This window comes from Sphingomonas sp. T1 (genome assembly GCF_902506585.1).
GTDB classification, from domain to species: Bacteria; Pseudomonadota; Alphaproteobacteria; order Sphingomonadales; family Sphingomonadaceae; genus Sphingomonas; species Sphingomonas aerolata.
The window spans coordinates 1-55,682 of sequence record NZ_LR733914.1; the positions used below are offsets into that span (position 1 = coordinate 1).

General features: G+C 60.9%; 56 protein-coding genes and 5 pseudogenes. 31 read left to right on the top strand and 30 right to left on the bottom strand.

Features of this window, described 5'->3' with window-relative positions:
• Positions 1-155: 155 nt before the first annotated feature.
• Entirely contained in the window at positions 156-308 is a 153-nt protein-coding gene (locus GV027_RS20815) for a hypothetical protein (protein WP_159513486.1), read from the top strand.
• Positions 309-923: 615 nt separating this feature from the next.
• Here GV027_RS20815 and tnpC read toward each other — a convergent pair.
• The 8 genes and pseudogenes from tnpC to GV027_RS20855 form a co-directional block, all read right to left on the bottom strand.
• Complete coding sequence (tnpC, locus tag GV027_RS20820) at positions 924-2,531, bottom strand: IS66 family transposase (RefSeq protein ID WP_443029580.1); 1,608 nt, start codon at positions 2,529-2,531, stop codon at positions 924-926.
• Between the two features lie 81 nt (positions 2,532-2,612).
• Positions 2,613-2,969, bottom strand: coding sequence for an IS66 family insertion sequence element accessory protein TnpB (gene tnpB / locus GV027_RS20825; protein WP_159513487.1), 357 nt, complete (start codon positions 2,967-2,969; stop codon positions 2,613-2,615).
• Complete coding sequence (tnpA, locus tag GV027_RS20830; RefSeq protein ID WP_159513488.1) at positions 2,966-3,391, bottom strand: IS66-like element accessory protein TnpA; 426 nt, start codon at positions 3,389-3,391, stop codon at positions 2,966-2,968. The genes tnpB and tnpA overlap by 4 nt, the downstream gene beginning before the upstream one ends.
• A gap of 344 nt (positions 3,392-3,735) precedes the next feature.
• Complete coding sequence (locus tag GV027_RS20835; protein ID WP_159513489.1) at positions 3,736-3,969, bottom strand: hypothetical protein; 234 nt, start codon at positions 3,967-3,969, stop codon at positions 3,736-3,738.
• Positions 3,970-3,986: 17 nt separating this feature from the next.
• Complete coding sequence (locus GV027_RS20840) at positions 3,987-4,244, bottom strand: hypothetical protein (RefSeq protein ID WP_236559444.1); 258 nt, start codon at positions 4,242-4,244, stop codon at positions 3,987-3,989.
• A 34-nt stretch (positions 4,245-4,278) separates the two neighbouring features.
• A pseudogene (locus GV027_RS20845) lies at positions 4,279-7,543 on the bottom strand (error-prone DNA polymerase).
• Positions 7,540-9,075, bottom strand: coding sequence for a Y-family DNA polymerase (locus GV027_RS20850; protein ID WP_159513491.1), 1,536 nt, complete (start codon positions 9,073-9,075; stop codon positions 7,540-7,542). Before GV027_RS20850 ends, GV027_RS20845 begins: the two are co-directional and overlap by 4 nt.
• Positions 9,076-9,238: 163 nt before the next feature.
• Entirely contained in the window at positions 9,239-10,000 is a 762-nt protein-coding gene (locus tag GV027_RS20855; RefSeq protein WP_201302733.1) for an ImuA family protein, read from the bottom strand.
• 169 nt (positions 10,001-10,169) lie between these two features.
• On the opposite strand from GV027_RS20855, the gene GV027_RS20860 reads away from it, so the two are divergent.
• Positions 10,170-10,616: a hypothetical protein gene (locus tag GV027_RS20860; protein WP_159513492.1), complete on the top strand. Its 447-nt coding sequence runs from the start codon at positions 10,170-10,172 to the stop codon at positions 10,614-10,616.
• On the opposite strand, the gene GV027_RS21325 is transcribed toward GV027_RS20860, so the two are convergent.
• Entirely contained in the window at positions 10,613-10,789 is a 177-nt protein-coding gene (locus GV027_RS21325) for a hypothetical protein (protein WP_201302734.1), read from the bottom strand. The genes GV027_RS20860 and GV027_RS21325 overlap by 4 nt on opposite strands.
• A gap of 41 nt (positions 10,790-10,830) precedes the next feature.
• Here GV027_RS21325 and GV027_RS20865 point away from each other — a divergent pair, with 41 nt between their 5' ends.
• Positions 10,831-11,100 carry an HU family DNA-binding protein gene (locus GV027_RS20865; protein ID WP_159513493.1) on the top strand — a complete coding sequence of 90 codons (270 nt, stop codon included), beginning with the start codon at positions 10,831-10,833 and terminating at the stop codon, positions 11,098-11,100.
• Between the two features lie 154 nt (positions 11,101-11,254).
• On the opposite strand, the pseudogene GV027_RS20870 reads toward GV027_RS20865, so the two are convergent.
• The 4 genes and pseudogenes from GV027_RS20870 to GV027_RS20885 all read right to left on the bottom strand — a co-directional run.
• Positions 11,255-11,428 (bottom strand): annotated as a pseudogene (locus tag GV027_RS20870) (IS1182 family transposase); the annotation flags it as partial.
• Positions 11,429-11,568: 140 nt separating this feature from the next.
• Positions 11,569-12,114, bottom strand: coding sequence for a DsrE family protein (locus GV027_RS20875; RefSeq protein ID WP_443029576.1), 546 nt, complete (start codon positions 12,112-12,114; stop codon positions 11,569-11,571).
• A 27-nt stretch (positions 12,115-12,141) separates the two neighbouring features.
• Positions 12,142-12,552, bottom strand: coding sequence for an ArsR/SmtB family transcription factor (locus GV027_RS20880; RefSeq protein ID WP_159513494.1), 411 nt, complete (start codon positions 12,550-12,552; stop codon positions 12,142-12,144).
• Positions 12,549-13,172 (bottom strand): peroxiredoxin, encoded by a 624-nt coding sequence (locus GV027_RS20885; protein ID WP_159513495.1) that lies wholly within the window; start codon positions 13,170-13,172, stop codon positions 12,549-12,551. Before GV027_RS20885 ends, GV027_RS20880 begins: the two co-directional genes overlap by 4 nt.
• A gap of 73 nt (positions 13,173-13,245) precedes the next feature.
• On the opposite strand from GV027_RS20885, the gene GV027_RS20890 reads away from it, so the two are divergent.
• Genes GV027_RS20890 through GV027_RS20935 form a run of 10 tightly spaced genes read left to right on the top strand, consistent with a single transcriptional unit; the run spans position 13,246 to position 20,485 of the window.
• Positions 13,246-14,175, top strand: a complete 930-nt coding sequence (locus tag GV027_RS20890) for an MBL fold metallo-hydrolase (RefSeq protein ID WP_201302735.1) — start codon at positions 13,246-13,248, stop codon at positions 14,173-14,175.
• Positions 14,175-14,612 (top strand): YeeE/YedE family protein, encoded by a 438-nt coding sequence (locus tag GV027_RS20895; RefSeq protein WP_201302736.1) that lies wholly within the window; start codon positions 14,175-14,177, stop codon positions 14,610-14,612. Before GV027_RS20890 ends, GV027_RS20895 begins: the two co-directional genes overlap by 1 nt.
• Positions 14,612-15,037: a DUF6691 family protein gene (locus GV027_RS20900; protein WP_159513497.1), complete on the top strand. Its 426-nt coding sequence runs from the start codon at positions 14,612-14,614 to the stop codon at positions 15,035-15,037. Before GV027_RS20895 ends, GV027_RS20900 begins: the two co-directional genes overlap by 1 nt.
• A gap of 18 nt (positions 15,038-15,055) precedes the next feature.
• Positions 15,056-15,490, top strand: a complete 435-nt coding sequence (locus GV027_RS20905; RefSeq protein WP_159513498.1) for a TIGR01244 family sulfur transferase — start codon at positions 15,056-15,058, stop codon at positions 15,488-15,490.
• The gene (locus GV027_RS20910; RefSeq protein WP_159513499.1) at positions 15,487-16,719 is read left to right on the top strand and encodes an NAD(P)/FAD-dependent oxidoreductase; all 1,233 of its coding nucleotides are present in this window, start codon (positions 15,487-15,489) and stop codon (positions 16,717-16,719) included. The genes GV027_RS20905 and GV027_RS20910 overlap by 4 nt, the downstream gene beginning before the upstream one ends.
• A complete protein-coding gene (locus tag GV027_RS20915; RefSeq protein ID WP_159513500.1) occupies positions 16,716-17,498 on the top strand; it encodes a sulfite exporter TauE/SafE family protein in 783 nt (260 codons plus the stop codon). Before GV027_RS20910 ends, GV027_RS20915 begins: the two co-directional genes overlap by 4 nt.
• Positions 17,499-17,530: 32 nt before the next feature.
• Positions 17,531-18,307, top strand: a complete 777-nt coding sequence (locus tag GV027_RS20920) for a TlpA disulfide reductase family protein (protein ID WP_236559455.1) — start codon at positions 17,531-17,533, stop codon at positions 18,305-18,307.
• The gene (locus GV027_RS20925) at positions 18,304-18,930 is read left to right on the top strand and encodes a DsbA family protein (RefSeq protein ID WP_159513502.1); all 627 of its coding nucleotides are present in this window, start codon (positions 18,304-18,306) and stop codon (positions 18,928-18,930) included. Before GV027_RS20920 ends, GV027_RS20925 begins: the two co-directional genes overlap by 4 nt.
• A 53-nt stretch (positions 18,931-18,983) precedes the next feature.
• Positions 18,984-19,574 carry a DsbA family protein gene (locus tag GV027_RS20930; protein WP_236559445.1) on the top strand — a complete coding sequence of 197 codons (591 nt, stop codon included), beginning with the start codon at positions 18,984-18,986 and terminating at the stop codon, positions 19,572-19,574.
• Positions 19,575-19,594: 20 nt separating this feature from the next.
• Entirely contained in the window at positions 19,595-20,485 is an 891-nt protein-coding gene (locus tag GV027_RS20935; RefSeq protein WP_159513504.1) for an MBL fold metallo-hydrolase, read from the top strand.
• 98 nt (positions 20,486-20,583) lie between these two features.
• On the opposite strand, the gene GV027_RS20940 is transcribed toward GV027_RS20935, so the two are convergent.
• Entirely contained in the window at positions 20,584-20,853 is a 270-nt protein-coding gene (locus GV027_RS20940) for a hypothetical protein (protein ID WP_159513505.1), read from the bottom strand.
• Between the two features lie 2,667 nt (positions 20,854-23,520).
• Positions 23,521-24,072 (bottom strand): FxDxF family PEP-CTERM protein, encoded by a 552-nt coding sequence (locus GV027_RS20945; protein WP_159513506.1) that lies wholly within the window; start codon positions 24,070-24,072, stop codon positions 23,521-23,523.
• Between the two features lie 367 nt (positions 24,073-24,439).
• On the opposite strand from GV027_RS20945, the gene GV027_RS21990 reads away from it, so the two are divergent.
• The 3 genes and pseudogenes from GV027_RS21990 to GV027_RS21995 all read left to right on the top strand — a co-directional run bounded on the left by GV027_RS21990 (position 24,440) and on the right by GV027_RS21995 (position 26,086).
• Entirely contained in the window at positions 24,440-24,979 is a 540-nt protein-coding gene (locus tag GV027_RS21990; protein WP_159513507.1) for a PAS domain-containing protein, read from the top strand.
• A gap of 318 nt (positions 24,980-25,297) precedes the next feature.
• A pseudogene (locus tag GV027_RS20955) lies at positions 25,298-25,537 on the top strand (DUF2171 domain-containing protein); the annotation flags it as partial.
• Positions 25,520-26,086, top strand: coding sequence for a PRC-barrel domain-containing protein (locus GV027_RS21995; protein WP_443029581.1), 567 nt, complete (start codon positions 25,520-25,522; stop codon positions 26,084-26,086). The pseudogene GV027_RS20955 and the gene GV027_RS21995, both read left to right, overlap by 18 nt.
• A 1,117-nt stretch (positions 26,087-27,203) precedes the next feature.
• On the opposite strand, the pseudogene GV027_RS20965 reads toward GV027_RS21995, so the two are convergent.
• The 6 genes and pseudogenes from GV027_RS20965 to GV027_RS20990 all read right to left on the bottom strand — a co-directional run.
• Positions 27,204-27,460: pseudogene (locus tag GV027_RS20965) on the bottom strand (hypothetical protein); the annotation flags it as partial.
• Between the two features lie 36 nt (positions 27,461-27,496).
• Positions 27,497-29,353, bottom strand: coding sequence for an AI-2E family transporter (locus GV027_RS20970; protein ID WP_159513508.1), 1,857 nt, complete (start codon positions 29,351-29,353; stop codon positions 27,497-27,499).
• A gap of 216 nt (positions 29,354-29,569) precedes the next feature.
• Complete coding sequence (locus GV027_RS20975) at positions 29,570-30,196, bottom strand: general stress protein (RefSeq protein ID WP_159513509.1); 627 nt, start codon at positions 30,194-30,196, stop codon at positions 29,570-29,572.
• Between the two features lie 23 nt (positions 30,197-30,219).
• Entirely contained in the window at positions 30,220-30,528 is a 309-nt protein-coding gene (locus GV027_RS20980) for a hypothetical protein (RefSeq protein ID WP_159513510.1), read from the bottom strand.
• 85 nt (positions 30,529-30,613) lie between these two features.
• Positions 30,614-30,913 carry a GlsB/YeaQ/YmgE family stress response membrane protein gene (locus tag GV027_RS20985; RefSeq protein WP_443029577.1) on the bottom strand — a complete coding sequence of 100 codons (300 nt, stop codon included), beginning with the start codon at positions 30,911-30,913 and terminating at the stop codon, positions 30,614-30,616.
• Between the two features lie 319 nt (positions 30,914-31,232).
• Positions 31,233-31,394: pseudogene (locus tag GV027_RS20990) on the bottom strand (transposase); the annotation flags it as partial.
• Between the two features lie 253 nt (positions 31,395-31,647).
• Between GV027_RS20990 and GV027_RS20995 the strand changes: the two are divergent.
• The 3 genes from GV027_RS20995 (at position 31,648) to GV027_RS21005 (ending at position 34,302) form a co-directional block, all read left to right on the top strand.
• A complete protein-coding gene (locus GV027_RS20995) occupies positions 31,648-32,172 on the top strand; it encodes a CAP domain-containing protein (RefSeq protein ID WP_159513512.1) in 525 nt (174 codons plus the stop codon).
• Between the two features lie 211 nt (positions 32,173-32,383).
• On the top strand, positions 32,384-33,739 hold the full coding sequence (locus tag GV027_RS21000; protein WP_159513513.1) for a S8 family peptidase: 1,356 nt from the start codon (positions 32,384-32,386) through the stop codon (positions 33,737-33,739).
• 110 nt (positions 33,740-33,849) lie between these two features.
• A complete protein-coding gene (locus tag GV027_RS21005) occupies positions 33,850-34,302 on the top strand; it encodes a hypothetical protein (RefSeq protein ID WP_236559446.1) in 453 nt (150 codons plus the stop codon).
• Between the two features lie 519 nt (positions 34,303-34,821).
• On the opposite strand, the gene GV027_RS21010 is transcribed toward GV027_RS21005, so the two are convergent.
• Positions 34,822-36,062 (bottom strand): IS3 family transposase gene (locus tag GV027_RS21010; protein ID WP_443029578.1). Its coding sequence is split into 2 segments (ribosomal slippage): positions 34,822-35,714 and positions 35,714-36,062, totalling 1,242 coding nucleotides; the frame shifts between segments, so codons are not numbered across the junction.
• Positions 36,063-36,206: 144 nt separating this feature from the next.
• Between GV027_RS21010 and GV027_RS21015 the strand changes: the two genes are divergently transcribed.
• The 7 genes from GV027_RS21015 (at position 36,207) to GV027_RS21045 (ending at position 41,507) form a co-directional block, all read left to right on the top strand.
• Positions 36,207-36,791, top strand: coding sequence for a recombinase family protein (locus GV027_RS21015; RefSeq protein WP_159513516.1), 585 nt, complete (start codon positions 36,207-36,209; stop codon positions 36,789-36,791).
• Positions 36,792-37,062: 271 nt separating this feature from the next.
• Positions 37,063-37,557, top strand: a complete 495-nt coding sequence (locus GV027_RS21020; protein ID WP_159513542.1) for a MucR family transcriptional regulator — start codon at positions 37,063-37,065, stop codon at positions 37,555-37,557.
• Between the two features lie 283 nt (positions 37,558-37,840).
• Positions 37,841-38,461 carry an OmpA family protein gene (locus tag GV027_RS21025; RefSeq protein ID WP_159513517.1) on the top strand — a complete coding sequence of 207 codons (621 nt, stop codon included), beginning with the start codon at positions 37,841-37,843 and terminating at the stop codon, positions 38,459-38,461.
• A 26-nt stretch (positions 38,462-38,487) separates the two neighbouring features.
• Positions 38,488-39,180 carry a CsbD family protein gene (locus GV027_RS21030; protein WP_159513518.1) on the top strand — a complete coding sequence of 231 codons (693 nt, stop codon included), beginning with the start codon at positions 38,488-38,490 and terminating at the stop codon, positions 39,178-39,180.
• A gap of 116 nt (positions 39,181-39,296) precedes the next feature.
• A complete protein-coding gene (locus GV027_RS21035; RefSeq protein WP_159513519.1) occupies positions 39,297-40,589 on the top strand; it encodes a cation:proton antiporter in 1,293 nt (430 codons plus the stop codon).
• 74 nt (positions 40,590-40,663) lie between these two features.
• Complete coding sequence (locus tag GV027_RS21040; RefSeq protein ID WP_159513520.1) at positions 40,664-40,879, top strand: hypothetical protein; 216 nt, start codon at positions 40,664-40,666, stop codon at positions 40,877-40,879.
• A gap of 115 nt (positions 40,880-40,994) precedes the next feature.
• A complete protein-coding gene (locus tag GV027_RS21045) occupies positions 40,995-41,507 on the top strand; it encodes a DUF937 domain-containing protein (protein WP_159513521.1) in 513 nt (170 codons plus the stop codon).
• Between the two features lie 409 nt (positions 41,508-41,916).
• Here the strand turns inward: GV027_RS21045 and GV027_RS21050 are convergent, their stop codons facing one another.
• Positions 41,917-42,327, bottom strand: a complete 411-nt coding sequence (locus GV027_RS21050) for a DUF3597 domain-containing protein (RefSeq protein WP_159513522.1) — start codon at positions 42,325-42,327, stop codon at positions 41,917-41,919.
• 152 nt (positions 42,328-42,479) lie between these two features.
• Here GV027_RS21050 and GV027_RS21055 point away from each other — a divergent pair, with 152 nt between their 5' ends.
• Entirely contained in the window at positions 42,480-43,064 is a 585-nt protein-coding gene (locus tag GV027_RS21055; RefSeq protein ID WP_236559447.1) for a DUF4142 domain-containing protein, read from the top strand.
• A gap of 677 nt (positions 43,065-43,741) precedes the next feature.
• Here GV027_RS21055 and GV027_RS21060 read toward each other — a convergent pair.
• Positions 43,742-43,942, bottom strand: a complete 201-nt coding sequence (locus GV027_RS21060; protein WP_159513524.1) for an excalibur calcium-binding domain-containing protein — start codon at positions 43,940-43,942, stop codon at positions 43,742-43,744.
• A protein-coding gene (locus GV027_RS21065; RefSeq protein ID WP_443029579.1) for an IS3 family transposase occupies positions 43,939-45,104 on the bottom strand; the annotation gives its coding sequence in 2 pieces (ribosomal slippage) (positions 43,939-44,843 and positions 44,843-45,104; 1,167 coding nt in all). Before GV027_RS21065 ends, GV027_RS21060 begins: the two co-directional genes overlap by 4 nt.
• Before the next feature lie 906 nt (positions 45,105-46,010).
• On the opposite strand from GV027_RS21065, the gene GV027_RS21070 reads away from it, so the two are divergent.
• Positions 46,011-47,387, top strand: coding sequence for a transposase (locus GV027_RS21070; protein WP_159513543.1), 1,377 nt, complete (start codon positions 46,011-46,013; stop codon positions 47,385-47,387).
• 488 nt (positions 47,388-47,875) lie between these two features.
• On the opposite strand, the gene GV027_RS21075 is transcribed toward GV027_RS21070, so the two are convergent.
• Positions 47,876-48,973, bottom strand: coding sequence for a site-specific integrase (locus GV027_RS21075; protein ID WP_159513526.1), 1,098 nt, complete (start codon positions 48,971-48,973; stop codon positions 47,876-47,878).
• Positions 48,974-49,361: 388 nt separating this feature from the next.
• Here GV027_RS21075 and GV027_RS21080 point away from each other — a divergent pair, with 388 nt between their 5' ends.
• Together GV027_RS21080 and GV027_RS21085 are read left to right on the top strand one after the other, a co-directional pair.
• Complete coding sequence (locus tag GV027_RS21080; protein ID WP_236559449.1) at positions 49,362-49,631, top strand: type II toxin-antitoxin system Phd/YefM family antitoxin; 270 nt, start codon at positions 49,362-49,364, stop codon at positions 49,629-49,631.
• A gap of 88 nt (positions 49,632-49,719) precedes the next feature.
• Entirely contained in the window at positions 49,720-50,025 is a 306-nt protein-coding gene (locus GV027_RS21085; protein WP_236559450.1) for a hypothetical protein, read from the top strand.
• A 36-nt stretch (positions 50,026-50,061) separates the two neighbouring features.
• On the opposite strand, the gene GV027_RS21090 is transcribed toward GV027_RS21085, so the two are convergent.
• Complete coding sequence (locus tag GV027_RS21090; RefSeq protein ID WP_236559451.1) at positions 50,062-50,250, bottom strand: hypothetical protein; 189 nt, start codon at positions 50,248-50,250, stop codon at positions 50,062-50,064.
• Positions 50,251-50,501: 251 nt separating this feature from the next.
• Between GV027_RS21090 and GV027_RS21095 the strand changes: the two genes are divergently transcribed.
• A complete protein-coding gene (locus GV027_RS21095; protein WP_159513528.1) occupies positions 50,502-51,932 on the top strand; it encodes a DUF6880 family protein in 1,431 nt (476 codons plus the stop codon).
• Positions 51,933-52,247: 315 nt separating this feature from the next.
• Here GV027_RS21095 and GV027_RS21100 read toward each other — a convergent pair whose 3' ends face one another.
• The 3 genes from GV027_RS21100 to GV027_RS21110 form a co-directional block, all read right to left on the bottom strand.
• Positions 52,248-53,270 carry an IS110 family transposase gene (locus tag GV027_RS21100; RefSeq protein WP_159513529.1) on the bottom strand — a complete coding sequence of 341 codons (1,023 nt, stop codon included), beginning with the start codon at positions 53,268-53,270 and terminating at the stop codon, positions 52,248-52,250.
• Between the two features lie 808 nt (positions 53,271-54,078).
• Positions 54,079-54,858 carry a response regulator transcription factor gene (locus GV027_RS21105; protein ID WP_159513530.1) on the bottom strand — a complete coding sequence of 260 codons (780 nt, stop codon included), beginning with the start codon at positions 54,856-54,858 and terminating at the stop codon, positions 54,079-54,081.
• A gap of 129 nt (positions 54,859-54,987) precedes the next feature.
• Entirely contained in the window at positions 54,988-55,518 is a 531-nt protein-coding gene (locus GV027_RS21110; RefSeq protein ID WP_236559452.1) for a hypothetical protein, read from the bottom strand.
• Positions 55,519-55,682 lie beyond the last annotated feature (164 nt).

Sequence of the window (55,682 nt, forward strand, 5' to 3'; positions counted from 1 at the left end):
CGCCTTCGCCGCAGAACTCGAAAAGCAACGGTCGGGTTTAAACCTGACCGTTGCTTCACCCGCGCTCCTGCGCGACAACAACGGTCGGTCTCTGGTCGCAGCTGGATGAAAGGCGGGGGTCACGTCACTCCCCGTCTATCACTCTGCCAACTGCTATGGCTTTTTTCATCGCCGTCGGCAGTGCCGTCCTGTTACGTCAGCGCTATTCCTGGCTTGGGCTTGTCCTTCACATTTACGGCCAGATAGCGATTTGGCTGTCGCTGTTCGTCATGTCGCTGGCGATCGTGCTCGCTGCGTTCAGCCATTGATGTTGCCGCTGTGCCTTATCCTCGGTGACAGTACGGCCGTCGGGACAGCTGACGCACTGGTCGCTCAAGGGGTTCAGTGCGCAGTGCATGCCCGAGTTGGCGCCTCGTCGACGGAAGCCCTTCGGACTTTTCGCGGTAATGCTCCGGTCGAAAGGGCGGTCATCGGGCTTGGCTCTAATGACCCGGCGAACCCACAGCTTGTTCGGAACCTAGTCGCACTCCGCCAGCGGCTATCCGCAGTCCGTGTGACCTGGCTGGCACCATATAACCCGAGCGCTGCACAAGCGACGGTAGCGATAGCTCGCTCTTTCGGAGACGACGTCGTCCACCTGTCATCAGTGGCGACACGAGACCGGGTTCATCCGGTGAGTTACCGACAGGTAGCATCATCGCTGCGCTGGTTAGGCGCTCCGATGGTATCCAGCGGTTATCGTGTCTCACCTTTGGCAACGCGGCCGCCTCCGACCCCGGCGATCCGAGAGGCCGTCGTTCTCAGTTTCTAACGCGATACGTCAATGGATTCCCGGCGACCTGCTGGGTGTGAGAGGATGAACAACGATGAGTGGCTTCGACTTCGACAAGAGTGGCACGTTCGGCAGTGAGTAAGCGCTGTTTTCAGGCCACGCGGGCGGCGTAGGCCCACGGCATGAGTTCGCCGAGGGCGTTGATGCGATGGCCGCCAGCAAGGCGCGTCAGGGTATCGGTCAGCCAGGCCTGCGGGTCGACGCGGTTGATTTTGGCGGTTTCGATGAGCGAGGCGATGACGGCCCAGTTGTCACCGCCATCGTCGGAGCCGGCAAAGAGCGCGTTCTTTCGGTTGAGGGCCAGCGGTCGGATGCTGCGCTCGACGGTGTTGGAGTCCATCTCGATGCGACCGTCGTCGATGAAGCGGCAAAGCCCGTCCCAGTGGTTCAGCGCATAGCGGATGGCCTCGGCGAGACGGCCTTTGCGACTGATCTGACCGAGCCGCATTTCGAGGACGCGGCGCAGGTCGTCGATAAGCGGGCGGCTGCGTTCCTGCCGTGCGGCACGACGTGCGTCGGCCGCCTGGCCGCGGACGTCGGCCTCCACGGCGTAGAGCTGCGCGATGCGCGCCAGCGCGTCGGTCGCGACTGGTGACGTGCCGCCAGCTGCCAGCTCGAAGAAGCGACGACGGACGTGCGCCCAGCAGAACGCCAGCTGCACCTCGCCGGTGCGCGCAAGCTTGCGGTATCCCGTATAGCCATCGACCTGCAGTACGCCGCGAAAGCCGGCGAGATGCTCGACAGGCTGCTCGGCTGTGCGGTCGGGCGCATAGCGGTAGGCGACCGCGGGCGGGTCGTTGCCGCCCCATGGTCGGTCATCGCGGGCATAGGCCCATAGCTGACCACGCTTGGTGCGGCCTCGTCCCGGGTCGAGCACCGGCGCGACGGTCTCGTCAGCGAACAGCTTGCCCGAGCGCTTGAGCGCGTCGAGCAGATGGTCGCGCAGCGGCCGCAGCCACCATGCCGCTCGTCCCGCCCAGTCGGCCAGCGTCGAACGGTCGAGTTCGACGCCTTGGCGCGCGTAGATCTGCGCCTGCCGGTACAACGGCAGGTGGTCGGCGTATTTGGACACCAGCACGTGCGCGACGAGCGCCTCACTGGGCAGGCCGCCGTCGATGATGTGGGCAGGTGCCGGCGCCTGTACGGGCGCGGCCTCGCAGCCCCGGCAGCCATAGCGCGGGCGGCGGGTAACGAGGACGCGGAAGGTCGCGGGCACCACGTCGAGCCGCTCGGAAACGTCCTCGCCGATGACGTGCAGCGCGCCTCCGCAGCAGCCGCATGCATTGTTCTCGATGTCGACGATCTGCTCGACGCGTTCCAGATGCACCGGAAGTCGACCACGGTTGATCTTGCGCCGGCGCGGCTCGCGTGGGGTGACCGCCACGGCATCCAGGCTGGCGGCGACCAGGCCAAGCGCCGTCTCGGTATCCTCGAACGCCATCTCCAGCTGCTCGTCGTCGAGCTTCTCCGAGCGTGCACCGAAGCGATGCCGGCGCAGCGCGGCGATGATGTCGTGCAGCCGGGCCAGCTCCGCCTCGGCATGGTCGTTGATGGCGCCGAGCCGCACGATCTCGGCTCGTGCATTCGTCTCGGCCGCATGCAGGGCAGCAATCTCAGCCTGGTTCTGCTCGTTGGCGGTACGCAGCGAGGCAATCTCTTCATCGTGCGACCGCAGCTGTATCATGGTCGCGACCAGCATGGCGCGCAGACCTTGCGGGTCGGATGGAAGGTCAGCCTCGAGCAGCATCGCGGGGCAGTGAATCAGGCCACCCCGGCAGCGTCAACCAGCCAGTTGCGGCGCCACAGGTTTACGGCCGCCATGAACCCGGCGCCAGTCCGCGCCCTCCAGCAGCACCGCCATCTGCGCGGCCGTGAGACGGATTACGCCGTCGCGGATACCTGGCCAGCGGAAGCAGCCCTGCTCGAGCCGTTTCGCCATCAGGCACAGCCCCGTACCGTCCCACCAGACCAGTTTTACCCGGTCCGCCTTTTTCGCCCGGAAGACGTACACCACGCCCGAGAACGGGTCGGCGCCGTAATGTGCCTTTACCAGCGCCGCGAGCGAGTCCGCGCCTTTGCGGAAGTCCACCGGCATGGTCGCCACCATGACCCGCGCATCGCTGCCCGGACCGATCAACGCGACACCTTCAAGGCGTCGATCACCGCGGCAATGACACCGGCATCCGCGCCGCGCCCGATCTTTACCGCCACGCCGTCGATCTCCAGCTCGACCATGCCATCGGCGCAAGGCCGTCTGGCACGTCGCCGCGGCGGTAGCGCAGGAACAACAACAGCCGGCGCCGGCTGCTCGATCACGGCAGGCACGAACACCGCCCCTACCGCGTCCAGGGCTTTGCGCGCTTCCCGCCGCCAGGTGAATAGCTGCGACGGACGCAGCCCGTGGCGTCTCGCCACGGCACTGACGCTCTCGAACCCGGCGTAGCTCTCCGCCATGATCCGAGCCTTGGCCTCGTCGCTCCACTCGCGACGCTGGCCAGCTCCCGTGAATACCTCGAACCGGACCGGCTTGGTGCCAGCATCATCACATGACATCGTCATGGCTGTAGGCCTTGCTGCTCTTCAGAAGGGCCGATCCGTCCCCGCTTATGACGCCCTCAGCAAGGTGTCCGCGGAACAGCGCTTACGGCAGTGAGAAAGCTGCCGACGATTATGCGAAACGTAATGACCTTAGCGTGCAGGATTACCAGATGCGGCCAGAAGGCGAGGGCGTCGAATTAGAGGTCCGTCGCTCAGCGGTCGAGGGCGAGCAGCTTCATGACACCGGCGAGGGCCGTAAGGAGGGCTTTTTCTGATCGATGTGCGACGTTTCGTTGCCAGAGGACAAAGAGGATGAGACTCTGAACAAAGTGGGTGAGACCGTCTCATCATCTTTGTCCATCGAGCTATAGCTTCAAAATCGGAACGGGCGTCACGGTGGCGTGTCCGCGGCGTCCGCAGCTTCCACAGCGCAGTCGAGTAAGCGCCAGCAGTATCTCGCCATCGAATTTGAAACGCTCGACGATCTTCACTGCCGGGAGATTGATCGTGCGTCCGCACGCGCACACGATCCGCATGTCCTCACGGGCCGCGGCCCATTCAGCAAGCGTGGTGAACTTCGACTGGTTCGATGCCGGCATCTAGCGCTCGCTGTCGATCACGATGGCGTCACTTCCTCGTAGCAGTCCGCCCGGCGTAACTGACGGACGATCCCGTTAAACGCAGCAGTCACGCCCTGGGCTCTTCCTATGTCGTTGGTTTGCGAACCGGAGTCCCAATAGAGCGCCAGCGGCCATTTTTCCGGACAGTGGGGCAGCAGGCAGCGAAGGGCGAGGCGAATCTCCGGAACGTCGACGCGGGCCTCGGCACAGCGCGCTACGCCACAGCGCAGGATATGCACCGACAGCGCGATCACGACGCGCTGATGCCTTGGCAGCTTCGACACTGGTTCAATGGAAGTCGTGCGACTTGAAGCGCACGACCTCCTCTGGATCCATGCCGTCCGCGTGCGGAGGCCAATACTGGTTACGCGGCTCCGGCTGCCAGCCCTTGTCACCGCGATCGGGTGAGCCGGGATGCTGGCCAGCGTCGCCGCGGCCGGTTTTGTGCGGGAATGACATGTCGCCAACCCGGTGGAGCAGGTCGCCGTGGTCAATGATCCGGTTGCAGATCACATGGATGATCTCGCCTTCCTTCTGGACCTGCCCCTTCATGCCGACCATTGAGGCGGACATGATCGTGCGGCGCTGCGCCTCGAACCGGTCTGGCCAGAGGATGCCGTTGGCGATGCCGGTCTCGTCCTCGATGGTGATAAACAGCACCCCCTTGGCGGAGCCCGGCTTCTGGCGAACCAGGACGATGCCGGCGACCTCGACGTGACGGCCGTCGCGGATGCCGGCGAGATCAGCGCACCTGGTGACGCCGCGCCTGGTCAACTCTTCGCGCACGAAGGTCAGCGGGTGGGCACGAAGTGACAGCTGCAGTGCCCGGTAGTCCTCGATCACCTCACGACCGTCGGTCAGTGGCCGCAGCGCCACGTCCGGCTCGACACCTTCAGCGCTAAAGGTCTCGGCGCAGCGATCGGCCGCAGCGAAGAGCGGCAGCGGCGCTTCGCCCAAGCCACGTACCTTCCACAGACCCTGCCGGCGATCGACGCTGAAGCTGTGAAAGGCATCGCCATCCGCCAGCTTCTCGATAGAGGCGCGCTGCACCCCCGATCGCCGCCAGACGTCCTCCACGCTTTCAAATGCCGTGGTTGTGCGTGCGCCGACGATCTTGGCCCCGTCGGCGTTCGACAGGCCGCGTATCTGCCGCAGGCCCAGACGCACGGCGAGGTAGCGCCCCGCCATTGCGTTCCAGCGTGCAATCCCAGCGACTGGCGTTGACGCAAGGTGGCCGCACCTCGACGCCGTGGTCGCGCGCGTCGCGGACGATCTGCGCTGGCGCGTAGAAGCCCATCGGCTGCGCGTTCATGAGTGCCGCACAGAAGACGTCAGGATGATGATGCTTCATCCACGAGGACGCGTAGGAGATTTTGGCGAAGCTCGCCGCATGGCTCTCCGGGAAACCGTAGGACCCGAACCCCTCGAGCTGGCGGAAGGTGCGCTCGGCGAACTCGCGAGGATAGCCCCGCTCCACCATGCCCTCGATCAACTTCTCGCTAAAATGAGAGACGCCGCCCGTGAATTTGAAGGTGGCCATTGCCCTTCGCAGCTGGTCCGCTTCGGCGGGCGTGAAGCCGGCTCCGACGATCGCGACCTTCATGGCTTGTTCCTGGAACAGGGGCACGCCGAGCGTCTTCTCCAGCACGGCGCGTAGTTCCGGCCGGGGGTATTCCGGCTTCTCCAGCCCTTCGCGCCGGCGCAGATACGGATGGACCATGTCGCCTTGGATCGGGCCTGGCCGCACGATCGCCACCTGAATCACGAGGTCGTAGAAGCGCCTTGGCTTCATGCGGGGCAGCATGCTCATCTGCGCCCGGCTCTCGATCTGGAATGTGCCGAGCGTGTCTGCCTTTGAAATCATGGCGTAGACGTCGGGATCGTCGTCCTGCAGGTCCGCTAGCCCGACGCGGAGCCCCTTATCCGCCTCCAGCATGTTGAAGGCTCGGTTCATGCAGCCAAGCATGCCCAATCCCAGGACGTCGACCTTCATGAATTTCAGCGCATCGATGTCGTCCTTATCCCACTCGATGATCTGACGGTCTTCCATCGCAGCTGGCTCAATCGGAACCAGGTCGTCGAGCCGGTCATGCGTCAGCACGAAGCCGCCTGGGTGCTGAGACATGTGCCTCGGAACGCCAATCAGCTTGCGCGCAAGGTCCAGCGTCAGGCGTAGTCGACGATCGCCGATATCGAGGTTCAGCTCCTCGACCTGCTTCTCGCCCACACCGTCCGCCGACCAGCCCCAGACCAAGCCGGCGAGCGATGATGTTAGATCCTCCGGGAGTCCTAGTGCTTTACCCACGTCGCGCACGGCACCGCGCGCGCGGTAGCGGGTGACGACGGCCGTCAGTGCGGAGTGATTGCGGCCGTAGGTCTCATAGATCCACTGGATGATCTCTTCGCGGCGCTCGTGCTCAAAGTCGACGTCGATATCGGGCGGCTCACGACGCTCGCCTGAGACAAAACGCTCGAAGAGCAACTCGTGCTTGATCGGGTCGATCGACGTCACGCCAAGCACGAAACAGACGCAGCTATTGGCGGCTGAACCGCGCCCCTGGCACAGGATGCCTCGCCGGCGCGCTTCACGCACGATCGCGTACACCGTCAGGAAGTAGGGCGCGTAGCCAAGCTCACCGATCAGCCTCATCTCATGGGTAATCTGGTCGGTATAAGCCTGCGGCACGTTGCCATCGAACATCCGGTCGACAGCTTCATCCGCCAAGCGCTGCAGTGCTTCGTGAGCGGTCAGCCCGTCGATGAGCTTCTCGTGCGGGTATTGGTACTGTAGCTCGCCGAGGTCGAACGTGCAGATGCGCGAGATGTCGACGCTGGCCTGCAGCGCGTCCGGGTAGGCCCGGAAGCGTCGAACCATCTCGTCGGGTGACTTCAGCGCGCGATCGGCGTTGACCTCGCGCCGGTAGCCGAGCTCATCGACGGTGCATTTCTCGCGCACGGCCGTCACCACGTCCTGCAGCAGTCGTGCCTCGGGCGCATGGTAGAGCACGTCGCCGGTGACGACCGCCCGCACGCCAGCACCGCCCGCCTGACGCGCCAAGGCATCGATCCGCACTGCATCCCCCGGCCGACGTCGTTGGAATAGCGCCATGTAGCCGCGCCGGCCGTAGATCGCCTTCAGGTCCCTCAGCGCGGCAAGGTTCTCCTCGTCTGCCTCATGGGGCAGCAGGATCGCCACGACGCCTTCGGACCATGGTTCAAGGTCGTGCCAGTGGAGGAGGCATCCGCCCTTCCCTGCCCGCTTCTTCCCCACGGTCAGCAGTCGCGTGATGCGCGACCAGGCGGGGCGGTTGGTGGGATAGAGCAGCAGGCGACGGCCGCAGGATAGATCAACCCGCGTTCCTGCGATCGAGCGGACGCCTGTGGCTTTCTGCGCCTCCCACGCGCGCACGACGCCGGCAACAGTGCCGATGTCGCTGACGCCGATCGCTGGATATCCAAGCAAGGCCGCAGCCGCGAACAGCTCTTCGGGGCTGGACGCGCCGCGGAGCAGTGAGAAGTGCGTCAGCACCTGAAGCTCGACATAGTGGGTCATCCGAAGACCCCGTGCATCCACCACGACAGGTCGCCGGTATCATCCTCGAACCCGTCACCGCGGCGGAACACCCAATACCGGCCGCCCGCATCGTCCTCGACCCGGTAATAGTCACGGACCGCCCATATCTCCGCGTCGCGCCGCCACCATTCGCCGTGAACGCGCTCGGGGCCGTCGCCGGCGACGACCTTGTAGACCGTTCCCCGCCACTCGAAGCGTCGCGGTGGCTGGTCGGGCATCAGTGCGATAACCCGGTGCAGTGGTTCTGGACGCGCGAAAAGACGCACTGGACGTTGCCAAGCGGGCCAATCACCCGGCAGGACATTGGGGTCGGAGTGGGCGACGGCCCGCTCCGGCACATGGCTCTCCACCGGGGCAATGCGGAAGACAGACTGCATCCCGATCCGACCTGCGATCACGTCGACCAGGCGTGCGGGATCGCGCACCAGCGTTTCGCCTGCCAGCACAGCGCCAAGATCAACCGCATCGAGCGGTTCGGTATGGGGCGCTACCATCGTAAATTGCTCGAGTCCCCAACCAGGGTCGATGCGCTCGATACGCAGCTTTAGCAGTCGCAGCAGGTGCGAAACCTCCCGCGTCGGCCGCGATGTGCCGATTGCGACAACCTGTTCTGTGCCGTCGACGCGCATTCCCGTCAGGCGCAGCGATCGAGCACCGAGTCCCCTCCCCTGCAACACCTCGGCAAGGTCCCCCAAAAGATCCGACATGACCTTCTCGATTGCTTCAGCCGTGCTGATCGGTTCAAGCAGTCGGCGTTCAACCGCTGGCACTTCGGGGTCATCTCGCGGTGTGATAGGCTCGGCGATACCGCCTAGCGCCTGATCGAGACGCGTGATCGCCGGCAAACCAAGCCGACGTGCGAGCGGCCCGCGCGCGACCGGTAGGAGATCCGCGATGCGTTCAAAGCCAAATTTGCGCGCGGCAGACAGCGCGGTCGGCGCCAGGCGCAGCGCCGCGATCGGCAAAGAGCTGATTGCCTCGACCGTGCCGTGTGGATCGACGCGCGTCAGCTCGCCTTTCCCGAACCGAGCCAGGGCGTGTGCGGCACCTGGCGTATCAGCGACAGCCACCCGAGCGGTGAAGCCTGCCCGCCTGCAGAAGGCCAGAAGGCGGCGACAGAAGCTCTCCTCTCCGCCGTGGAGATGATCGCAGCCGGCGAGGTCGATCCAAAGGCCATCCATCGGCGTCACCGCGGCGACCGGCGACCAGCGCCGGACCGCTAGTAGTGCAAGGCGATCGAGCAACGCCGCGTCTGCTTCGGGTTCGGCCGGACGGAAATCGAGATCCGACACAAGCGCGCGAGCATGGGTCGCTGCCATGCCGGCATGGATACCCAACGCCTGCGCGCCTGTGCAGGCGGCGACCACCTCCTCGCGACGACCGATCTTACCGATCAGCGCAAGCGGCGCGTGATCGACGAGTGTTGCTGCGACCGGCGCGCTTCGCTTGGTGAGCGCAGCCGCCTTGTAGGGGTGGCTCGCCGCCTCCGACCGTCTGCCGAGCTCGCGCATGGGTGGCTGTGCGTGGACAGGCAGCGACGCAATTTGTGCCTCCACCTCTTCACGCGATTGCGCGCTGGTCCGCGCCCAACGGGCGCCAGGACGCCAACCGCCGCCCCGCGGCACCGAACAGGCGCCGGGATCGTCGTCGACCGGTAACTGGAGGGGCGGGCGCTCAGGCGGCCGCGAAGCGGGCCGTTCCAACCGTCTCAGCCGTTCGATGGCCAAGTTCGGCAGGAACAGCGAGACAACCCGTCTCATCGCTGGCCTCCAATATCAGGGAAAAGCCCTCACCTCCGCGCTGTCGCGCGAGTTCGATCGACCACCGCGCTCTTCCTACACCCGCGACATCCAACCGCGCCGAAGGCGCGGAGCCGATCCGCCAGCGCGTCCACGCGGCAGATGGTTCGGCGAATGGATCCTCGTCGCGTTTGCGTCGACGGCGCATCAGCAAGATGGGCATATCGGCTTCAGCCGCCACCAGCTGCAGGCGGCGCGTGGCAACCATAGATACCTTACTCGCGTCCGCGACTATCGCCGACGGCGTGCCGTCGCGCGCAGCGTCCTCGATCACGGCGAGTAGCGTGGCATCGTCGGGTGTGTGCGCGTAGATGACGCTTGCAGCCGTGAGGCCCGCCTGAGCCAGCCCCGGTGCGTAGATATCGGGGCGGCAGCTTGCCCAAAGCACCAGCCCGCCGGCGTTCGCCGCTTCACGCGCCGCAATCCAGGCCAGGAACAGCGTCGTCGCCGCGTCGTCGACCAATGCCCCGGATTGGGCGGTCGCTTCGTGCAGCGCTCCGGCACGTAGCCCCCCTGCCCCGAGCCGATTGTCTAGCTCATCAATGCCGAACGGCAGCACACGATAGTCCGTGACCGGCGTGGCGATCGTCCGGAGATGCGCTATGCTTGGCGCGAAGGAATCGAGGGCGGCGGACATCGTGTTCTAAGACTCTACTCGTTCCCTTTATGTTCCGTTAATGCGGTCAATTGGTCAAGCGCCGATCGTCTCAGCTCGTCGCTTGCAAACAGAACGCAGGCGATACGAAGCGGCAACAGACAGTGAAATTCCGCTTTCCAAGACCGGTCGCGTGACTCATAGAAATGTGATGCCGATCCGCGCCGAAAACCGCTGGCTCTACCCGATCGACTGGCAGCAGCTGTCAGGCACGATCCGGTTCGAGCGCGCTGGCAGGCGCTGCGAGCAATGCCGTCGGCCGCACCTTCGGCGCGTCGCGCATCTTGGCGATGGACGCTGGTGGGATGCGGAGTCGTCGTGCTGGCGATCAGACCAAGGCAAGCGTGTTTCGATGAAGGCCGGGTTTACGCTGGCGAGTGTGCGGATGACCTATGTCGTGCTGGCATGCGCGCACCTCGACCATGACCCGGGAAACAGCGCTCCCGCTAACCTGCGGGCTCTCTGCCAACGCTGCCACATGATCCATGATGCAGCCGAGCACCGCTGGCAGCGCTGGTGGAATGTGTTTCGGGTCCGCGCCCTGCGCGACCTGTACGAGGATCCACGCATCACCCGCGAGCGACGCGCTACGCGCTAGAGGTCGATGTTCCGGCTCTTCATGGCGTCAGCCGCCAGGTCGGCGATCGGCCCTACCCCGCCGACTGCCTCATAGATCACGGTAACGTCGTGGTCCTCGAGCTTGTCGATCATCAGCGCAACCGCCCGGGCATTCGCGTCGTCCAGCACGGTCTTGGTGTCGTCGCTCGTCATGGGTAAGGATCCCGATCGTTTTCCTAGGGAGCATGAATAGCATGAACATCAGTGAGCTGGCCAAGGGCGTCGCAACGTCGACGGGTTCGAGCGAGGCCGACGCCAAGAAGGCGATCACGGCGGTTTTCGATCAGATCGCCGACGCGGCAGCGAAGGGCGACGAGGTTTCCATTCCTGGGTTCGGTAAGTTCGCCGTCAAGGATCGGCCGGAGCGTCAGGGCCGCAACCCGGCGACCGGTGAGGCCATGACGATCGCGGCGTCGAAGAAGGTGTCGTTCACGGCCGCGAAGGGCTTGAAGGACAGGCTCTGACGAACATGCGCCGGCGATCGATCGCCGGCGCCGACAGGAGGCGTGGATGTGCAATCGGTATAGGCTGACGGCGAAGCAGGCCGAGGTAGCTGCGACGTTCGGCATCCGCCCGCCCTATGAGGTCGACGAGACGTTTCCGGCCGGTGATATCTTCCTCCGGATCGATCGAGGGTCGACCGCTCGCGCTGTAGCTCGCTGCCAGCGCCTCACGCACGAAGCCGAGGTCCAGCACGCCGTCGATGCGCCGGAGAAGGTGGTCGGCAGGCACATGATCGTCGAGCCGGAAACCGTAGAACAGCGCGCCTTGCGCCACCTGCCGACCCATCATGTCCATACTCCCGCCGCCTGGCAGGAGTGAATCACGCCTTCCTCGTCGTCGCAAGCACGCGTTTTTCAACAGTCTCGGTCCGGTTATGACACCAGCAGCGTTACGGGCTAGAAGACGAAATAGGAAACGTGGCGGCGTGATCAGTCGGGGATCAGTGCCCAACCACGCAGCTGCAACGTCGCCATAGTCGTCAGCGCTGACACGTCGGTTTCGACACCCTTTTCTACGGTAGCGGGGTCGATCCCGTTTCCAATTAGAGCCTGGCTACATACCCGAACGGACACGCCCGCCTTTTTCAACGCCTCAATCAAGGCACGGTTGGGGTTCGCAGCTACTCCCGTCTTTGTCGCATAAGCGCGATCTTCGGTAACGATGGGCGTCGCCGGACCGTGGACAATCACGACGACATCGCCATGTTCTGGACGAACGCCATCGTTGCCCAGCAGGTTCAAGAAGCGGGCGACCTTCTCCAGCGATGGATTGATTTTATCCGGCGTTGCCGCGGCCTTGGTTACATTGAACAGCACGCGATAGCGCAACTTGCGATCAGGCCGTTCCACAGCACCTTCGATGGGTGTGATCGCGCCATATCCCGGTATCACCGCCTGCCTAGGCACGCCGGCTGAAGCACTGACGCTGCTCATGAGTGACAAGCATCCTGCAAGAGCAATGATTGGCATACGCATCCGCTTTTTCCTTCTCAGCCGAAATGATCAGCCAACTCTCGCAAAAACTGCCGCACCGATGTTTTGCGGTCGAACCACGGACGGCGTCTCGCGCGGCCGCACTGGGCGGGGGGCCGGGGCCGTTTGGGGAACCGACAGGTCGTCGGCTCCGAACATCGCCTCCAGGGTTCGTACGCACAGTGCGGCTGTCTCGTCGGCAAGACGGTAGTAAACCTGTTTGGCCTCCCGCCTGGTCTTAACGAGATCGGCGCGCCGCAGCTCGGCAAGCTGCTGGCTGAGCGCTGGTTGGGTCACGCCCGTGGCGGTCTCGATGTCCGCCACCTGCCGTTCGCCGCCCAACAGATAGGACAGGATCATAAGCCGCTGAGGCTGCGCGAACACGCGCAGCTTCTCGACTGCAACGTCGGCGATCGCGCGGGACTGATACATCGCCGTCACCGGTCAGCCTTCGTTTGGTGAAACCAGTCGGCGCCTGCGTTCCCTGGCAAAGCGGGAGGCAGGAGCACGTCGTCGCCCGGCTGCCAGTCAGCGGGCGTATAAGCCTCGCCATCGGCCGAACGCTGCAACGCCCTGACCGTGCGAAGCATCTCGCCGACCGAACGCCCGACATTCATCGGATACCAGCTGAGTGCGCGGATAATGCCTTCGGGATCAATGAAGTAGGTCGCACGCACGGTTGAGGCATCGCCGGCCTGCTCGTCGAGCATGCCGTAGGCATACCCAACCGCCATCGAAGGATCCTCGATTACCGGAAACGACACCTCGACACCAAAAACTTCGTGGATCGCGCGAAGCCAGGCGACATGAGAGTAGAGGCTGTCGACCGACAGCCCCAACAATACGCAATCCAGCGCCTCGAATTGAGGGGCTGCTTTAGCCAAGGCCACGAACTCGCTCGTGCAAACCGGCGTGAAGTCGGCAGGGTGCGAGAAGAACACAACCCAGCGCCCACGATACTGATCGAGCGCAATTTCGCCCTGCGTGGTGCGGGCGGTGAAGTTCGGGGCTGCATCCCCGATGCGCAGCGAGCGCGGCATGTTCGCATCCATCTTTTCCATTCTTCTTAAATGGCACGAACACCCCGTTGACGCAATGCTGTTACATAACTACATAAACCGTGAGGTTGACTAAATGGAGACGGTCATGGACCCGGTTTTGAGCGAAGCCAACGCCCAGATCAGACGCGCAAAAGCGGCCGGATCGCCGGTCGTTCAGTCCTTTTTCGATGAACCTACCAACACAGCGACCTACGTCGTTTGGGACGCGGCAACGAAAAAGGCTGCGATCGTCGACAGCGTCCTCGATTTTGACGCCGCGGCGGGCCGGACCAAAACCGCGTCGGCGGACGCAGTGATCGCTTACGTGCGGGATCAGGGACTGACGGTCGATTGGCTGCTGGAAACCCATGCACATGCCGATCACCTGTCTGCGGCACCGTATCTTCAGCAGGCGCTTGGCGGGCAGCTCGCGATCGGTCGTGAGATCATCCGGGTCCAGAACGTATTTGGCAAAATCTTCAACGCCGGCACCGATTTTGAGCGCGACGGTTCCGAGTTCGACCGGCTGTTCGAGGACGGCGACCGCTTTGCCATCGGCAACATGGACGCCATTGCGCTGCATGTGCCCGGCCATACGCCGGCGGACATGGCCTATGTCATTGGCGACGCGGTCTTCACTGGGGATACGCTCTTCATGCCCGATTACGGCACCGCGCGGGCGGACTTTCCTGGTGGCGACGCACGCCAGCTATTCCGCTCGATCCGCCGGCTCATGCAGCTGCCGGACGAGACGCGCCTGTTCCTCTGCCACGACTACAAGGCGGTGGGGCGCGACGAATATGTCTGGGAAACGACTGTAGGCGCGCAGCGTGTCGGCAACGTCCATGTCCATGAAGGGGTCAGCGAAGACGACTTCGTCGCGATGCGGACCAGTCGCGACGCGACCTTGTCGATGCCCAAGCTCATCCTGCCCTCGATCCAGGTGAACATGCGCGGTGGTCATCTGCCGGAGCCGGAAGTCAACGGCACCCGCTACCTCAAGATTCCGCTGGATGCGCTGTGATGCCGGGCTTTTCCCATGCCATGCCATTCGAAGGCTTCATCGGCGGGCTGATGATCGGTGTCGCCGCGGCGATCATGCTGCTCGGAAACGGCCGCATCGCCGGAGTCAGCGGCATGTTCGCGAGGGTTTTGGGTCTTTCCGCTGGAGGCCCACCATGGGCAATCGCGCTGTTTTTCACCGCAGGTCTGCCTTTGGGCGCGGGTATTGTTGCAGCCAGCTTAGGCGTGAAGGCCAGCTTTCCGACATCGCTTTCGCTGATCGCCGTCGCCGGTCTGATCGTCGGTATCGGAACACGGCTCGGGTCCGGGTGCACCAGTGGTCACGGCGTATGCGGCCTGTCTCGCCTGTCGCCCCGGTCCATCGCCGCGACCGCTACGTTCATGGCAACCGGCGTCGTCACGGTCACGATTATGCGTCTGTCCGGGGTACTACAGTGATGCGCCAGAACCTCATTTCACTCGCCAGCGGGACGTTGTTCGGCGCCGGCCTTGTTGTCTCCGGAATGATCGATCCGGCGCGCGTACGGGCGTTCCTCGATGTCACCGGCGCGTGGGACCCAACCCTGGCGTTCGTCATGGCAGGCGCTATCCTGCCGATGGCGATAGCATGGTTTGTCGTGCGGCGTCGCTCGACCCCGATTGCGGCTGAACAGTTTTATACGCCAGCCACCTCGCCGATCGACCGGCACCTCATCGGCGGTGCGGCCTTGTTCGGCATAGGCTGGGGCATCGTCGGATTGTGCCCAGGTCCTGCCATTGCCGCACTGGCGATCCAGCCTCTGCCGGCACTGATCTTCATCGCTGCAATGGCCCTCGGCGCTGCCGTCCACCGCTTTGCATTCACTTACCGCCGTTCGGCCTGATCAGACAGGAGACATCACATGGCTTTCAAGCAGATCACCTCGTCCTTCTCTGCCGCCCCCCAGCTGACGCACGCCGACCTCGCCGCTGCCGCGCAGGCAGGATATCGCTCGATCATCTCAAGCCGCCCGGACGGCGAGGAGGCGGGCCAGCCAAGCGCGGAAGTAATGGCTCGATTGGCCAGCGAACACGGGCTCGCGTTTGCGCATGTTCCAATCGTACCGGGCAAGGCCACTGACGCCGATGCGGATCGCATGAAGGAGGCGCTGGCCACGCTGCCACAGCCGACGCTCGGCTTCTGCCGTAGCGGGACGCGCGCGGCGACATTGTGGGCATTGGCCGAGGCCGATCGCGCCGACCCGACGACGATCATCGGCCAGGCAAAGGCAGCCGGGTACGACCTTGCCGATCTGACGCCTGCGCTGAAGCGCCGTTCCGAGAGGGTGGATCAATGACCTACGACATCGTCATCATTGGGGGCGGTGCCGCCGGCGTCGCGACCGCCTCCAGCATTCTGAAGCGCAACGCCAAGGTGACGATCGCGGTCGTCGATCCCGCCACGGACCACTATTACCAGCCTGGTTGGACGATGGTCGGAGCCGGCGTCTTCACGCCCGAGCAAACCCGGAAGGCCGAAGCCGATGTGATGCCTAAGGGCGTCCGGTGGATACGGTTGCCCGCGATCACCATCGACCCCGACCGCCACGCGATCCAGTTCGGAGACGGAAGCTCCATCGATTATCACGTCCTGATTGTAGCGCCCGGGCTGCGCTTGGCGTGGGAGAAGATCGAGGGGCTACCAGAAGCCCTTGGCCGCAACGGTGTCACCTCAAACTATCGCTATGACCTGGCGCCCTACACCTATCGGCTCGCCAAGGAATTGCAGCGGGGGCGTGCGCTGTTTTCGCAGCCACCAATGCCGATCAAGTGCGCCGGCGCACCGCAAAAGGCCATGTATCTCTCATGTGATATCTGGCGAGGCTGCGGCGTCCTCCCCGCGATCGATGTTGAGTTCCACAACGCCGGCGCCGCCCTGTTCGGGATTCCGACCTACGTCCCGGCGCTGATGGAATATGTCGAGAAGTACGGCATCGATCTCAGGCTTGAATCCAACCTTGTCGCAGTCGACGCCGATCGTCGTGTCGCCACGTTCGAGCGCAAGCAGGACGGCGTCTCCGAGAGGATCGAACGCCCGTTTGACATGCTCCACGTCGTTCCGCCCCAAGTGTCGCATGCCGTCGTCGCCAATAGCCCGCTCGCGGCCGCGAACGGCTTCGTCGAGGTCGACGAGACTACGCTGCGGCACAAGCGATTTGAAAACGTCTTTGGCCTTGGCGATGCCGCTGGCACCAGCAACGCCAAGACGGCCGCTGCTGCTCGCGTCCAGGCGCCGGTAGTCGCGGTCAACGCGCTGGCCGCGCTCGACGGCAGCCCACCCGTTGCCGACTATAATGGTTACGGCTCATGCCCTCTCACGGTCGAACGCGGTAAGATCGTCCTCGCCGAGTTTGGCTATGGCGGAAAGCTGCTGCCCAGCTTCCCATCCTGGCTGCTGGACGGAACGCGACCCACGCGCGCCGCCTGGTTCCTGAAGGAGCGGATGCTTCCCCCGATCTATTGGCAGGGCATGCTGAAGGGCCGCGAGTGGATGGCCGCCCCGCATGAAATCGGCGAGGCAGCATGACTCTCGAACCGATCCAGTATCTGCTTGGCACCCTTTCGGGCAGCCTGGTCGGATTTACCCTTGGCCTTGTAGGAGGCGGGGGCTCGATCCTTGCCGTACCGCTGATGGTGTATCTGGTGCGCGTGCCCGATGCACACCTTGCAATCGGCACAAGTGCGTTTGCCGTGGCAGCCAATGCCGCGACCGGTCTGATCGGCCATGCCAAGGCTCATACCGTAAAATGGCGGTGGGGGGGCATGTATGCCACAGCGGGCGTCATCGGTGCGCTGCTAGGGTCCACCGTCGGCAAGGCCGTCGATGGCGGCAAGCTGCTCTTTCTGTTCGCGCTCGTCATGGTCGTCGTCGGCGTCCTGATGCTTCGCGGGCGGGGTGACGCAGGTAATCCCGGCGCGGAATGTAACCGGGAGAAGGCACCCAAGGTGCTGGGCTACGGCCTTGGAACCGGCTTGTTCTCAGGGTTCTTCGGCATCGGAGGTGGCTTTCTGATCGTTCCGGGCCTGATCGGATCGACGGGTATGCCGATCCTCAACGCTGTCGGCACATCGTTGATTGCTGTCGCCGCCTTCGGCCTGACGACCGCTGCTAATTATGCATTCTCCGGACTGGTCGACTGGCCGCTTGCCTTCGTCTTCATTGGCGGCGGGGTTGTCGGCGGGTTGATCGGCACACGCATCGCCAAGCGCCTTGGCTCGGGCGGAACGCTTACCACCGTCTTCGCGGCGCTGATCTTCGTCGTGGCAGCTTACATGCTCTGGAAGAGCGCAGGCGCGTTTCTCTGATGGGAACCGCGATTGCCATCGGACCGCTCATGATGGCGGTTGATCGCGGACTGGCGGTGCTATGCATCGCCGTGTTCCTGGGGCTCACGACCGTGGCAGGGCGGTTCCGCTTCCCGCAAGTGTCTACGGTTACGACCGGTGCCATCGTCGCTGGACTGGTGGCGGCGCGGATCGGCTATGTCGCGGCACATTGGGCGCGCTATGTCGAAGCGCCGCTATCCATTTTCGCCGTCTGGCAGGGTGGCTTCTCTGCGATGGCCGGCATCGTTGGTGCTGCCGCAACGCTGGCCTTCCAGCTTGGCCGAACACGCGCCTTGGCGGTGGGCTGGGGGGCGTTGGCAATAGCGGGTGGCCTGTGGTTCACGCTCCAGGCGCTTATCCCGCCCGTGACCTATGGCCCCTTCCCCTATCATTTAACGTTGACGACGCCGTCCGGCGCTCCTCTCCCGCTTGCACGTTTCCGAGGCCGCCCCTTCGTGGTCAATCTATGGGCGACATGGTGCGGGCCGTGCCGGCGCGAGCTGCCGATGCTCGACGCCGCGGCAACGCGCAATCGGGATGTGCCGATCCTGCTCGCCGATCAGGGTGAGTCACCAGCAATCGTCACCGGGTTTCTTACCCGTGAAGGCATCGGCGTGAACAATGTCGCGCTCGATCCTTCCCGTAGGCTTTCTCAAGCCTTCGAGGTGGCTGGTTATCCCGCAACCGCCTTCGTCGCTGCGGACGGCACGATCATGCAGCTTCAGTTCGGCGAGCTGTCGCGCGCCGCCCTCGCCGATGGGATCGATATGGCAAGGAAACACCGATGAACCGACGCAACCTTCTCTGTCGCAGCTTTCTGGCCTTGCTCGCCGTCGCCGTGCCGACAATGCCAGCAGTCGCGCAGCAACCCGATCTGTCGCGCAAGGCGGTCGTGGACGATCCCGTTGCTCCGAAGCGTGCCGGCTTAGCCTATGACGTCACCGTTGTTGAGTTTTTCGACTACAACTGCCCCTATTGCCGGCGAATGGAGCCGGTGCTGAACGCGCTCGTCGCGGCCGACCCTAAGGTTCGGATCGTCTATCGCGACTGGCCGATTTTCGGCCCTGCATCCCGGGAGGCCGCACGGGCTGCGGTCGCAAGCCAATGGCAGGGCAAACATGCCGCCTTTCATGAGACGCTGCTGACCTCGCCCGCACGGCTCGATAGCGCCGGGGTCAAGGCCGCTGCCGCGAAAGCCAAGGTGGACTGGCCACGTCTGCAACGCGACCTGAAGACGCGCGGTGCAGAGATCGATGCGCTCCTCGCACGCACCAACGCTATCGCTCGAGCGATCGGGTTCAACGGAACACCGGCGCTGATCGTCGGCTCGCAAGTGGTGGCCGGCGCGGTTGATCTGCCGACGCTACGCCGGCTTGTCGCAACGGCGCGCAGCAAGCCTCAGGTGCATTAAATATGCCAGAGCCGCTCAATCGCAGGCAGGCAGTCGGGCTTGGAGCCGTCGTCGTGACTGGCTGGGCAGTCGGACAGGTGCTGCGACGCACAGCGCCGATCGGTCGCGACGTTGGTCCGACCGCTGACCAGATTCTGGCAGGCAGCGGTTCGCCTGAATACGGCCCTGCCAATGCAACGCTGCGACTTGCCGTGTTCACCGATTATCGTTGCCCGGCCTGTCGTCACGCCTTCCCCGCAATGGAAGAGGCGGTGCAACACGATGGCAAGGTTCGGGTTATCTACAAGGACTGGCCGATCTTCGGTCCGCCGTCCGAACGCGCTGCGAGCGTTGCACTCGCCTGTGCCGAACAGGGCATCTACCCAGCCGTTCATCGCCAGCTGATGACCGACAGTCGTATGATCGACGACGACATGCTCAGGGACATTGTCAACGGCGCTGGCGGGGACTGGCTGCGCGCGACGACCTGGCTTGCTGCGCATGGACAGGCTGTCGCGGCACGCCTGCGGGCGAACGGCCGAGAGGCCTATTCGATCGGTTTGGCCGGCACCCCGGGCTTTCTTGCCGGACGCATGCTGGTGATGGGCGCAATCGAAGCGGGTGATTTTGAACGGTTGTTCGCGCGGGCGCGGACGGAAAGCTAACAGAGCGAGAGGATGAAAACATGATCGAGTATGAGCACGATGGCATGACCGTTGCGTCGCTCCATGACGAACACACTGGTAGCTTCCAATATGTTGTCATCGACGAGACCACGGAGACGGCTGCGATCATCGACCCGGTCCTGGATTTTGATCCGCGCGCCGGTGTGACCGCGACCCGCAACGCCGATCTGATCCTCGACTATGTACGTGAGAAGGGGCTGACTGTTGAATGGGTGCTCGACACCCACCCCCATGCCGATCACTTCTCAGCGGCTCCGTACCTCGCCAGCAAGACCGGTGGCAAAACCGCGATCGGCAACAAGGTCGTGGAAGTGCAGAAGCTGTGGCGGGACATTTACTGCCTGCCCGATCTCGCCGTGGACGGCACCCAGTGGGACCAATTGTTTGCGGATGGCGAGCGTTTCCGGATCGGCACCCTCGATGCTCATGTCATGCTGTCGCCGGGCCATACGCTCGCTTCGATCACTTATGTCGTCGGTGACGCCGCGTTCGTTCACGACACGCTGATGGTCCCCGATAGCGGCACAAGCCGGGCAGACTTCCCGGGTGGTGATGCTCATGCGCTGTGGCGCTCGATCCGCGCCATCCTCGATCTGCCACCCGAAACCGCAACCTATGTCGGGCATGACTATGGCAAGGATGGCCGGGACGTACTCTGTCACTCGACCGTCGCCGATCAGCATCGCGACAACGTCCATGTTCACGATGGCATCGACGAGGCCGAGTTCGTCGCAACCCGTGAGAAACGCGACGCATCCCTCCCACTACCCGACCTGATGCTCACCGCGCTTCAGGTGAACATACGTGGCGGCCGACTGCCAGATGCCGACGAATGTGGGACGGCGTTTCTCAAAGTGCCTTTGAACCGGTTTGGGCCTGCTGTCTCGTAACTTGGGCCAAGCTAAAGCGGCTTACATTTTCGGTGTCAGGACCGACCGGGACCGTTGTAAAGATCTGACCTTCGCCTGATCGTCTCTATTGAGATGGTTCAGGAACGTCTGGTTTGGCGCATCGCCGTTTGCATGACCCGCTGACGCGGGCTCACCTGACCGGTCGCGCCTTCGCCTTCAGGCAAACAGCCCTCCTCGGTCAGGTTCAGCAACTCGAGTATTGAGGCTCCCGTAGCAAAGTAGCGCAAATGCCCCGGCGCTGGATGCCCCGCCCCTAACGTTTTAAGGCCGTAGACATTGGTCAGGTTCGAGACACTTTCGGCTTTTGAAACGAAACTAGGGCTAGTCGCAAGCGATAATTCTGCCATCTTTCGCACATGATAATTCTGTACAGCGTACTTGCGGTCGTCTGGGGCCTCCCAATTGCTATCATACTGGCAACCTCAGTCGGCTATGGCGTTTCCCCTCGCTTCGCTCAATTTATGCGAACACATCTAGGGTTCTGACAACGGCATCACGTGCCGTGAGTCAGGTTATCGATAATGCACGACGACATCGGCTGTCTGTTTTTGCGTCGACTTGGGAAACAGCCGTTCTGGCTGTACCGCGGAAACGCTCAGTCCGCCTGCCGGAGCTGTAGAGCAGACCGTTCAGACACACGGACCGGCGTTTAGAGCGGGCAGGTCTGTGCAGGCAGCAGCGGGGCAATTTTTGCTCGAGTTAAAAACGGCCTGTATCACCGCGAGATTGCAATTCTGAAATGCGCTTGCGACGTAGACGGCTCTCTGCGAGGCAGACCTAAGAGCCCGCTGACCCAAGACAGTGAGAGCTCGGCATCCCGCTCGCGACATCAAGCGTGTCACACAAGCGGGCGGGGTGCTTTACGAATATTCAACTATCAAGCGCTTAGCCAGCAACCGAGGCTTTGGCCTTCAGTACTGCGTACCCTTTTAGCGCCTCGCCATGTTTCTTCACACGGACATGCGGGGCGCTTTCGCTTAATCGAATTAGCACGTGCGGCCATTAACACCTTCTTTACCATAAGGTTTTATCTAGGATCGTCTTCAAGAGATTCGTCGAGCGCTCGTGCATTGATGATTACTATCAATGAGGTGCAGCATGAATGCCTCCCACCGATCGAACTTCCCTGTGGCACACTCTGCGGCCTACACTATGGTTGGTCGGTACGGGGTGGATGCTGTGTTCGTCGCCCAGCGCGAAGTCGATGCCAAGATTGAGCGTGGAGACCTCCAGGGGGCACTCGAACTTGATCAAGTGCGCCGCGAACTTTTGGACCTTATCATAGATATAGAGCCTCCCGCGCATTACTGACCTACAAAAGTATAGATTTGTAAAATCGGCCATTTCTTCTTTGCGCGCCGAGTGCTTGAGCGAACACGTGCTCGCTGGCGACGGCGGGATGGATCAGCGAGGCATGGCAGGCGGACCACAACACCGTGCGTGTCAACAGCAGTCCTGCCGGGATGGCACTCGCCGACTGTACGACCCGCCCCCGCCACGGCTATATGGAGAACGCGCGAAGTTATCTGCGGCCCGGCAACATCCGCAGCGTCAAAGAGCAAGCGGACCGTGGTGCCGAACAAGCGGCAAAGTCGGACTTAGTCAGTAAGCGCCAAAGTGCCGGCGAGGCGCCCGCCGAATGCAGCGAATTCCAAGCTTCCGGACATTGGCCCCACAACTAGGTGAAGGTGAGGCGGAGGTTCTGACTGGCGGTCCATATCGCAGGCCAATCGCCTGGAACGTCGCTTCTAGCCTAAAAATGAGGGTGGTCTGCCCCTACTCTCACCACGGTCCGTTTATGCGGACGGCTACGGGGACTTTGATACATCACCGCTCGAGCAGAAAGACAAAAAAATGCGCCAGTTGCGGTTAATGCGCCTTTCACCGTATGGAATTACAATTACGAAATAGAGTTCCTGCATAAGCCTCCTTGTCGAAAGACAAACACTTTCAACTCGGGGGGTTCACATGCGCTACTGGCCTATCGGTAAGCCCATCAGGGCTTAATAGTGTCACCAGCCTGAGCAGCTATCATCTTTTACTGCCGCATTTCGCAGGGGATAGCGCAATGCGTCACTGAAACAGTGGCAAGGCTCGCAAAGGCTGCTGATTAATACCTTTGTCTTTAACCTAACATATCCAATACGCGATATTGGAATACCGCAAAGCTCGATAACGGCTAAGCTCGAAAATGCCCGGCTTTCCAAGCCGGGCATTTTTTGCCATCAAGACCTGGTCATGTCCTTTACCGGCATCTCAAAAGTAAAGGCCCGAGGAACAAGCCCAAGCACTTTTACGGCCTTTCGCATTGCTTCGTTATGCGTCGATATCGTGAAGTGGATTTCCGTGAACCACCCGTTTAGGTGAACCTTCCGAAACCGCGAAAGTACGGCAGCAAAGGCTGCAGGAGCGGTAGGCGAACCCCAGGCAAACGTGATTGGGAGCGTTCGATCATCATGGTCCTCGCCCCAATTGATACCGCCAACGCACGTTCCGCTTTCATCAAAAGCCAGAATTGCGGGATGGTCCCATTTGCATGGTGGATATCTCAGCCAATCATTGCGCTGATGGTCGACACCCGCGGCGTAAGCAGCCCTCAGGCCTTCCTTGCTATGTGCGAGTTTGGTAACATGCTCCAAGCGTAGACTCATGTTATAGTTCTCCGCCCACGCTTGAACATCATGACGCCAAAATGGCGCACACCGGTGGTCATTACCAGTCCCAGCCGCGTACGTGGCTCTGCGTGGCTGTAGATCGATGGATGCCGATACCAGGACGTGTGCTCGGTACCTGACGGCGTCCATTCAGGCGCGTTCGCGATCTCGGGGTTTGGGCTGTTGGGCGCAGTATGGGCCATCCCGCTTGCCCAATTATCGATCGACGGCGCCCACCGCGCCACATGGATTCTTCGGCAAACCCATTGCGCCGGCGGTTAAACAAAAACAGCCGCCAACCTCGCGAGGTTGACGGCTGCCTTCACACAGATGGCCACTGGGACCAGCTGTGAAATGTGCTTAGGCGAATGCGATCTTCGCCTGGCGACGACGAACGCGCATCGATGCGCCAATCCCGCCGATACCGAACAGCATGATTGCCCAGGTACCAGCCTCGGGAACTGCTGCCGTCGGCTCGAAGGTCGCGGTGCCGGCATAGGAGCCGTTGCCACGCGACGTGCCGTTCACGACGATCTGGTTCGGCACACCCGAAGCGATCGAGACGTCGTTGAGCTCGAAGAACTCGGCGTTGCCGACAATGGTCTTCGTGGCTGCGAACCCATTGATGAACACCGACAGGATGTCGAGATCGGTCGAGCTCGTCAGGCGCGTGGTGTTCGTGCTCAGCGTGCCGCTAGCCAGACCAGTCTGATCGATAATGAAGTTGAAGGTATCCTGGAAGGTGCCGGCCGCGATGCCCGAACGGCCAAAATCTGCCGAAACGGTACCATCGTTGATATCGCCGCGAACGGTGAATTCCGGATCGTTCGGGGTGAAGTCAACTGCATGAGCCGCTGGGGCCATCGCGAAGGCGGATGCGAATGCCATGGTCGAGATGAGTAGACGCTTCATGTTGGTTTCCTCGAGTTTGTCCTTAACGAAAGGATAACGGGGGCCATGGCGACACGCAAACCGCTCTATCGCAAAATCCAGCTATGACCTTGATAATGTCGATTTTCGGGAAAATCGTGCCTTTTTCGTCACAGACGACGCTACGGAGACCGCCCCCCGTAGGCTTAGGGCAATCTATGTCCCCATAATGTACAGGAGCCGAATTGCTCTAACAAAGTATAAGGCTTTGCTGTATGTATATACTAATCAAACAATTTATGATGGAGTTCGACGGATTAGGTGAGGATGGGCAGGCTAAGAGCAACTTGGATGCAGCGGCAAGTATGAAGCACGATATTGCCTGGAAGCAGCACGCCACCTCTTGGTATTGCTAGATGCGCTTGACGCCGTCCGGCAGGAAGCTGATCACTACCACACCAGTGTTGAGATGACACGGCACATCAGCTGGATCGCAGACGCGAGTGGCGCCATCCGCACTGTTAGCGCACGATGGGCGAAGGTCACCGGCATCGAGGTCAACAAGGCATTAGATAACGGTTGGCTTGACGCAATCTACCCAGACGACGTGGAACAAACCCTGTGCGCTTGGCGCTTGGCGCTTGGCGCTTGGCGCTTGGCGCTTGAAACGGCATTGTCGATAGACGTCAACTATCGCCTGCGGACCTCCAGCGGCTATTGCTGGTTCCGCTCCTGCGCGTCACCACACTTTGATCACGACGGGGAGGTGCTTGCCTGGTTCGGGACGTTGGAAGACATCGACGATCAAAAGCGGGCTGAGAGTGCATTGCTTTGCGAGCGAAGAGCGTTTCCGTTTAGCCGCAGAGGCGTGGCGCGCCTGGGTGGGGACCGCCGCCCGAGATCGGAATGGGGACTTTCTATCAAATTGGCGGTACGGCCCTCAAACTAGCCACCTGGAACGAGCGTCCGTTTTCGCCACCTGCCACCCAAAAACGGACAGGCCGCCTTCCTGAAGAGTTGTAGACCGGCGCTCGAAGCGCGATCCCTCTTGGCCCGACGTAAGTGCATCGACGCGCGTAGAAGGCCGGATGCTGCGGGGGTTCCAATCGGCGCCGGTGGGGACCCTCGAACTGTCATCCCCTTTTATGCGACTACAACGGTTTAAACCGGTTTTGATGAGGCGCCGCTTTGCGCGCCGATTTGCACTCATATGCATCGATCCCGAGTTCGAGCCGTTGAACGGCTTCAATCATATCGGGAACCTAGCATGGCTGACCTTGGCGGCATCAAGAAGCATATGGAAGTCATCGGAGCGGACGGCGTTCACGTCGGTACCGTCGACAAGGTCGAGGGTGACCGCATCAAGCTCACCAGGCGCGACAGCGGACAGGGCAGCCATCAGGGTCACCATCACTATCTGTCTGCCGGCCTGGTCGCCGCGGTTGAGGGCGACAAGGTGCGTCTGTCCACAACCGGCGCGAACGCCTCACTGTTTGAGGAGGAGAAAGATCGGTCGAGCGGTGCCGGCGTCGGCACCAGCAGTGGTCATCCGCGCAGCGCGTTCGAAGGGCGCGGCCAACAGAATGGTTCAGGACCGGGCTGGCGTGCGATCGGGCTGGGAGCAGCCGCAGTCGGCGTTGCTGCCGGGGCGGCGTTCCTGACACGGAGCAAGGCGAAGACCCGCGATGAGTTCGAGTTCCGGCTTCAAACTGACGAGAGCGTCCGTCTGATTTCCTCTTCAAAGGTAGAGGGCACGCCTGTGGTCGGCCGTAACGGCGAGCATCTCGGCAAGATCGATAGCTTTATGGTCGACAAATACTCAGGCCGGGTCGCCTACGCGGTGATGTCGTTTGGAGGCACGATGGGCTTCGGCGAGGCGCTGTTCCCGTTGCCATGGAGCTACCTGGACTACCACGTCACCAAGGACGGCTACGTCCTGAACATCTCCAAGCAGCAGCTGGCGACGGCTCCCAAGTTCAAGCCGAGCGAGGTGCCGGAATTCACCGCCAGCTACCGGCAAGGCGTGGCACACTTCTACGGCCGAGCTTTGATCTAGGATCGCCTTCGGGAGGGTCGGAGCGCCGATCCTCCCCTGCCGTACAACGCGGGTCCGACTGCCATTTCGGTATGGTTCGTGCGCTCTTTCGATAGGCATCGATAATCGAACAACCGAAGGGGCCGATACGCGGAACGGGCGCGGATATGAAGCAGCAAAGGAAAAACCATGAGTCCGACACGCACTGCTGGCAACGAGCCCGACCCCGGCGATATGCCCACAGAGCCGGGCTTCGGACCGCCGAGCGATAACTCGGCGGAGCATGACCAGCCTGACGATGATGCCGACAAGCTTGGTGACTTCGCCTAGCTCACACGTGACGCTTGATGATCGACTGCGAAAGGTCAGCTTTTAGAAAAGCACTCGGTGATGCTGCAGTCTCCGATGGAGCGGCGATCGGGGCGGCAGGGACTTTTTTGAAAGGATCAAATATTGGAATCGTCGCCCTAGCACCTGCTGCCGTTGCGAGGGGGTCCCTTTTGCAACGGCAGGAATGGTCACTTGCAGTCATTCGAGGCTTATATACGATGAGCAAATGCGACGTCGCGTTCTAAGCCTCTTCGTCACGAGCGGCTTGCGATTCAGCGAAGCTACTCGATGGTCTTGCCAATCTGGGTTGTCCCGAACATGCGCCGAGTGAAAAAAGTCGTCAGCACCAATTAAGGTTACTGTGATGGTAAATGACGACGGCACGTTTGAGATTGAACTCGTCGCGGACGGTATTCCGGGCGTGGTTTTGCCAGATACGCGAATGATTAAAGGCCGGTTGTCGCCCGCCGCGCTGAAGCGCTTTCGAACGTTGGAACAAAGCCCCTCGTCGGTTGACGCCACAGTGCGCCTTAAGCAGGCGGTAAATCGTCGTTCCCAGAAAGTAGGCAGATCAACCGGTGACTTATTCGTGACAATTTGCGATTTTCAAGCGCCTAGGTCTAGATAAATAACTAATCTGTACTTCTTAACAATTTAGTTCGCCACTCGCTATATGCGTGGCAACGTCCTCCGTATCGTAGCTTATTTAGACAGTGATAGGTCACCCGAGCGATTATCTGATATCAATGAATACGCCGCCTACACCGACCAAGTTGTCAATAACGAGTGACTTTTTCATTTGTCATCTTCACAATAACCCTGATTCAATACTATGGTCGGGACTCATCGGTCGTAGCCAGAAGATAACGGTGCCGCGAGTGCGAAGGCAGCGAAGAAGACGGCTGGCCAGCGGTCGTAGCGAGTGGCGACGCGGCGCCAATCCTTCAAACGGCCGAACATGATCTCTATGCGGCGCCGGTAGCGGCGCTTGTCGTATCTGACCGGCTCGTTGCGCGATCTGCGGCCCGGGATGCAGGGCTTAATATCTTTGGCTTCCAGGGCGTCATCCACACTTTCCTTACGAAGCCTAAATCAAATCGCTCATCTCACATCGATGGGTCCTGTCCTAGCGCCAATCGCACTGCAAAGGGCGCCTATCGACGCGACAAAGTCCCTTTCCGCCTGATGTATGACCTGACCTTCGACCCGCACGACGCCTACCATAACCGTCGCGCTGGTCGTTTCGGCTTCCAGCTTGGCGATCACGGGCTGCATTCGTTGAAAGCTCCGGTCATCGAACAGGCCGAGGATGCAGATAAAGTTTGCGGTAGCAGCGACAGGGGTGACTGTGCCATCCCGCCCGTTCACGCGCCGCTGCTCATGCACTTCGCATCCGCGGCGGCGAAGCAATTGGGACGCCATTCGTGCCACTGCCGCGTCCAGTGGGCCGCGCCCCGGCACACACAGTACACTGCTGCCATTTCCGTCGTTACCCTCCTCGGATCTGGTCCAGACGGTAACCTCCGTTCCGTCAAGAAAGCTGGCGTGGCCCACCGGGTCTGGGTGATGCTCCAACGCCTCCAGCACTTCGAGTGTGGTCTCACATACTGCCCGGAGCGCCGTGCGTTCCACGGCACCGCGATCGACATCAGCAACCGCGAGCCGCAGACCGCCAAGTATGACCTCGTCATAATAGGCGGCGAGCGAGAGCGTTTCGAGATGAGTTTCGGCTTGCTCGATGGCCTCTTCCGGATGACCTGCGAGTACACGTTGGTAGAATGTCTCAGAGGGCGAAAGCGGGGGGCGGTCGCCGAACACGACGTCGAAGATCTCGAAAGCCGGAATGTAACGACCGAGAACGACCAGCATCAGCGTTAGCGGCATCGATAGCACTAATCCGAGTGGTCCCCAGATCCACGTCCAGAACAACGCAGCGACGACGACTGACACCGGTGAGAGGCCAGTTGAGTGACCGTAGAGCAGTGGCTCGACGACATAGCCGACGAGCGGCTCTACGATCAGGAACAGCAAGGCGACATAGCCGACCATCAGCCAGCCTGGCTCGACGGCAGCCGCCAATGCTAGGGGACCGATTCCCGCAACAAGCACGCCTACATAGGGTATAAAACGAAGCAGTCCGGCCAGCACGCCCCAAAGGCCGGGCGATGGTACGCCAATCAGGAACAGACCGCCCCAGATCACAGCGCCGAACCCGACATTGACGACGAACTGCGACAGGAAGTAGCGACTGAGCCGCTTTGCGCCCTCGTCGAGCGCGACAGTCGTCCGGTGAAGGTCGACGGTACCCATAAGGCGGATCAGACGGTCACGTAGATCCTCCTTTTGGAAGAGGATGAAGATCGTAACGATGAGAACGATCAGAGTCGTCTCCACGGGTGCCAGGGCGGGCAAGACGTAGCTGCGAATCTCATCCATCGCGCTTGCTGGCGGTGCCTGGATCTCCACGGGGATCGCAGCGTCGTCTCGCGGGCGGGCCAAGGACGCTGTGCCTGCTCGGCGCGCATTCTGAGCATTCTGGCGGCTACCGCCCCCATTCGTTTGCAGTATCGAGCCGAAGCGGTCGTGGAGTGCAACGCGGACGACGGCCGCTTTCGCAGTGATGCGCTCCGCGTACGCCGGCGCGTCCTTCGTCAGCGTTGCTGCCTGACTTACCAAGATGGCGCTAGTCACGCCGATCGTGCCCAGGGCCATTAGTATCGCAAGGAGTACGGCCGGGGCTCGGGGCACGCGCAATCGGCGGAAGCCGGCAACGATCGGCGCCAGCAGGAAGGACAGCAGGATGGCGAGGATGATGGGCAGCAGAACCGATCGGCCGGCATAGAGCGCGAACGTGACGATCGAGGCGATGATCCAGGGCGCGGTCGCGTCAATCGCGCGATGCGACTTCCATGTCCCATGGGCTCGTCGAACAGTAGTTGGCATATTGCCTACGGTCACCGGTGCGCTTTCATCAGAGGCTTCAGCAAGCTTCCCTCGCGGCTACCGGTTTTAGGTTAAGAATGTCGCCTCAGGCCGTTGTTTTACGACTGCTAGGTCGGGAGCAGTCGACATGCGGCGGTTCACGCCTGGGCGTTCATCGGACCGAAGATCGCGTGACGTGTTTGGCGCATTAAAGAAGGGGCGGCCCGTCCAAGGGACGGGCCGCCCAGTCAATCAGATTCGCGGCGTGGTGCCGTACCGGTTGCGCTCGGTCACGACCTCGTCGTCGGTGTAGACAGGGGCCTTGTCGTCGAAGCCATTCCAGCCCGACTGGCGGTAGGCCGAACCGCGCTCGGCAGCGTCTACCGACTTGTTGCGCTGCAAGACGGCCTCTGCCTCCATTGCGAGCGTATCGTCGACACGCGCGCTGACAAGGGTACCGCCGCGACGTACGCCCTCAGAATAGACGTTCGCTTCCTCGTCAGTATGGCCGGCTTCCTTCAGCGCGCCAACGATTCCACCCGTAGCGGCGCCGCCTGCTGCGCCGATGCCTGCGCCGACTGCCGTGGAAGCGAGCCAACCAGCCGCCACGATCGGGCCCAGACCCGGGATTGCAAGAAGGCCAAGACCGGCAAGCAGACCGCCGACGCCGCCTAGAACGGCACCGGTCGAGGCGCCGCGCGATACATCGCCATCGTCGTTCACGTCGTCGATGCCGGTAGTGCCGTCATGGTGTCCGTGATCACGCTTATTAGCCATGATGCTAAGATCGTCACGCGGTACGCCGAGGCGTTCGAGATCGCTCACCGCGTTTTTCGCATCGGAATATTTGTCGAACAGTCGTGTGATGGTTTTCGTCATAGTGTCCCTCCTAGTACCGTTATTTAGCGGGTCGTAACGTTGCCCTTGTAGTCTAAACCAACATTCACCTTCTTGCCGCGATGCATCGCCGTGCCCTGCCAAACGCCGTTGTCGTCCTTGGCCAGCTTCGACACGTCCAAGTAGCCCGCCTTGGCCATCCGGCCACGTGCCTGTGCCTCGGTGAAAGAGTTGCGACCGTCCGCCGGTGCGGCGACGTGGCCGGCCAAGTTGTCCTTGACCGCCGGGTTGTGGGATCCGGCATGACCCGTTTGCGCCATTGCGCCGGTCGTAAGCAAGGCTGCGGCGCCCATGCCGATAATGAAGTGCTTCATGATGTCTCTCCTCGAGAATGATGCCGACTTTGCGGCATTTCACTGGATAATGCGACAGGCCGAACTGGGTCTGCCACTTAGTCAGTCAGCGGACCGAACCGCGACGAACAAGGTTCACGGTCGCGAGCAGGAAAATGGTGCCTACCAGCGAGATCAGGACTGACTGGATGTTGATCGCGCCGTCCATGATTAAGTCACCGCCGATGAGCCGGGTAATGATGAACTTCGCAAGCACTGCGCCGACAATGCCAACGACGACATTGAGAATAACGCTCTGCTCTTCATCGGTCCGAATGATCATGCTGGCTACCCAGCCGATGATGCCGCCGACGACGAGAAGAATGATAAGGTTTATGGTGCAGTCCTCCGTTCGACCAATGCGCATCGATTAACCAGAACCACGAAGCAATGTTCCGGTTGTGCCGTTTTCGAAACATTGAAGCGTAGTCTTCCTGCATCAGGGTGATTGGTGCGACTGATACATAATCCGGAACTTGCAAGCCCTCGCCGCGCTTCACTTCAATGAGATTAGCGTCCCATAGCGTGGTCGTGATGGACCAGACTGGGATAGTTTTTGGAGCAAATGCCGCTGCCCTGACGATGCACGGCGTCGCCAAGGTGGAGGAGCTGGGTGAGACCGCGGATTAGTATATCCAGCGCTTCTGCCTGCGCTACCCCGATCACCGTCGGCTCACTCACCGGAAATAGTCCTCCGATGCATTACACCAGCGTAGCCCGTTGTGATTGACGATAACGCTGCCGCTGAGCACCCGCCAATCATCAACCCGAGGCTTGTTATCGCTCTTAGAAAACAACGGTTCCAGACGCGCCATCTGCTCATCCGTCAGCCAGTACATTTCTCTCATTCAGGCTCTCCTCACAGAGCCTGAGTCAGATCGTGCCGCTCACATCAATGCCGTGAGTGGACAGCAGGTCTATAGACGCGCGCAGTGCTGAGGTGGGTCTGGTCCGTCTTGTGCGAAATGTAGCGCACCGGCGACCGCTCGACGCCGAGCACTGCAAATGCGATCTTACTTACCGTGTCGCTAACTGAGTGTAGTAACTTGGCCAATATACCACCGTGTCAAACCTCCGTTACCCAACGGAGCATACGACATTATGGCTGGCGATCGATTGTTCTCGAAGGCGTCTGTCTTTGTGCTGTTTCTTTCTGCACCTCTGATGATCGGTGCAACCGGTCTGAATTCGATTTTTGACGTTCGGATCCTCACCGTGCACAATCGGGAGCGAACAGCGCTGGGCATCCCACCTCTACGTTGGAATCCCGCGTTGGCGCAGTCGGCGCAGCGGTGGGCCGATCATCTAGCTGCAACCGGATCATTCGAGCACGCCCCGGAATTGTCTTCTAATCCACAAGGAGAAAACCTCTGGGCGGGAACGAAAGGATATTATTCTCTCGAAGCTCGGGTCGGGGCATGGGTAAAAGAAAAGCGGTATTTCAAGCTTGGGTCATTCCCCGATAATAGTGTTACGGGTAAGGTTGAGGATGTAGGTCACTACACGCAGTTGGTGTGGCGTGAGACTCAAGAGGTCGGATGCGCCGTTGCTACTGGAACGCGTGAAGACGTTCTTGTTTGCCGCTACAGCAGCGCTGGAAACTACATCGGCGAAAAGCCTTTCTAAGTCCCTACCTCAGGCCCTTCCTCATCAGAATGGAAAGCGACCGATCGATTAGCTACGGCCGCGATGGCATGCTCCAACTTAACAATTTAAAAAATAGGGAAATTCGAGGTGAAAGGGACCTTGCTCTCCTAAAGATCTCGTTTAGCCTCGTCGAGGCGCCTGAAGAGCGGGACACAGGTATTTCGTGCTCCGGCGTACGGGAGGACAAGAGATGAAGAGCGTGCTCAAAATCGCGTTTGCAACGTCGCTAGTGACGTTTCCTTTAGCAGCCTCTGCAGAGACCTTTGTGGTGCTGGGGACCCCAGGAGCGAACCTGGATGCCGCCGTCACTGCTGCAGGCGGCCGGATCAAGAAGCGGCTCGCGAGCATCGACGTCGTCGTGGCCGAAGGCGGATCTGGCTTCCTTGCTGCCGTTGGAGACAAAGCAGGTGTCGCAGCTGTTGCCGCTGATCGGAAGATCAAGTGGATACCGAAGGGCGAGCGAGCGGTGTTCCGCGACGCCGACGTCGTAAATCCGCCCAATAATCCGGCCGGCATCGATCCGCGGTTTAACCTGCAATGGGGCCACACCGCCATCAAGGCCGTAGACGCGTGGAAGATGGGCTACGAGGGGCACGGCGCTCGCGTCGCAGTGCTCGACGGCGGCTTTCAGCTAAACCATCCGGACATCGCCGGTAGGTACGACCCGAGTTGCACTGCCGATATGACCGGCGAGGGCATTGCCTACGGCCCGAACTCGGATGACGACACGGGGATCTTCGCGCATGGCATGCACACGGCCGGTACGATCGGCGCCGCGCGCAATGGCGTCGGTACGATCGGCGTCGCGCCGAAGGCGACGCTTTGCTTGGTGAAGGTCCTGTTCAACAGCGGTAGCGGTTCGTTCGAGGACGTCGCGGCGGGGATCATCTATGCTGCCGACCGCAGCGTCGACGTCATCAGCATGAGCCTGGGCGGATCGCTTCAAAAGTCCGAGGAAGGGGCGTCGACCCTCCGACAGCTGATCGATCGTGCGGTAAGTTACGCCTATAAGAAGGGGGCCCTGGTGATTGTATCGGCGGGCAACGACGGGCAGAGCGCTGACAGCCCGAAAACCACAGGTACGCCAGCTAATCTGATCCATTTGCCGTCGGACTCGCCGCAGGCGATCTCGATCTCTGCGACCGCACCGCGGGGCTGGGGCAAGAACCAGAACGTCTTCCTGGACAACCCGGCCAGCTACTCCAATTATGGTCGCTCGGTGATCAATCTCGCCGGTCCCGGCGGCGATTACACGCCGTCCGTTACGGGTGATTGCACGGTCGCCGGTGTAACCAGGCCATGTTACATTTTTGACTTCGTCTTCAGCACGGGCGCTGCCAACTCGTACTACTGGAGCAACGGTACGAGCATGGCGACCCCACACGTCTCGGGGGTCGCTGCGCTCATCGTCAGCAAATACGGCAAAATGCATCCTGCTAAGCTACGCGCTTATCTCAACGCGGGAGCGGATGACCTAGGAGTATCTGCGCATGATCCGTATTACGGTAACGGCAGAGTGAACGCTGCGCGGTCTTTGTCGAAGTAAGAGCGATGTATGAGGCGTACAATTCTACGCCTCATACATATACCGTCAAAAGGTCTAGAACTGCAGGGTGAATGATGACGGCTGCTCGGGCGCATGGTAGGCGCGGAACAATGGTAAAGGCGATGGTGGTAACCGCTGCTTTACTGATCGCTGGCTTTGTCGCGTACTATGTGCGCAAACCGGCTTCGAAAGACGCTGATAAAGTCCAAATTGTATCGACAGGTACGCCTAATGTTATCCCGGTGCGGGTGGAAGCGTCACCGCAACCACAATTAAGTGGACAGATCAAAGCTGACCGCACGTCGTTCACCCAGCGGTTCAATCTCAAGCCTCATTATAGCCGCGGGCAGCTCGACGGCTATTTACTCGATCCAGCTGATCCAAGCGTTCTCCGAGGCTCGGCTTTGCAAGCTGGTGACGTGATCACAATTATCGATGGCATGAGACTCGACGAAGCGAAGTTCGCCCGGCTCGACATGGACACAAAAAATCTCGATGACGTTTTCGTAGCATATAAGCGTAACGGTGTTTTATCCAATGAAATCTTATCTCTACAAGAATAGAACGAAATTCTTTACTACAGCTTCGGCTTATTAGTTAAGCCAGGACTTGCTATGCTTCCCCTCACTATGTTTTATTGACGCTAGAACCGATATGTTTCCTTAGTAGGACACGGCAGGAAGCATCGACTCTCCAAGTTGATCTCCATGGCAACGCTGATGACACCCGCCTTGAGACGCCGCACACGCCGGATACTGTTTTAACTACGCGTCTGCTCGAGACCGCGCTTACCTCTAACGCTATTGGGCGAAAGCGGCCCGATCGGTTAAGCGCCGACCGATCTCACGCCCCTGTCGGAAAACACATCAGACCGTCCGAAAACTCACCACCGGCCTCAATTGAAGCCCGGCAAGCGCAACATAGTGTCGCTCGAATGTATCCTAAAGAGGCGACGGTGTGGATGTAACGAGAAAAGCGCAACTAGATTACTTCGTCAGGTCCGGGCTGGGAGTTTTCGGACGGTCTGACACGATTTACAACATCCCCGGTTTTCGCCTTCGCTGAATCAATGTTGTTGCCCCCTAAAGGCCTGACAGAGCCTCGCAGGTTTGCGCGATGAACTCGCGTGGGGATCGATAGCGCAAAGCGCGGTGCGGATGCACCTCGTTATAATGGGCGAACCAGCCGGGCAGTTGGTCGATGACGCTCTGTGCATTCGGCCTGGGGTTCACGCGGACATAATCGCGCTTGAGGGTGCGAACGAATGCCTCAGCCATGCCATTCGATTGAGGACTGCTGACCGGGGTCGTGCGCGGGATCAACCCGATGTCCCGGGCGAACGCACGTGTGTTGCGAGCGGTGTAGCAGCTGCCGTTGTCGGTAAGCCACTCGATCGGTTGGGGCACGCGGTTCACCCGTCCGTAGCGATGCTCGACGGTGGCAACCATCAAGTCCTGGACGTCCTCGGCGGTGATGCCGCCCGTCGTCGCCACATGTCCCATCGCCTCGCGGTCGCAGCAGTCGAGCGCGAATGCGACACGCACCTTCTCGCCATTGTCGCAGGTGATCTCCAATCCGTCGGAGCACCAGCGGGTGTTGCGCAAGTCGACTGCGACGCGACCGTCGTGACGCCGTTCTTCGCGGCGTTCGCCGCCCCGCTGTAGCAGCAGCCCATGCACCTTCATGACGCGGTAGACGCGTTTCGGATTGGGCGCTTCGCGCCCGGTCTTCTCGGCTTCCCGGCGCAGCAGAGCATGAACGCGGCGATAGCCGTAGGTTGGCAGATCAGCGACGAGCGCACGGATGTCGGCGACCAGCTCAGCATCGGGCAGCGGCGGTCGTCCGCGTGGTCGGGGCGCTGGGCGATGGCGCATTGCGGACAGGTGTGTGCGAGCGATGCTGACCGCCTCTGCGACCGCGCTCACCGTCCATCCCGTGGCAACGAGGTCGAGCGCAACAGCAGTTTTTTTGGGCCTGCGGCCCGGGACACGGCCTCGCGGAGCAGCTCGTTCTCCATGGCCTTCTTGCCGAGCAGCCGGTGTAGTTCGCGCACCTGCGCCTCGAGCGCACGGTACTCGGACGCCGGCACTACTTCCTCGCCAGCTGCCGCGGCGGTCAGCGCACCCTGCGCCATCAGGCGCCGCCAGGTGAAGATCTGATTTCCACCGATGCCGTGCCGGCGGGCGACGAGCGACACGCTCATTCCCGGTAGATACGTCTCCTCGACGATCCGGACCTTTTCCTCCGGTGTCCACCGCCTCCGGCGCTGAACACCGGAGAGGACCTCGCCATCATTGTAACGCCTAGTCGTACCGTCAGCCATATGCCTCACTCTTATCTAAGAGCGGGGCCCTGTCAGGTCATTTAGGGGGCCACCTCAATCAACGCCGCCTTCGGTCATAACGTTCGACAAACCCTGTCGCTTAGATAGGGTGTTCGAGAACGTGCTTTCGGGGGTTTGTCGTACATGCTGGTTGGATATATGCGGGTCTCGTCGGCCGATGACCGTCAAACGGTCGATCTTCAGCGGGACGCGCTAGTCGCAGCCGGCGTCGATCATCGTCATCTCCATACCGACAAGGCATCCGGCGCACGCGACGATCGGCCGGGACTGAAAGCCTGCCTCGATTATCTGAACCCGGGCGACACGCTGATAGTATGGAAGCTCGACCGGCTTGGACGGTCGCTGCCGCACCTACTGGCGATCGTTACAGATCTGAAGACGCGCGGTATCGCTTTCCGCTCGCTAACCGAGCAGATGGATACGACCACGCCGCACGGCGAATTGCTCTCCTCCTTTTTCGGCGCACTCGCACAGTATGAGCGCGCACTGACGCGCGAGCGCGTAATGGACGGGCTTGCTGCAGCGAAGCGTTGCGGACGCAAGGGTGGCCGCCCGCCGATGATCGATACCGAAACCCTCGAACGGATTACAACCGCGCTGGATGGTGGGGCCAGCAAGGCATCTGTCTGCCGAACCTTCAAGGTACCGCGCTCGACGCTAATCGGCACCCTGGTCCGGATCGGCTGGACCGCACCTGCGAAGACCTAACTCGCATCAAGCAGTCTGTCCGAAGAACACACGGCAATCGAGAATAGGCTCTGCAAGGTCGCTCATCCCAAGTGATATGCCGTAATCACGGCGCCAAACGACGGGCAACTCGTGCCTCATCATATGCGGTGCGTCCCAAGATGGACCATTGATCGGCAATTTCGTGAGCTTTCGGCAAACGGATCGCTTCCTCGTTAAATATCTGATTATCTTGAACTTCGAAGCGGTTGAACCTAATTGCATGCCCCCCCCCCAAGATAAAGAGATTATAATGAACGATGACATCAACGCGGTCGAGTTGGCCGCTGAACTGACCGCTGCGTGGTTGGCCAATCCTAACACCCGCACGAATGCGGAGGATGTGCCCGCATTTTTGCGGTCAATGCATGCCGCTGTCGATCAACTGTCAGGCGCAGCTACTTCAGCAGCCCCGGAAGAAGCTGCTCAAGCTTATGAGCCTGCTGTCACGGTGCGTAAATCGCTGGCGTCGCCCGACCACATCATTTCGATGATCGACGGCAAGTCATACAAGACGTTACGCCGCCATCTGTCGAGCAATAGCCTTACGCCCGAGGAATACCGAGCACGCTACAACCTGAAGGCCGATTATCCCATGGTCGCACCATCGTACTCGGAAGCACGGCGGACCATGGCAAAGTCGATTGGTTTGGGGCGCAAATCCGGTCAGACAGCCGAAAAGGCTACTGATGATTCTCCTAAGGCTCCCCGCAAACCTCGCGCAACCAAGGTAACCGAGGAGGCATAAACGAAAGCGGGGAGGCGAGCCCTCCCCGTTTCCGTCCGGCTTCGCCAAGTTTCGGACTTCTCGTATGTCGCGACTTTTGCGACACCGGCGCGCTTGCATCATGCCGCTCTTAGACCTGCCCCATTCCGAGAAACGATAGTCATCGGGACCACGATCGATTTTCCGATAATCGTATAGACCTGGAGCAATGGTCTGGATGGATCAGGAACCTAATGCCCCGCATCAGTCGTTACGCTCCAGTATCAAATGTCGCGCTACGATGGCGCGATGATAGGGGAACATAATGGCCGATCCACACAACAAGGACGGGGCTCCTCCGCGCTCGATTCATATCGAGAAGAAAAAAGTTAACTGGTTTGCCTGGATAGCGCTTGCCGCAGGTATTTTGGGGCTGCTGTTTGCACTCAGCCGTTGCGGGCATGACGAGACAGTCGCAGTTGCACCGACCCCCAGTTCGTCGCCGACCGAAGTCGTTGCAACGACCCCAGGCGCGTCGTCGGCTACAGCGCTTTCGGGCATCTCAGGCCTGGGTGGTTACCTCAGTGGTACCGGAGCTGCACCGCGGACATTCCAGTTCGAACAACTGACTTTCGATACGGCTAAGAGCACGTTGCGTGCCGGCGACGCACAGGAAGTGGCGACCATTGCTACTGTCCTCAAGCAGTATGCAAACACACGCGTCCGCATCGCAGGCTATGCCGACGCTCGGGGGCCGGCAGCGGCTAACGTTGCTCTTGGTAAGGCGCGCGCCGACGCGGTCAAGGCGGGCTTGGTTGCGCAGGGTATTGATGCCGCTCGCATCGAAACCGTCTCTGGCGGTGAGACCGATCCGGTAGACACCAACGCTACGACCGCCGGTCAGGCTGAGAATCGTCGCACCGAGCTGGTCGTAACCTCGCGCTAATTCACTGACATATCTGGAGATCACTCATGACCCGTACCATCACCGCCTTTTTTGATGACCGTAATGACGCTGAAGCAGCTCAAGAACGGCTGAAGCAATCACGCGTGGATGCCGATCACATCCGCATCCATGACAAGGCCAGCGACGGCTATAATGAAACCACGCGCTCGACGCACGAGGATCGCGGCATTTGGGCGTCGATCAAGAATGCATTTCTGCCTGACCATGACCGCCACACATACGAAGAGGGCGTGCGTCGTGGCGGCTTCCTTCTGACCGCAGACGTCGATGACGATGCCGTTGGTGAGGCCGTCAGCGTCTTGGAAGAAGCAAACACGGTCGATATCGATGAACGTGCCGAATCCTGGCGTTCGTCGGGTTGGGACTACGAGCCAGCCGAGGCAGCGGCGACCGCTGCCAGCTATGGTCTCGATGCTTCGCCGGATCGGGCATTTGCAACGTCTGGCGACGATGTACCACCTGCTAACACGTCATCGATCTACGGACGTCGAGATCTGGACCGTGGTTCGTCGCGGGTACGCTCGTACGGCAACGACCATAGCATTGGTAGCAAGGCGAAGGGCATGGCTGACGAGGCGCTTGGTAACGTCAAGCAGGCAACCGGCAGCGTGTTTGGAAACGAGAGCCTGAAACACGACGGTATCGAGCAGGAACGTCGTGGTGAGAGTGAGCAGGGCAAGGGCCCAGACCGCTCATAGACTAAAATGATGATGAGCGATGGCAGTGCCATCGCTCATCATCTCCTAGTTTATTAGCGATTAAGAATGCGCGGCTTCCTGCGGCACAATCTCATTTCCCACCGGAAAGACCCGTCATGATCGCCGCTTCCGGGTTCCCCGACCCATATATCCTCATTCTCACCGGCTTTGGCCTGCTTACTGCGCTAGTTGTCTGGTTACCGCTGGCGCTTCGTAAGCTACCGCTATCGTTGCCGATCGTCTGTATCGCGCTCGGCGCTGCGCTGTTCTCGTTGCCGCAGGTCACGCTCAGGCCGCTGCCGCTTCTTTATCCCGAGATCACTGAACGCTTCACCGAGTTTGTCGTGATCATCGCGCTGATGGGGGCTGGTCTGAAGATCGACCGGGTGTTCAGGTGGCAGGACTGGGCGGTTACCTGGCGGCTGTTGGCGATCACGATGCCGCTGGGCATTCTGGCTATCACGGCGGTGACGGCATGGGGGATGGAACTGCCATGGGCGATCGCTTTGCTGCTTGCTGCCAGCTTGGCCCCCACGGATCCTGTCCTGGCAGCCGACATTCAGGTCGGGCCGCCCAAGAGCGAAGACGAAGACGAGGTACGGTTTGGGTTGACGTCCGAAGCCGGCCTCAATGATGGCTTTGCGTTTCCGTTCGTCCATCTTGCCATTATGCTGGCAGCCGCAACCGCAGCCGGGAGCAGCAAGCCGTGGCTGGGTGAGTGGCTGACGTACCGGGTCTTATGGGAAGTAGGCGCCGGCGTCGGCGCTGGCTGGCTGATCGGTCGGGCCTTTGGCTGGCTGACATTCCACGTACCTGCGCAAACCAAGCTTGCGCAGACCGGTGACGGCCTGATCGCGCTGGCTGCGACCTGCATCTCCTACGGCTTTACCGAGATCATCCACTGTTACGGCTTCCTCGCCGTGTTCGTGACTGCTTTGACGTTTCGAGGGACGCACCGGACCCACGACTTTCATCACGACATGCACGACGTCACCGAGCAGATCGAACGGCTGGCAATGATGGTCTTGCTGTTGCTGTTTGGCGGTGCGCTGGTCAGCGGGCTCCTGAATTCGGTATCGTTGACGGATGCGTTGATCGCGCTCGTGATCCTGCTGGTCATCCGTCCAATTACTGGCCTGGTCGGCCTGGCCGGCCACCGGGCTGACCGCTCGGAAAAGCTGACGCTGGCCTTCTTTGGCATCCGCGGCGTCGGATCGATCTATTATCTCGCCTATGGTCTGAACCACATCCACGTCGATGCGGCCGAACGTCTGTGGGGCCTCCTCGGACTGGTCGTGCTGTTTTCGATCGTTCTGCACGGCCTCACCGTGACGCCAATCATGCGTTTGCTCGATCAGCAACATGGGCGAGATCCAGACAAGGATGCGCCTCCCGCCGTGGGGGCTTGAGGCAAATCTGCATCAGGGTAGCGTGAGAACGGCGATCGCATGCCAGATGCAAGAGACGCGTAAAGGGACAAGGCATGACCAAGACGAACAAGGGGAACGCGAGAGGGCACGGCGCTGGCAGTCCCTGGGCTATCCCTGCAAAAGGCTGGAAAGACATTACTCTGCGAGCATGGAAGGAAGAAGGTCGGGATAACATCAGCCTTGTAGCCTCCGGCGTGGCTTTCGGCGGCGTGCTCGCCATGGTGCCTATGCTGGGCGCCGTAGTGCTGAGCTACGCCCGAGCTTCCTGACTAATATTGCGCAGACAGCGCATGCCTGCCGATCCAAGGTCCTTAGCTTGATCGAAGGTGACCGGACCTATAGGTCCCAGCATCTGTTGGTACCTGTCACAACAAGGAAGCCGACATGAATCTCAATGACCTGCTGCCTGATGGTGGCATCGATGCACTCGCCGCCCAGCTAGGCATACCGCGTGACCAAGCCCAGCGCGGCGCAGAAGCGCTGCTGCCGTCGGTTCTGGGCGGCATGGGAAATAACACGACGCAGTTAGACGCCCATGTGAACACGCTTGGCGGCGCAGACCTTGCTTCGAACGTGTTGGGCAAGGAGCCGACGCAAATCGACCACGGTAATCAGATCCTCGGCGGTATCTTCGGATCGAAGGACGGCAGTCGTGAGGTCGCCGACAACGCGGCGCAAAGCAGCGGCCTGGCACCCGAGCTTCTGAAGCAGATGCTGCCGATTCTGGTCATGCTGGTGGCCGGCCATCTGACAGGGCGCTCGGCCGGGCAGCAAGGTGGCCTTGGTGGGATCTTGGGATCTGTACTCGGTAGCCTGGGTGGCGCCGGAGTCGTAGGCGCTGCGCCTGGGGGCGGTCTTGGCGGCATTCTTGGTTCGGTATTTGGCGAGCGGCGATAGAGCCGTCCGGACATAGGACCGTCCTGCTCGATCAAACCGGTGGTCTTGAGAGCAAGAAACATCCCGTCGCCACGTGGCTACAGCACGACGATAACATCGACGGCATAACTGGGGAGCGCATGTGATGCGGAGACGAGGAAACAAGTGAGCCGGTCCTGTGGCAATTGTCATCTTCGTGATGATCGTGGCACTCGTAGTCACGATCTGCTGGCTCGCCGCGTGTGGCTTTCACAAAGAGCCGAATGGACCACCGCGTGGTAGTCAGACGCTGCCAGCTCAGGCAGCGCAGGGGACGGTAGCAGTAGCGCCTCAGAACGCTAGTCCAGCTCGCTACATTGAGGACAGTTAAGCCAGCAGTCTAAGGCCGAAGGGGACCGCACAGGGTGCGGTCCCCTTCGGATTGTGCGCGTTAGTTGCGCAGGCTGTCTGGAACGATACCGCCGTTATCGGAAAGCTTCTGCATCACTGCCTTATGAAGGGCGATGTTCTGCTCGGCTGAGCCGTCGGCGGCTGCATGGACGTTCAGTTCGCTGGCAAGCTCCTTGCGAGCCGTCAGACTGGAATCCAGGTCCAGCAGCTTTAGAAGATCGACGATCGAGCTGTGATAGTTGCCGCCGCCATCTTTCATCGATGCCATCTCGCTAAGGACCGCACCGACGTCGACGGACTGCTGAGGCGCCGTTGGGGCGGGCTGAGCGGCAACGGTTGGGGCGGCCTGTCGTGAGGCCTGCGGAGCAGTGGCAGGAGCAGGAGTCGGCGCTGCGGCTGGCGCGGACTTGTGGTGGAAAACCTTGTTCATGATCGTGCTGAAGATGCTCATAACCGTGTCCCAATAAGCCGGCAGCTGTGCCGGCAGACATCCAGAACGAACGCGCCTTATGATCGGTCCGGAGCTCGTTGCTGGTGCGGAACGGTCCTTCGAAGGCACGCGTTAAGCGGGCAGCGGCAATATGCGAGCAGATGGAGACGATGATGAACTTCAAGACCCTGGCACTAGTGTCGGTAGCGGCCCTGTCATTGGCCGCGTGCGGCAAGAAGGCCGAAGATACGACTGCCCTTGATAACAGCACTTATGCCAACACGACCGCCACGGACGTGAACGCAGCTGGTTTCAATGATGCGATGGCAGCACCGGCCTCAGGTGGACAGGCCTTCGCCAACATGGCGGCTGCAAGCGATGCGTTCGAGATCGAGACCTCGAAGCTGGCCGTAACCAACGGCGCATCTGCTGCGGTAAAGAAGTTCGCTGGCCAGATGATCACCGCACATCAGGGGTCGACTGCAAAGCTGAATGCCCTGACCGCGACGCTGTCACCAGCTCTGACGCCCAACCCGGCGCTGAATGCCGAGCAGCAGCAGAAGCTTGCCGATCTGAAGACCAAGCAGGGCACTGATTTCGACACCGCATACGTGGCTGCCCAGGTCGCCGGGCATCAGGAGACGCTCGATACGCTCAAGGGATATGCTGCAACCGGCGACGTGCCGCAGTTGAAGACGTTCGCGTCGGGATTGGCACCGACGGTTGCAGCGCATCTCAACATGGCAAAAGCTCTTTAGTCCTAAGGTTGGGTCTTAGACGATGATGTATGAAGCCAAGAGGTGCACTTATTGTACCTCTTGGCTTTGCATAACGAGGGGCTACACGACCTCAATCTGCAATGGCATCCTCGCGCAGAGGAATTGTCTGGCGGCCGGACATTCTGGAGCGCAAGCTGAGCTAGTCCGGGATGGTGAACCTGCGCTACAAGAGCTGTTGGAAGCGCCAGTGGCTTGATCGCTTCCTTGACTGGCTTGGCGAAGAGCTACCCTATTGCGGCGTGCGCTAGGTGTTCTGAACCGTGGCGATCAGATCTATTTGGCTGCCCTAAGCTGCCCCTCATCGACATCGGCCCTTTCTTCCGCATCGACGCCGCGTTCAAGTCTGGCCTCATCTGCGGCGAGTACCGCCGCATTTTAATTAGTGATGCCAAACCTCGCCGCGACGTCGGGGCGAAGCGCAGTAGGTCTGGTCGAGCCGCAGGAGGCCAGCTGCTCCGTCCAGCGCATCCGTCGTTTCAAAGCGACAAGTTCATTCATTGCGCTGTGGGGTACGATCTTTATCGCTTGCCGTCATCGCCCGTCTTTGTCGCTGATCTCCTAAGTTTCGGACGTCTCTAAAGTCGTGGGTTTTGCGACAGTAAACGGCCGAGGGCAGCGTCCGTCGCATCGCAAAAGAGGTCCCTTTTGCAACTCACTTACCGATAGGGTTCGCAGGCGATTCCATCGCCGTCACCGTCCATGCTTTCGCGATAGCCGGGCTCATTAGAGTAAATTGGTGCGGTACCCGCAGCACGGGCGTCATTGCACCCGCTCCAGAAATCACCGGCCTGTGGCTTCCTCGCGCGCGCCATCCCGGCCCATACTGCAACCGGTTTGACGTGACCCCCGCCTTTCATCCAACTGCAACCAGAGACCGACCGTTGTTGTCGCGCAGGAGCGCGGGTGAAGCAACGGTCGGGTTTAAACCCGACCGTTGCATTTCGAGTTCGGCGGCAAAGGCGGCCGGAGTGGCGTAGCCGAGCGAGGAGTGTGGCCGCTCGGTGTTGTAGTCCTCGATCCAGCGCGCGAGTATCGTGCGCGCCTGCCGGACCGTGAAGAACAGCGTCTCATTGAGCAGCTCGTCGCGCATGCGACCATTGAAGCTCTCGACGAACCCGTTCTGCGTCGGTTTGCCCGGAGCGATATAGTGCCACTCGACGCCGGCATCGCCCGACCATGCAAGCACTGCGTTCGAGGTCAGCTCGGTGCCATTGTCGCTGACGATCATCTTGGGCGCGCCACGCTCGGCGACCAGGTCGCTCAGCTCGCGCACCACCCGCTTGCCCGAGATCGACGTGTCGAGCACCGCCCGCAAACACTCCCGTGTCACGTCGTCGACGATGTTGAGGATACGGAACCGCCGCCCCGTGGCCATCTGATCATGCACGAAGTCCAGGCTCCAGCGCTGGTTGGGTAGCGCCAGCACCGGGGCCGGTGCCCGCGCGCCGACGGCGCGCTTTCGTCCCTTCCGGCGACGGACTGTCAGACCTTCCTCACGGTAAAGCCGCTGTGTCTTCTTGCGGTTGATCGTGATGCCCTCCCGCCGAAGCAGGATGTGCAGACGCCGATAGCCGAACCGTCGGCGCTGCTGCGCCAGCTCGCGCAGACGCGACCGAAGGTCGCCATCATCTGCCCGGATCGAGCGATACCGCATGCTCGTGCGATCCGCCCCGACGACAGCACACGCCCGCCGCTCACTCATCCCCAGCGCCGTCTGGAGATGCGCGACCGCTTCCCGCTTCGCGGCAGGCGTCACCATTTTTTTGAGAGCAGGTCCTTCAGACCTGCGTTGTCGAGCATCGTATCTGCCAGCAGTCGCTTGAGCCGCGCGTTCTCCTCCTCGAGCGCCCGCAGCCTCTTCGCATCGGACACCTCCAGACCGCCGAACTTGGCCTTCCAGGCGTAATAGGTCGCGCTAGACATCCCGTGCCGACGACACAGATCCGTCACCACTGCACCTGCCTCGGCTTCCTTCAGGATGCCAATAATCTGCTCTTCCGAAAACTGCTTCCGCTTCATCTGTCCGTCCCTTTCCGGGGTCGGACTCTAACTCCAACTGGAGGAAAAAACGGGGGTCACGTCAGGTTTTACAGCCGAGACCATCCGAACTCGTCCATCCTCGCTAAGCGCGATACTTCCCACGCCCATGATTGCCCCAGCGGCTACAGCAGCACCGAGCACCTTGATTGCGGATCTCTGGTCACGACCCCGCTGCTTACGGCGATAGTGAGTTCCCAGCTTTACTGGGGCGGCTCGAAAAGGCTTTTTGAAGCTCATCGAGTGAACCTATCAACCAACTGTAAATGACAGGTTCCTAACCGCCTCCACCATTCCGTTTGATTCAAAAATCAAAAGTTTTGCATCAAGTTTAATCGTTAGCGCTGGCTGCATTTCAGATCGATCGCACGCCGATCGAAGTCGCTGAGGGTTTTCCCGATCCTAGCGGATTCATTATCCCAGCAACGCTGCTTAGGCGTGCGATCGTCCCTCTGTTGAACGGGCACCACGTACACAGGATATGGAAAAACAGGCGTTTTGCTATCGGGGACGGCAGGCGCTGCCTGTTGAAACGATGAATTCGCCTTTGACGTATCCTGTGCCTGCAAGGATGCGATCTGGGCCATTCCGAACGTGATTATCGTTGCCATCATCACCGCGTCTCCCCGTTGCCGATCCGCTGAGTATGCACCTAGACTGGTGACGAATACCCTACGTAACGATTTACCCCTCAACCGCGACGCGATGCAGAAGTCACAAGATCTGCATCAGGCTCAAAGCCGCGGAAATCGTGGCATCGCTTGATGCATAAATTCGGTGCGTGTCGGCTGTGAATGTCTGGGTTTGGTGGATTGTGTTGAAAAAGTCGGCCTTGCAGTGGTGTCGGCGGTCTGATTCAATCTTCGCGAGGTGAGCGGAGACGGGCCGATGATGGGCGAGCGGACGGTAGCGCAGGAAGCGCTGTTCTACAGCTTCAGTCTGGAGCGGCATGTGCCGGCGGACCACATGCTGCGTTCGATTGACCGGTTCGTGGACCTGTCGGGCGTGCGCGAGCATCTGAAGCCGTTCTACAGCGAGATGGGACGGCCATCGATCGACCCCGAGCTGATGATCCGCATGCTCATCATCGGCTACTGCATGGGGATCCGTTCCGAGCGCCGGTTGTGCGACGAGGTGCATCTGAACCTGGCCTATCGCTGGTTCTGCCGGCTCGGGCTGGAGGGCGACGTGCCCGACCACTCTACCTTCTCGAAGAACCGCCATGGCCGCTTTCGCGACAGCGACCTGCTGCGCCGACTGTTCGAAACGACGGTCGAACGCTGCATGGCCGAGGGGCTGGTCGGTGGCGAGGGCTTCGCCGTCGATGCGAGCCTGATCCGGGCCGATGCCAATCGTCAGACTGGCGGCCCGGGAAGCGACGGCCTGCCGCCCGACGCCGACACGCGTGCCGTTCGCGAGTATCTTGCCGTCCTCGACGATGCCGCATTCGGGGCGGCCACGCCGGTGGTGCCGAAGTTTCTGGCACCGGCGGATCCGGCGTCGCGCTGGACCTGCGCGCATGGCGGGCAAGCCTATTACGCCTACTCGACCAACTACCTCATCGATCTCGACCATGCCGTCATCATGGACGTGGAGCCGAGCACTGCGATCCGGCAGGCCGAGGTGACCGCCTGCAAACGGATGATCGAGCGCGTGCAGGACCGCTTCGGCGTCTGGCCCGAACGGCTGGCGGCGGACACCGGTTATGGCTCGGCCGAGATGCTGGCGTGGCTCGTCCACGAGCGCGACATCCACCCGCACATCCCCGTGTTCGACAAGTCTGCCCGCCGCGACGGCACCTTCGCGCGGGCAGATTTCCGCTATGACCTGGGCGACGACAGCTATGTCTGCCCTGCCGGCAACCGCCTGCGCCCCCGCAACCGCGACTTCACGCAGGCCCGCGGCGATGTCGGCCAGGACGGCTTCATCCGCTATCGCGCCCGCCAGCAGGACTGCGCCGGCTGCGACCTGCGGCAACGCTGTACGCCCAACATGCCGGCCCGCAAGGTCACGCGCTCCATCCACGAAGGCGCTCGCGATCTGGCCCGCGATATTGCCGCCACCGACGCCTATGTGACCTCCCGCCGCCAGCGGAAGAAGGTCGAGATGCTGTTTGCGCACCTCAAACGCATCCTGAAGCTGGATCGATTGCGCCTGCGAGGTCCCAACGGCGCAAAAGACGAGTTCCTCCTCGCCGCTACCGCCCAGAACCTCCGCAAGATGGCCAAGTTGATCCCGATGCCGACGCAGATGGCACCCGCCTGAGGCGCCGCGCGCGTCTAGCTCTGTTTCAAACTACGGGCCTGCCCGCGGCCGATCCCAGCTTTTTCAACACAATCGGGCGGGAGCGGACATAAGCTCGTCGCATAAGTGCTAAGTTTCGCGACACCGACTCAAGCCTACTTGATTGACGGCGTAGCTGTCGCGAATGTCTAACGCGAAAGTACAAAATTTTGATGCACATTTGCGATACCCCGACGTCCGCCTTTACGCTTCGCTCAGCGAGAAGCAAGGCGCGGCTCTTTTAGGTCAGACGCAGCCATTCGCACGGCTAGATGGCGGCTTTAGGAAGGCGGAGAAGCGGTCCTGAATGGCCTGCTACGGGTCGAAAGCAGAAGGTCTGCTTTAAAGCTGGGAATGATGCCTTCTGGGTGTGGCTCAGGCGGACCAAGTCGCACGCAGTTGCAGTGTCATCGAAAGCACGAGCTTTGGTGTCGCTTGCATTCGTTCTCATCGCTCCACGGCTGAGGCAATCACAAAAACCCCTCGCCCGCATGTTCCCGGAAGCGCTCATGATCGCGGACATACTCGGCGACCATATCGATCGAGGCATGCCGGCTATGCTCGCGCATCTTGAACAGATTGGCATTTTGTCGCCCCGCCTCCGTCAGGAACCCAGCTCGCAGTGAGTGACCGGAGAATAAGGTCTCCGGATAGCCCGCGGATCGGGCAGCGGCTTTCACGACAAGCGCCACACCCTGCGCGCTCATCGGTCGGTCAGCGAGCCGCCCTTGTGGAGTCAGCTTGCGGAAGACTGGTCCGCTCTCGATCGCGGCTTTCTCCAGCCAGGCGCGATAATGCCGCACCGGCTGGAGGCGCCGACCATCGGGAATGGCGACGCTATGCCCCCTGCCCTCCTGGTCGGTCTTCGACGTCGGCACGCGGACGAGCAATCCGCGCGTATCGTCCGATACCCGGCCGACGGTAATCGCCACCAGTTCGGAGCGACGAAACGCCCCCGCCATCCCGATCGCCAACAAGGCCCGATCACGATACGACCGCAGATCCTCGCCATCGATCGTCCGCAACATGTCACGCAACACGTCACCATCCGCGGGGCGCTTCTTACCCGATGGATCGTCTCGCTTGTCGCGGCGGATGGCTCGCATGGCTTTTTCTAACCGCGCGCCGTCTGACTGTTGCGTCGGCGGATCAAACCCGGCTGCGCGGTGCGCGAAGACGATAGCCGACAGCCGTCGACCGATCGTCGAACGCCCTAACGGCTTGGCCAACGCCTCGCGCCCACCCCGCGCTCGATGCGGCGTCCGTGGTGCGAACCCGCGCTCGGCCAGTAGGGTCAGGAATGCGGCAACGGTTGCCGGCGTCGCGGGCAGCGATTGATATCCGCTTTCCTCGCACCAGGCGCAAAAGAGCCGCCAGTCGGATTGGTAGGCGCGCAAGGTCGCTTCTGCCGACGCGCGAGCGACATAGCCATCTACCCGCTCGCGATCATCCGGTGCGAGATCGGGTAGGTATGCGGCGAGCGCGCTGACTTGATCAGCCACGACGAGGTCGCCGGGCAAGCTCGTGTCAGTTTCGGCGTCGTGTGACACGTCGGTGCGCTCGATCATCAAAATACGTCGGTTGCCACGTTTTGCGGCACCTGACGGGTACGCGAACGTTCAATTTAACGCCAGCATGTTTTTAGCGGGAATGGGATTTATCGCTAGAATGATTTACCAGATATATCGCGCTTGCGACCTTATCTTGGTTTTCCCGTTCCCACCTGTTCCCCTATTTCTACGCATCTTGACCGTTATCCGTATTTTCCCCTATTTCATCGATATCGGCTTTAAGCCGGTCGTGCTTCAACCACGATCCGCGCGTGCAGGCTGAATCCGCACGCGCGACCGAGCCCCCCGCGTACCGGCAACAGCCTGCATGCGATCGAGATCCCGCCGCGCAAGGCAGTAGCCTGCAACGCATCCAGCACAGGAACACCCGCTCATGGCGACGAGCATGGAAATCGTACCCTCGGGCGAATTGCAAAAGCAGTTCGGCCGTTACTCTGACGAGGCGATGATTCGCCCGGTCGGCGTTAGTCGGAACGGCCGCGTGCGCTTCGTCATGGTCCCCGTCGATGAATATGAGCGCCTGCGCCGTCGTGAACGGATCGCCGGCCGCGTGGAGGATCTTGATGACGAAACCCTCGAAGCCATCCGCGGCGTCGAACCCAGCCGCGGCGCCCAAGACGCCGAAAAAAGGCTCAACGCTGCCGCAGCCGGGTGAAGTCCTCAATTACAGCTACCTGTGGGAATACGAGTACGTTAAAGGCCGCGATGAAGGTATAAAGGACCGGCCCGTCGCGGTCGTTCTGGTGACCCGTCCGAAGGACGGGATCGATCAGGTGCACGTCGTGCCGCTGACCACGAAAGCCCCTGCCCGCGATCAGTTGGCGATCGAAGTGCCCGACGCCGTCCGGCGTGATCTTGGCCTGTCTGGCGAGCGATCGTGGATCGTGATCACCGAGTGGAACCGCTTTGCCTGGCCGGGTTATGACATCCGGCCGATACCCGGTCGCGAGCCAGCGGTCAGCTATGGCTATCTGCCGGCGAGCTTCTTCCGGCGCGTCCGTGACGCGATCGTTGCAGCGGGAATTGGGCGACCTGTGGATCGCGATTGACGGCACACCCTTGTGCCAAGCTTGATGCCCTAGGCGTCAGCGGGGGTTCCGCAGCGTCTGGCAGCGATGGTCAAGCTCACGTCTGACGTCGTCGTCCAGCGCCTCGCGAACGCGCGGCAGGCCGTCGGCGCGGAGCCGCCCCTCGATCGATCGCCAGCCGCGATACAGCCCGCTCTCGGCCATCTCGCGCGCCAGTTGCAGGATATTGGCTCGGGCGTCGCTCACTTGGGGTCCTTTGTGTACCCTGCTCAATGTAGCATGGCGAGGTTGTCACGAGGCAAGGCGGTTTGCACGACCACGAAAATCTTGATCGCGTATGCGTTCGGTTCCCACCGCAGCATCGTCAATGCCTTGCAAGACCTGATACGCAAATCCGCTGCGCGGCCGTAAAGTCCACGGTGGTATCAACATGCGTGACCCGCGGACTGGCGTGCGCAGGTGCTTGACGGATCAGACTTCCCCCGTGACGACAGGGCATGGCGTCCACAACGACCCTTAACGCGAACAACCTGGCCGCGCTCGGCTCCGAACGTCTGGCAGCTCTTCTGCTCGAGATGACCGCCGGTGATGCCGCGGCCAAACGTCGATTGCGACTGGAGCTGGCAAGCCACAGCGGTGGTGACGTCGCGGGTGCAATCCGCAAGCGGCTCGTCTCGATCGCGCGATCGCGCTCATACGTGGATTGGCGAAAGGCGAGAGAACTGGGCCAGGATCTCGAGACGCAGCGTGAGGCGATCGTCACGCATGTCGCGCCCAACAATCCCGGCGAGGCCTTTGACCTGTTGTGGCGGCTGCTGGAGATGGCGCCATCGATCTATGAGCGCTGCGACGACAGCAACGGCCTGATCGGTGGTATCATCGCCACCGCCCGCGACGATCTCGGCGATGTCGCGGATCGCGCTGGCCAGTCCGTAGAGGTGCTCGTCGGCCGCGTGTTGTCGGCGGTTTGTGCAAACGACTATGGCCAGTTCGACGGCCTGATCGGCACGACCGCACCGGCGCTGGGGTCTGACGGACTGACCCGGCTCAAGGTCAAGTTCGAGGAAATGGCAGCCGGCATTGCCAAGGCAGCTGCGGGCGAAGGGCGACAGGCGATCGGGCTGAGCATGCGCGGTCCAAGTCATGCAGACGATCGCGAGCGGAGCCATCAGGAGCGTCAGGTTCGCTCGGCACTGATCGAGATCGCCGACGCACTCGGCGACGTCGACGGGTTTGTGAGGCGTCACTCGGAAGAAGAGCGCACCAACCCCATGATTGCGGCGGCCATCGCCGAGCGGATGCTGGCAGCCGGTCGCCTTGATGAAGCACTAGCCGCGCTGAAGCAGGCGGAGGGTACGTATCGCCACGGCGGTTATTGGCCCGGCTGGCAACGGGCTTACATCAACGTGTTCGATGCCCTTGGTCGATCTGATGACGCCCAAGCCGAACGCTGGCAGGCGTTCGAGCGTGGTCTCGATGCCGATTACCTCCGGGCATATCTGAAGCGGCTACCGGATTTCGATGACATCGATGCCGAGGCGCGAGCGATCGACTACGTTTCGGAATATCCCGGCTTCCATCAGGCGCTCGCCTTCATGATCGACTGGCCGGCGCTCGACCGCGCTGCCCGTATGATCATCGCCCGGACCGACGAACTCGACGGCGATCATTACGGCCTCCTGACCCCGGCCGCTGACGCGTTGGAGCAGCGATATCCGCTCGCGGCCACGCTCGTGCTGCGCGCGATGATCGACTTGTCGCTCGATGCCGCCAAGTACAAACGCTATGGTCATGCCGCCCGGCATCTCCGCACCTGCGAACACCTTGCCCGCCGAATCGAGGACTTCGCCGGGCATCCTGATCACGCCGATTATACAGCCGACCTTAAACAGCGTCATGGCCGCAAAAGCGGCTTCTGGGATGCATGAGCATGGGACCGCATTCCGTAAGGTCGACCCATGTGTGGACATTCACGCCCCCTCCCGCGCTTCCCAACTTCAGACGTTCGTCGTCTAATCGCGTTGGTTGCAAGAGGTTTCTGAGATGTCGTTGCCGAGAGCATGGTCGTCTTCGCGGTCGACATATGCCGCCGCATGATGGGGCTTCGCGGGTAACCCTTCCAAGGTTCATCACGCACTTCACTGCCATGAAGGCATAAGGTGCAACGAATGTCGCGGAATGGATCAGCCTACGTCCCGGCAGGACGTCTCGTGGCGCCTTGCGACGCGGACGAGCTCGGGAATTTAAGCTGCGACGGATTTCTCCCTGAATGGTTCACCGGTGATCAGCATGCTATGCATGATGACGGCGAGCTTGCGGGCAACTGCGACCGTGGCGCGTTTGAAGCCAAGCCTTTCTCGCAGCTGCAGCCCCCATTTGCGTAGATCGCATTCGGATCGGCTGCGCGTGAGGAGGACTGTTGCGGCTTCGTAAAGGAGCCCGCGCAGGTGGCTATCACCGCGCCTGGAGATGTGACCGTCATAGTCGATCTCGCCAGACTGATAGCGCCGCGTCGTCAGCCCGACGAACGCTCCCACCGATCTCGAATGCTTAAAGTTGGCGGGCTCCTCGATCGCGCTAACGAACGACGTGGCGGTCACAACACCGACACCGGGGATCGACATCAGCAGCTGGCAGGCGGCGTTGCGCCGCGCATCCGCGAGAAGCTTGCGTCCGAGCTCTGCGGCGCGGAGGCGAACTGCGTGCCAGGCTTCAAGCAGCGGACGGATGATCTGCCCCAGGTCTATATTGTCGGCCAGCAGCGCATGAACATGATGCTCGAACTTGCTGCCCGTCACAGCGGGAACGACGAGACCGAACGTCTTCATCAGGCCCCGGATCTGGTTCGACAGCTCGGTACCAATCCGCACGAGGCGAGTCCGTGCCGCTACCAGCGTGCGAGTGAGCATGCTGTCGAAGCTCTTGACCCGCACTTCCTTGTAGAACCCGACCTCAGCCAGATGCGCCAGTCCGTCGGCATCGTTGGCATCGGTCTTGTTCGTTGCCATGTCGAGAGCAGCTTTGGCATGGCGTGCGTCGATACAGATCGCTGGCACCCCTTCGGCCGCCAGCGCGTGAAAGAACCAGACCGAGAGCGGGCCAGTCTCGAATACTACCCGCTTGGGTGCCGGCGCATGCTTGCGGATCAATGCCGCCAGAAGCTGTGGATCCGAGGGACACTTACCGCGCCAAACACGCTTGCCGTCACGCCGAATGGATACGGCAGTCTCTTTCAAGGAAACGTCTAGTCCGATATACTCGTCCATGGCTGTTCTCCATCAGATGCTTGGGCCCGGCTTCGGATCGTGAGCCCGTACTTCCATCTTATCGGGGAACAGCCACTAGCTTCCATCGTGAACGCTAGGGCTTCGCTCCCGCGATTACCCCATGTTCATCGCCACACCAAGATGTCTTCGGCTTTTGATTTCAGTCATAAACGTCGTGATAGGCAAGCATCGGATGCGCCGGCACCTAGCCCTAAGCTTGAGCGAGGGCGGACCAAGGAAGAGGTTAGCGAACTTTTCGTCGGACTTTGATACGCCAAAGCCGAAGAGCTTGGTCGTGGTTGTCGATGGCGAACGGAATGGCGAAGTCCGGTTTTTTTAGCGACATCTCAGCCGAGCCGGCATCGGTGGCGTCGACGTTGACTAAACTGGCAAAGCAACCCGCTAAGCTTCACTTCCGCTATGAGGCTGGTTTGACGGGATACGAGCTTCACCGCCAGATCATTGAGCTGGACCAGGGTCCGAGCTAGTGGCGCCGTCGCTCATGCCGAAGCGTCCCGGCGACCGGGTCAAGACCAACCGTCGTGATGCCGTAAACCTAGCCCGCCTCAATCGGGCTGGCGAGCTGACCGCGGTCTGCGTGCCAGATGGAACGCATGAGGCCATTCGCGAGCTAATACGAGCGCAAGAGGTCGCCACCGTAGCCCAATCTCGCTTAGAAGCCGTCAGCGACGCCGATTATCGGGAAGCAGGCTTGCGGGGGTGGACGGCATAGGTCTCTTCGAAAGCGTCGGTCGCCATCGTATGGTTTACGGAGTGTTCGTCCATCAGACTCCACGACGAATTCTCATCACCTCCGCTTCGCATCGGCGGGGGCTACCATTCTGTATCCCTGCCCGCGAACCGTCTGGATCAAATCCTGCCCACCGTATAAGGCTAATTTCCTTCGCAACCGGCTGACATGGACGTCAGCAGATCGTAGATCTACGCCGTCGCCAGAAGTGCTGACCAGGCTCGCGCGATCTTTGACGGCATCTGGATTAATGAACAAGCGACTCAATATAGCATATTCGACAATTGAAAGTTTCAGCAATTCCCCCGAGGGAGAAAGTAACTGCCGATTTGTGGAATTTAGCACCCAATCCGCAAAGATCAACTTACCCTGGGAGGACTGGCAACTACATCCTTCGGCCAGATTATCATGACGCTCCTTTTCACTCAAACGGCGACGAAGTATGGCACGGATCCGCGCCGTCACCTCTCGAGGGTTGCAGGATTTTGAAACAAAGTCATCGGCGCCTAGCTCAAACACGACTATTCTGTCCGTATCATCTTCCAGACTTGACCTTACCATTATCCCTGGCAAGTTCCGATAACTGCTTAACCACTTTACAATATGCAAACTATCAGTGTCGGGTATTAAAAGGTCGATTACTATTAGATCGTAATTTATCATACCGACGCATGCGTTCAGATCATCAGCGGTTTTTACCCGGTCAACAGTCATGGCATGGCGTCTTAACGTCTCAAGGAGCAAGACATCGTCGTCATCAGCCTCGCTGGTCAATATCAGTATGCGCGGTCGGCTGTTTGATCTGGCAGTGATTGAATCGACATGGTCATTAAGCATAAGTATCGCTGTCGTTAATATGTAAGGATATCTTCGCTAGCCGACTTATCAGTTCGAGCCCCCGAACGTCACCGAACTGTAGGTGAAGCCTGCACTTCTCGTTTTTCGCCCTCAGGCAGTGCCGCCCATCTATTGCAAGCGCTCGATCCGCAGGCTTCGATCGCCGTCGAAGGAGGCGACGAAGGTGCCAAGTGCGGCTCGTCTGATCTTCACCGGGCCTCCGATTCGAGGAGGAAACCGCGACGGTTCGGTAATCCTCCACGTCGAACCGTCGGCTAAGCGCACGACCCAGCGATCCCGTCCCGATCGGGTCACGGTGCTGACCGAAGATTCGAAGTTCTGGATCTCAGGCATCTTCTCGCCCGAACGGCCGAATAGATTGATCGTCGGGAGCTGAAAGCCGAAGAGCGACCGGCGTTTCTCCACGACCTCATCACGGCTGAGGACAGCCAGGCCGTCGCCGGCGCGTGCGGCTTCCAAGGCGGACGATGCCCGATCGAAACAGGCTAGCCGACCGGCCGACTCTGCGATCGCTCGACACTGCGTGACGGCATCGATCAACTTTTCGCCATTGCCGATGCTCGGCGCGGTCTGCGCTGACGCCGGCATCATGACGGCAAAGATGGAGATCGCAGATAGTGTAAGCCGGACATGTCGCACTTCGCTTTTCCCTCTTCATCAATAGCGTCTGCAGTTCCGCGGTGTGTCCGATTTGCCACAGCAATGGCGAAACGCCTGATAGCGGATAATTCCGGCGCTTCCTACATTGCAACATTGTTTCAATAGAAGATAGTAACAGTTATGCTTAGGTGCCTCGACGAGGG

What these genes read in the sequence shown, in the direction of transcription:
- GV027_RS21325 (WP_201302734.1), bottom strand. Translation starts at nt 10,789, where the DNA reads ATGACGAGCGACGACACCAAGACCGTGCTGGACGACGCGAATGCCCGG.
- GV027_RS20985 (WP_443029577.1), bottom strand. Translation starts at nt 30,913, where the DNA reads ATGCGCATTGGTCGAACGGAGGACTGCACCATAAACCTTATCATTCTT.
- GV027_RS20860 (WP_159513492.1), top strand. Translation starts at nt 10,170, where the DNA reads ATGCCGATCCGCGCCGAAAACCGCTGGCTCTACCCGATCGACTGGCAG.
- GV027_RS20815 (WP_159513486.1), top strand. Translation starts at nt 156, where the DNA reads ATGGCTTTTTTCATCGCCGTCGGCAGTGCCGTCCTGTTACGTCAGCGC.
- GV027_RS21030 (WP_159513518.1), top strand. Translation starts at nt 38,488, where the DNA reads ATGACCCGTACCATCACCGCCTTTTTTGATGACCGTAATGACGCTGAA.
- GV027_RS20995 (WP_159513512.1), top strand. Translation starts at nt 31,648, where the DNA reads ATGGCTGGCGATCGATTGTTCTCGAAGGCGTCTGTCTTTGTGCTGTTT.
- GV027_RS21015 (WP_159513516.1), top strand. Translation starts at nt 36,207, where the DNA reads ATGCTGGTTGGATATATGCGGGTCTCGTCGGCCGATGACCGTCAAACG.
- GV027_RS21080 (WP_236559449.1), top strand. Translation starts at nt 49,362, where the DNA reads ATGGAAATCGTACCCTCGGGCGAATTGCAAAAGCAGTTCGGCCGTTAC.
- GV027_RS20940 (WP_159513505.1), bottom strand. Translation starts at nt 20,853, where the DNA reads ATGGCAGAATTATCGCTTGCGACTAGCCCTAGTTTCGTTTCAAAAGCC.
- GV027_RS21100 (WP_159513529.1), bottom strand. Translation starts at nt 53,270, where the DNA reads ATGGACGAGTATATCGGACTAGACGTTTCCTTGAAAGAGACTGCCGTA.
- GV027_RS20935 (WP_159513504.1), top strand. Translation starts at nt 19,595, where the DNA reads ATGATCGAGTATGAGCACGATGGCATGACCGTTGCGTCGCTCCATGAC.
- GV027_RS20875 (WP_443029576.1), bottom strand. Translation starts at nt 12,114, where the DNA reads ATGCGTATGCCAATCATTGCTCTTGCAGGATGCTTGTCACTCATGAGC.
- GV027_RS21060 (WP_159513524.1), bottom strand. Translation starts at nt 43,942, where the DNA reads ATGAAAGGCGGGGGTCACGTCAAACCGGTTGCAGTATGGGCCGGGATG.
- GV027_RS21025 (WP_159513517.1), top strand. Translation starts at nt 37,841, where the DNA reads ATGGCCGATCCACACAACAAGGACGGGGCTCCTCCGCGCTCGATTCAT.
- GV027_RS20910 (WP_159513499.1), top strand. Translation starts at nt 15,487, where the DNA reads ATGACCTACGACATCGTCATCATTGGGGGCGGTGCCGCCGGCGTCGCG.
- GV027_RS20865 (WP_159513493.1), top strand. Translation starts at nt 10,831, where the DNA reads ATGAACATCAGTGAGCTGGCCAAGGGCGTCGCAACGTCGACGGGTTCG.
- GV027_RS20920 (WP_236559455.1), top strand. Translation starts at nt 17,531, where the DNA reads ATGGCGGTTGATCGCGGACTGGCGGTGCTATGCATCGCCGTGTTCCTG.
- GV027_RS21050 (WP_159513522.1), bottom strand. Translation starts at nt 42,327, where the DNA reads ATGAGCATCTTCAGCACGATCATGAACAAGGTTTTCCACCACAAGTCC.
- GV027_RS20975 (WP_159513509.1), bottom strand. Translation starts at nt 30,196, where the DNA reads ATGACGAAAACCATCACACGACTGTTCGACAAATATTCCGATGCGAAA.
- GV027_RS20925 (WP_159513502.1), top strand. Translation starts at nt 18,304, where the DNA reads ATGAACCGACGCAACCTTCTCTGTCGCAGCTTTCTGGCCTTGCTCGCC.
- GV027_RS20915 (WP_159513500.1), top strand. Translation starts at nt 16,716, where the DNA reads ATGACTCTCGAACCGATCCAGTATCTGCTTGGCACCCTTTCGGGCAGC.
- GV027_RS20890 (WP_201302735.1), top strand. Translation starts at nt 13,246, where the DNA reads ATGGAGACGGTCATGGACCCGGTTTTGAGCGAAGCCAACGCCCAGATC.
- GV027_RS21000 (WP_159513513.1), top strand. Translation starts at nt 32,384, where the DNA reads ATGAAGAGCGTGCTCAAAATCGCGTTTGCAACGTCGCTAGTGACGTTT.
- GV027_RS21020 (WP_159513542.1), top strand. Translation starts at nt 37,063, where the DNA reads ATGAACGATGACATCAACGCGGTCGAGTTGGCCGCTGAACTGACCGCT.
- GV027_RS20905 (WP_159513498.1), top strand. Translation starts at nt 15,056, where the DNA reads ATGGCTTTCAAGCAGATCACCTCGTCCTTCTCTGCCGCCCCCCAGCTG.
- GV027_RS20900 (WP_159513497.1), top strand. Translation starts at nt 14,612, where the DNA reads ATGCGCCAGAACCTCATTTCACTCGCCAGCGGGACGTTGTTCGGCGCC.
- GV027_RS20855 (WP_201302733.1), bottom strand. Translation starts at nt 10,000, where the DNA reads ATGTCCGCCGCCCTCGATTCCTTCGCGCCAAGCATAGCGCATCTCCGG.
- GV027_RS20835 (WP_159513489.1), bottom strand. Translation starts at nt 3,969, where the DNA reads ATGCCGGCATCGAACCAGTCGAAGTTCACCACGCTTGCTGAATGGGCC.
- GV027_RS21005 (WP_236559446.1), top strand. Translation starts at nt 33,850, where the DNA reads ATGGTAAAGGCGATGGTGGTAACCGCTGCTTTACTGATCGCTGGCTTT.
- GV027_RS21095 (WP_159513528.1), top strand. Translation starts at nt 50,502, where the DNA reads ATGGCGTCCACAACGACCCTTAACGCGAACAACCTGGCCGCGCTCGGC.
- GV027_RS21070 (WP_159513543.1), top strand. Translation starts at nt 46,011, where the DNA reads ATGATGGGCGAGCGGACGGTAGCGCAGGAAGCGCTGTTCTACAGCTTC.
- GV027_RS20980 (WP_159513510.1), bottom strand. Translation starts at nt 30,528, where the DNA reads ATGAAGCACTTCATTATCGGCATGGGCGCCGCAGCCTTGCTTACGACC.
- GV027_RS20945 (WP_159513506.1), bottom strand. Translation starts at nt 24,072, where the DNA reads ATGAAGCGTCTACTCATCTCGACCATGGCATTCGCATCCGCCTTCGCG.
- GV027_RS21075 (WP_159513526.1), bottom strand. Translation starts at nt 48,973, where the DNA reads ATGATCGAGCGCACCGACGTGTCACACGACGCCGAAACTGACACGAGC.
- GV027_RS20850 (WP_159513491.1), bottom strand. Translation starts at nt 9,075, where the DNA reads ATGCGCGAGCTCGGCAGACGGTCGGAGGCGGCGAGCCACCCCTACAAG.
- GV027_RS21045 (WP_159513521.1), top strand. Translation starts at nt 40,995, where the DNA reads ATGAATCTCAATGACCTGCTGCCTGATGGTGGCATCGATGCACTCGCC.
- GV027_RS21035 (WP_159513519.1), top strand. Translation starts at nt 39,297, where the DNA reads ATGATCGCCGCTTCCGGGTTCCCCGACCCATATATCCTCATTCTCACC.
- GV027_RS21105 (WP_159513530.1), bottom strand. Translation starts at nt 54,858, where the DNA reads ATGCTTAATGACCATGTCGATTCAATCACTGCCAGATCAAACAGCCGA.
- GV027_RS21055 (WP_236559447.1), top strand. Translation starts at nt 42,480, where the DNA reads ATGAACTTCAAGACCCTGGCACTAGTGTCGGTAGCGGCCCTGTCATTG.
- GV027_RS20895 (WP_201302736.1), top strand. Translation starts at nt 14,175, where the DNA reads ATGCCGGGCTTTTCCCATGCCATGCCATTCGAAGGCTTCATCGGCGGG.
- GV027_RS21040 (WP_159513520.1), top strand. Translation starts at nt 40,664, where the DNA reads ATGACCAAGACGAACAAGGGGAACGCGAGAGGGCACGGCGCTGGCAGT.
- tnpC (WP_443029580.1), bottom strand. Translation starts at nt 2,531, where the DNA reads ATGCTGGTCGCGACCATGATACAGCTGCGGTCGCACGATGAAGAGATT.
- GV027_RS20885 (WP_159513495.1), bottom strand. Translation starts at nt 13,172, where the DNA reads ATGGAAAAGATGGATGCGAACATGCCGCGCTCGCTGCGCATCGGGGAT.
- tnpA (WP_159513488.1), bottom strand. Translation starts at nt 3,391, where the DNA reads ATGACGATGTCATGTGATGATGCTGGCACCAAGCCGGTCCGGTTCGAG.